The organism is Cellulophaga sp. BC115SP, assembly GCF_009905545.1.
GTDB lineage: Bacteria > Bacteroidota > Bacteroidia > Cytophagales > Spirosomataceae > Flectobacillus > Flectobacillus rivi.
The window spans coordinates 1-57,671 of sequence record NZ_JAAALB010000013.1; the positions used below are offsets into that span (position 1 = coordinate 1).

Genomic DNA, 57,671 nt, shown 5'->3' on the forward strand with positions numbered 1-57,671 from the left:
AATTTGTGCATTTTCGGGGATTGCTTTTTGATAAAAATGCCTGATAATCAATTGTTTATACTCTAAAAGGGAAGCCTATTTCGAATATCGGATGTTGGATTTCGAAAGTATAATCTTCTATATTTTGTAAAAAATAAAGGTATTTTACTTTATTTCCGAAATCAGAAATCCCAAATCTGAAATTGTTTGAAATCGTTCATACACTACTATCTTCTAATTCACAATTCACTCAATATATTTTACGCTTGCAAGCCTGGGATTTCTACTACTTCGTTGGTATCAGCAGTGTAATCAACACCACCTACTTTGAAGCCAAATAAATTGTAGAAGTCATTACTATATCCTTCCAAATCACCAATACTTGGTAAGTTTTCTGTAGTTGCCTCTTCCCAAAGTGCTGCCACTTTAGCTTGTACATCTGCACGCATTTCCCAATCGTCGATACGAATACGACCTTTTTCATCAACTGGCACATTGCCACCTGTGTAAAGACGCTCGCTATACAAACGTTGGATTTGCTCGATACAACCTTCATGAATACCTTCTGCTTTCATTACTTTGTACAATAACGAAATATACAAAGGAATAACAGGAATCGCCGAACTTGCTTGCGTTACCAAAGCTTTGTTTACAGAAACATACGCATTACCACCAATATCGCTCAATTTATCAGCAATAGTGAAAGCTGTAGCTTCTAAATGGTCCTTAGCACGACCGATAGTACCCTTACGATATACTGGTTCAGTCAATTCTGGTCCGATATATGAATAAGCGATTGTCAAAGCATTTGGCGCTAACAAATTAGCTGCTTTCAAGCCATCAATCCACATTTCCCAGTCTTCGCCACCCATTACTTTAACGGTGTTTTGGATGTCTTCTTCAGTACAAGGGTCAATTGAGATTTCAGTTACTTTTCCAGAGTGGAAATCAACGGTTTTATTTTTGAAAGGGGCGCCAATCGGTTTCAATACCGAACGGTGAGTAATACCTGTAGTTGGGTCGGTACGAACTGGCGAAGCCAAGCTATATACAACTAAGTCGATTTGACCTAAATCTTCTTTGATAAGGGCAAGCGTTTTTTCTTTTACCTCGTTAGAAAAAGCATCGCCATTGATACTTTTTGCATACAAACCAGCTTCTTGTGCTTGTTTTTCAAATGCAGCAGTATTATACCAGCCTGGTGTAGCTAATTTGCCTGGTGATGATGGTTTTTCGAAGAAAATACCAATTGTTGACGCATCTGATCCAAAAGCACTGGTAATTCGTGATGCCAAACCAAAACCTGTCGAAGCTCCGATTACTAATACACGTTTAGGACCGTCGATTTTACCTTTTGATTTTACGTAATTGATTTGGTTAATTACATTTTGTTCACAACCTACTGGATGTGCTGTTAGGCAGATAAATCCGCGCATTCTTGGTTCGATAATCATTCCAAATATTGTTTTTGTGATTGATACAATGTTGTAATTACCTGACTTTGAAATTGAGTGTTTATAAAATAGTCAAGTACTTACCCTAAGTTTGTTTCTACTATTTTGTACAAAACCTTGAAGGGTTTTTATCCGATAAAAGTACAAAAGTTGTATCGAGCTGACAAATTTTAATCGATTTTCCGCCATTTATCAGCCTCACAAATTCATTAGGAGGTTTTGGTGTCGTGTGGTTTGAGTGGACTCAAATAGGTGAATATCCTTTTTATTTCTTTCACTATTCTGCTACCAACCATATTAAAAAAGCTCCCGTCTTTGTCTAAAGTACGAGTACCCGTCCATACTCTGATTTTTGCACTTTTCACCTGTACAACTCTCCCAAACTGCATTAAATCAAAGGTCAAACGACCATCTTCGCCTCGTACATGACGCATGACATACCCTACCTTGAGTGCCTGAGTGGTTTTGTATCCCATCGTCATTCCTAAAGTATTGAGATAGGGGCGTTTCAACTGACGAATTTCAGCCATGACATCTTTCATCATTTCATAAATCGCGAGTTTCCAACGTGGCGTATGTTCATTAGCAATAAATGAGTAGCGACCGTACACTACCGCCACATCATCAGGACGAAGCGCACTGATCATTTGATCAATCCATTCAGGTTGGTACATACAGTCGGCATCGGCAGATAAGATATATTTCCCTCTGGCTTGCTCCAAACCCATTTGACGTGCAGGACCACAACCTTGAATCGTTTGAGTACAACTACGAATATAGAGCTTATCCAATACCTCCTGAGTGCGATCAGTAGAGTTATTATTGACCACTAATATCTCGAAAGGAATCTTTGTCGTCGAGTCAGCCAATGAGCCTATGGTGGGTAGCATATTTACTTCTTCATTCCAAGCTGCAATGACAATGCTTACCTCTGGTTGTTCAAAATCAACAAGTTTGTGGAGTTTTTGATTGATATTAGCGTATACCTCTTCAGGAATATCATCTACGCTAGCGTAAGGATAGACGTATTGCGTAAGCCAAACAGGATTTTTAAAAAAGCTCATGTCTCTAGTCGGTTGGTATGGTATAAGAGCAATTTAATGACTATTCAAGAGAAATACAAATACCTTGCCAAGGGGCTAGAGAAGAAAAAAAAGGATAAGGGGCGGTTATTTGGTGATTTAGTGAATGGGTGATTTCGGGGGTAATTAGTGTATATGAGTTAGGATTGTACGAAGGATGAGTTTTATAACTAAAATGAAATTGGTGTAGTGGCAACTGCAAGAGTTGCCACTACACCCCAAAATACCAATAAAGTAAGTTCTCTTTTGGGTAAAATAGAAAACTTCGTACACTAATATATGAGTGAGTAATGGAGTAAATTTTGATAAAATCACTCATTCACTCAACCACTCATTCACTAAATAATACAACTCTACGGAGAAAGTCTTTCGATTTTCCAGCTACCTGACTCTTCGAGCGTGTAAGCAATACGGTCGTGTAGACGAGAAGGGCGACCTTGCCAAAATTCGATATAATTTGGTACTAATCTATATCCCCCCCAATGTGCTGGGCGTGGTACCTCTTGTCCTTCAAACTGAGCGATAAAAGCTTTTTCTTTCTCAATCAATACCTCACGACTTTCCACCACTTGACTTTGGTTAGATACCCAAGCACCAATTTGACTACCTCTTGGGCGAACAGCAAAATAATCGTCCGAATCTTTAGCATCTACCTTTTCTATCGTTCCTTCAATACGTACCTGACGCTCTAATTCACCCCAGAAAAAGGTCAAACAAGCGTTAGGATTTGCACCCATTTCGTGTCCTTTGCGGCTTTGATAATTGGTATAAAAAGTAAAACCAGTGGCATCTAAGGTTTTTAGGAGTACAATTCTAGCGGATGGTTTGCCATCGGGCGAAACCGTACAAAGGTGCATGGCATTGGGTTCAAGAATTTGGCTATCAACGGCTTGATTAAACCATTTGTGAAACTCTTGAATAGGAGAGGGCAATACATCCGACACATCCAAACTCCCCTTGGTATAATTCTCTCGCAAGGCAGCAAGATCAACTTTGTTCATGATTTGTTGGGTTTACTGTTTTCGAAAAACATCAAGCTATTTAGTCAACCTAAAATAGTAGCTTGTTGTTTCATGAGCGCAATATTACGCCCTTCTCTTAATTTTAACAATGATAAAATACTGATTTTAATCGCCTTGTAGAATGATTGGAGTTTGGAATCACTTTGAAAGTTCTTGAACACCTTGTATTTTAGGCTTTTGGTTAGTAGTGTACAAAGGGTTATTACAATCACTCATTTCGGATATGGGATGCTGGATTTCGGAATTATAATCTACTTTATTGAATTCTATTTTGTTGAAAATAAAAGTATACTTCCTTATTTCCACAATCAGAAATCCCAAATCTGTAATTGATTTGAATTCCTAGGTACAGATAAATTAGTCTAAATCTCATCTCCATTCACTTTAACTTGTGATTTCATCATGAATCCTACCTTTATCAATCAAACTAAACTGAAAAACCTTGCCCTTGCTCTTGGATTGAGTGCCTTTGCGGCGGTCGGCATGACCGAAAGGCAACAGCATCTTTCTCTAACCAAGGATACGAGCGACAGCGTTAAAAAAGACACGACAAAGTATGTTCGTTATAAAGATTTACCGCTAAAAGCCTCTCGAAAATTCAAATACCAAACCGACGAAGGAACTTGGATGTCATTGGATATAAGTCCAGATGGGAAAAGTCTGGTATTTGATCACATGGGCGACTTGTATTCGATTCCTGCCACAGGAGGAAAAGCTCAGAATATTACCAAAGGCTTGGCCTTTGATACACATCCAAGATATAGTCCAGACGGAAAAAAGCTTTTGTTTATTTCAGATAGAAGTGGTTCGGACAATGTTTGGATGATTGATTTTGAGAAAAAAGATACTGTTCAAGTTACCAAAGATCGTGACCAAAACTACGAAGCGGCAGATTGGACGCCAGACGGCAACTATATTGTATTTGCCAAAGGACGTATGAATGTCCAACTATGGATGGTACACAAAGATGGAGGAGGCGGTGTGCAGTTGATAGACCAACCTGCTACATTAAAAACCATCGACCCTGCGGTAAGTCCTGATGGAAGATATATCTATTTCTCACAACGCAATGGTGCTTGGAATTACAATGCCATGTTTCCACAATACCAAATTGGAATGTATGACCGTGACAATGGCAAACGTACCACTATTACCTCTCGCTATGGTTCGGCATTTACCCCAACGATTTCGGGTGATGGCAAATGGTTAGTGTATGGTTCTCGTTTTGAAGATAAAACGGGTTTAGTACTTCGTAATCTCGTTTCGGGTGATGAAAAATGGTTAGCGTATCCAGTACAACGCGATGACCAAGAGTCGATTGCAACGATGGGAGTTTTGCCTTCAATGACTTTTACGCCAGATAATCAAGCTGTAATTGCTTCTTATGGTGGCAAAATCTACAAAATAGCCTTGAATGGTAGTAGTCCAACACCAATTCCATTTACGGTAGATATGGACATTGAAATGGGTCCGAGATTAGAGTTTAAATATCCTATTAGCGATACTACTCGTACTTTGGCCACTCAAATTAGAGATGTAGTAAGCTCGCCAGATGGTAAGAAAATCGCGTTTACGGTACTAAACAGACTGTACGTGGCCGATTATCCAAAAGGAACGCCGAAGCGTTTAACTAATTTGGAGTTTACTGAAGCTCAACCAACTTGGTCAAATGATGGAAGCCAACTCACTTTTGTGACATGGACAGCTCAAGGAGGAAGCCTCTACAAAGTTCAAGCAGATGGAAGTAATCTTCAAAAAATCACTTCTGTACCTGCCCTTTACAGCCAACCAGCATACGCTCCAAAGGATGATAAAATTGTTTTTATCCGTAGTAAAATGCGTGCCTACAAAGAGTCTGTAGGTCCAGTAGCAAATGGTTCGGAAGATGAATTATGTTGGATTGATACCAAAGGCGGTGATATTACCGTAATCGACCAAGCCAAAGGAAGAGAATATCCTCATTTTGTCAAAAAACAAACAGATAGAATATATCTCAGCGGAGGTGATGGAAGTGTAGTGTCTATCAAATGGGATGGTACAGACGAAAAAACTCACGCGAAAGTTTCAGGTATTACTACCTACGGAATGAGCATCGAAGGAGAAGATTTTGCCCATAACTGTATGCTTTCCGAGCGTACGGCTTCGGCGATGGAAGTAAACCGAGCATCCAATGCTTCTAAAGTTTTGATGTCCCCTGACGGAGAAAAAGCTTTGGCACAAATTAACAATGATATTTACTCGATGACGATTCCGCAAACGGGTAAAACGGTTTCTATTTCTGTAGCAGATGCTTCTTCAGCGCAATTTCCAGCCAAAAAGCTTACCGATTTAGGTGGTGAGTTTCCATCTTGGTCGAGTGATTCTAAGAAAATTCGTTGGGCATTAGGGCGTTTCCATTTTGAATATGATTTTGACAAATCTGTAGCTTTTGAAGATAGTGTAAAATCAGCGAAGAAAGCACAAGAAAAAGCTAAGGCTGACTCAATTAGTAAAGCAAAAACAGATACCGTAAAAATCAAGACTGACGCTAAACCGAAAGTGGCTAAAGCGACTACTAAAAAGACGGACGATACTTACAAACCTTTAGAAACAGAGATTAAGGTATATTACGAAAAAGATATTCCTCAATCTGCTATTTTGTTGAGAGGAGGTCGTATCATCACCATGAAAGGTGAGGAGGTAATTGCCAATGGAGATGTATTAATCGAGAATAACCGTATCAAAGCTGTAGGAAAAAGTGGGACGCTCAAGGCATCAGGTGCCAAGGTCGTAGATGTGAGTGGAAAAACGATTATCCCAGGATTTGTGGATACTCACTCACACATGTGGCCACAATGGGGTATCCAAAAAAATCAGGTTTGGATTTATGCGGCTAACCTCGCCTACGGTGTAACCACAACTCGTGACCCACAAACTGCAACAACAGACGTATTGACTTATAGCGATATGGTAGAAGCTGGTAAAATGGTTGGTCCACGTGTGTACTCAACAGGTCCTGGGGTTGGTTTTTGGTCATATAATATCAAAGACTCAACAGGTGCAAGCAATGCCCTCAAACAATACAGCAAGTATTTTAATACCAAATACATCAAAATGTATTTGACTGGTAACCGCCAGACTCGTCAGTGGATTATCAAAGCCGCGAAAGAACAGCAATTGATGCCAACAACGGAAGGTGGTTTGAATCTTAAATTGAACATCACGAATATGCTGGATGGCTACCCCGGTCATGAACATACAATCCCTGTTTATCCATTGTACAATGATTTGGTAAAATCTATTTCTTATTCAAAAATGGCAGTAACTCCAACTTTGTTAGTATCGTATGGTGGTCCATTTGCTGAAATTTATTACTTCGAAACAGAAGATCCTTATCATGACAAAAAGATGCAATATTTCATGCCGTATGAAGAATTAGCAGAGAAAACTAGACGTGTGAGTGGTTGGTTTTTACCGGAAGAACACGTTTTCCAAAAACATGCCAAGTCTATGAAATCAATAGTAGAAAATGGTTCATTGGCAGGTATTGGTAGTCATGGAGAGTTCCAAGGTTTGGGTTATCATTGGGAACTATGGTCGATGCAAAGTGGTGGTATGAAAACGCATGATGCCTTGAAAGTAGCGACTATTCTGGGCGCTACAGCCTTAGGTTTGGATAAGGATTTAGGCAGTATTGAAAAAGGAAAACTAGCCGATTTGTTGATTTTGGATAACAACCCTTTAGAAAATATTCGCAATTCGAATAGCATTAAAATGGTTGTAAAGAATGGTCGTGTGTATGATGCCAATACCCTAAACGAAACATATCCAAGCAATAACAAACTCATTCGTAGCGAATGGGAATTTGAAAAACCTGCTAAGACCACGAATATTGACGAGTAAATTTTTTCAGTAGCAATGCAATGATTTGCGTATGTGCTGATAGAATCTAAAAATAGCTATCTGGAAATGATGTTCAGATAGCTATTTTATTTATTAGTAGTAAATTCAGAGTATCAAAAATTGAGATGTGGAGTTAACTATGAAAATATTAATGATATTGATAAATATTACTTTCTGTTTTTTGGGGAATGCTATACAGCCAACACCTCCGCAATGGACAATACAAGCTTTTCAAAACTATGGACTTGAAAAGCTCTACAAAATACAGCCCTATTTGAAGACAGCTTATATCGAAAGTGATTTTAACAATGATGGAAATCAAGATGTGGCTGTACTAGTTGTTGAAAAACGGACCGCTAAAAAAGGTATCATTATTTTTCATCAAAAGAAAAATGAGTACTTTGTTTTAGGAGCGGGAAAAGCTTTTGGAAATGGGGGTGACAATTTTGATTGGTTGAATATTTGGTATCTAATCAAGGAAAAATATGCCTTCGAGACAACTTTTAATGAGAGTGGCGATATGATTGGTTCAAAAAAAATCTTATTGAAAAACCCTTCATTAGTTATTGGAGCTATGGAAGATGGAGCCATGAATGCTGGAGGAATTGTGTATTGGACAGGTAAAAAATATCGATGGGTTCATCAAGGTGAATAATCTGAAAGATTATGAAATACAAAAGCTTAAGACCTTTGATTCGAACACTTCAGTTGGAAGAAACGATTCAATTTTATACCCAAATCCTAGGGTTTGAATTAGAAGCAAAAAATGAAGAATGGGGTTGGGCTTCACTAATATCCGATGATATTGAGTTGATGATTGCACTTCCAAATGCACATGAGCCTTTTAAAAAACCTCATTTTACAGGAAGTTTTTATATCAATCTTGAAAATGTCGAAGAGCTCTGGTTACAGATAAAAGATCAAGTAAAGGTTTGCTATGAATTAGAAGTGTTCGATTGGGGAATGAAAGAGTTTGCTATCTATGATAACAATGGATATTTACTACAGTTTGGCAAGGAGGTTTAATGTAGGTGTCACATCGAATTTAGGCTTATTGTTAATCTATCAAAAAAGCAGTCGAAAACTATTTTCGACCGCTTTTTTGATATTATATTCCAGAATGATACATTTTTAGACGCAAAACATTGCGTCTCTACGGGTGAAATTCACATTAAAAATAATCACTCAATTACTCATTCGCTAAATCACTAAATGTTCTTCCTACAACGCACCAGCTTTGATTTCATCTACTACCGATGGATCAAGCAAGGTTGAAGTATCGCCCAAGTTACCAGTATCCCCTTCAGCTACTTTGCGAAGAATACGACGCATAATTTTGCCCGAACGTGTTTTTGGTAAGCCCGATACAAACTGGATTTTATCTGGTTTGGCAATTGGTCCGATAATACGTGTTACTGTTGCTAAAATGTCTTTGCGAGTTAAATCTGAATCTCCAACATGTTTTTCGCAGATAACATACGCATAAATACCCTGCCCTTTGATATCGTGAGGATAACCTACTACAGCAGATTCAACCACACCCAAGTGCATGTTGATGGCGTTTTCTACCTCAGCTGTACCAATACGGTGTCCAGATACGTTGATTACATCATCCACACGACCTGTAATACGATAGTAGCCATCTTCATCTCTCATACAACCATCACCTGTAAAGTACAAGTTTTTGTAAGTTGAGAAATACGTTTGACGACAACGCTCATGGTCTCCGTAAGTCGTACGAACGATAGAAGGCCATGGGAACTTGATACATAAGTTACCCGAAACGCCATTTCCTTCAATTTCGTTACCACTTTCATCCACCAAAATAGGCTGAACTCCTGGTAACGGTAAAGTAGCGTAAGCAGGTTTGGTTTTAGTAACATTTGCGATTGGCGAAATCAAAATACCGCCTGTTTCGGTTTGCCACCAAGTATCTACGATTGGACAAAGACCTTTACCAATTTTTTCGTTATACCAATGCCAAGCTTCTTCGTTGATTGGCTCACCTACAGAACCCAATACTTTCAATGAGCTTAGGTCTTTGCCTTCCACAAACTGATCTCCAAATGACATCAATGAACGGATTGCTGTTGGCGCTGTATATAGAATGTTTACTTTATGTTTTTCAACAATATCCCAGAAACGACCAGCATCTGGATAGGTTGGTACACCTTCAAACATCAAGGTAGTTGCACCACAAGCCAAAGGTCCATATACGATATATGAGTGACCAGTAATCCAACCAATGTCAGCTGTACAGAAGTGAGTTTGTCCCTCTTCATATTGGAAAACATTAGCAAATGTATAAGACGAAAATACCATATATCCGCCTACAGTGTGAACTACTCCCTTAGGCTTGCCCGTCGAACCCGAAGTATATAGGATAAATAACATATCTTCTGAGTCCATTTCTTCCGCAGGACAGTCAGCCGAAACCAACTTCACTTCGTCTTCCCACCAGCAGTCACGACCTTTGAGCATAGACACAGGCGTACGAGTACGAGTCGAAACAATTACGCGCTCAACACTTGGACATTGAATCAAAGCATCGTCTACAGTAGCTTTCAAAGGAATCTCTTTGTTGCCACGGAAAGCTCCATCGGTTGTAACTACAATATTACACTGAGCGTCGTTGATACGGTCGGCGATAGATTGAGCAGAAAAACCACCAAATACCACCGAGTGAATTGCACCAATACGAGCACAAGCCAATACTGCAATCGCCAATTCTGGAATCATTGGCATATAAATACAGATACGGTCGCCTTTTTTAGCACCGTTTCTTTTCAATACATTCGCAAAGCGACAAACTTGCTCATGCAATACTTTATAGGTAATTACTTGAGAAGGCTCGTCTGGGCTATTAGATTCCCAAATAATAGCAGGTTGATTACCTCTTGTTGCCAAATGACGGTCAAGACAGTTTTCTGTAATATTCAACTTTCCTCCCTTAAACCAATTCACCTTTGGTTCGGTAAAATTCCATTCTAAGGTCTTTTTCCAAGGTTTTCTCCAATAGAAGTTCTGAGCAATTTCTCCCCAAAAACTTTCTGGGTCTTCAACACTATACTGATACTTTTCTTGATAGTCTTCGAATGATTTTATTCTTAAGTCCATTGTGTGATTATGTTTTTTGGCCTGCTCGTGTCTTCTTTAGAAAAGTAAATTTCTGAAAACTACTTTTTTCATAGTCAAATCGACAGGTCAGAATAGAAGGTACGAATTGTTAAATTTTATACTGTAAAAATACAAGATGTTTTTTTCTTTATACTAACTCTTGAAAATGTTTTATGCTAATTTAATATATATTTTATTGCTAAAATACTATATGCTTGTAATATAATACAAGTTGAAAAGTGGATGTTGTATTTTTCAAAGAGTTTTTAAATAAAATTGTACTTTTTGTTGAAGTATAAAAATAAAAAATAACCTATAAGAAGAGAGGACTAAGTGTTTGGTAAGAAAAATTGATATAGAAAATATTGCCGATTTCTCTTGAACTAGATTATAGTTAAAATACTATTTGTTTGTGTTTTTAAAACAGGTAAATGCCTTAAAACAAGAATGGCAAAGCCACTTGTGCTTTGCCATTCTTGAAATGATGAGAAATATGATTTGATGAAAGCGTTTTAAGAAAAGTTTTGTAGATATATCGGCTTCGACGATACTTTTGGTAAATCCTCCGAAATAAAATTTTCAAAACTCCTCACTCAAAACTCAACACTTCCTAGTGTCCTCCACCAATTTCGATTTCGCTAGTCGACATTACATTTACTAACCAAATAGCGGCGCCAATGATAGCTGCTGCGATAATGATTCTCAAAATCCAGTTCGGTTTTTTTTCAGTTTCTGTGTTCATGTTACAATGGGTTTTAAGTGTTCTGTACTTGTTTTTCTGTATATGCTACGCCAATACAACGCTCTTGCAAACGTTGGGCGATTTCATTCAAGATAGCTGGGTCATCGATTGTTGATGGAATACCAAATTTTTCACCATCGGCCATTTGACGAATGATTTTTCGAAGGATTTTTCCTGAACGAGTTTTGGGTAAGCGTTTTACCAAAATAGTATTTCTGTAAAAAGCCACAGCGCCTATTTGCTCACGAATCAAAGCGATACTTTGTTGCTCAAGCGTATTTTCATCTATGTTCTGCCCATCTTTTAAAACGGCAAATCCCACAGGACGCTGTCCACGAAGCTCGTCGGCAATACCTACTACAGCACATTCTGCTACTGCTGGATGTGAGGCAATGATTTCTTCCATTGCGCCAGTAGAAAGTCGGTGACCTGCCACATTAATGACATCGTCGATACGACCCATGATGAATACATAGCCATCTTGGTCGATAAAACCGCCATCGCCTGTGAGGTAATAGCCTTCAAAAGTATTCAAGTAAGATGTTCTGAAGCGGTCGTCATCATTCCAAAGCGTTGGTAAACAGCCTGGAGGCATTGGGAGTTTTATACAAACATAGCCATCCTGATTAGGGCCGAGTTCTTCACCTGCTTCGTTCAAGATTTTTAATTCAAAACCACAAACTGGCTTGGTTGCCGAACCTGCTTTTACGGGGAAAGCTTCGATACCGACCATGTTACCCACAATTCCCCAACCCGTTTCGGTTTGCCACCAGTGGTCGAGAATAGGTAATTGGGTAATCTGTTGCAGCCACTCAAGGGTAGGAGGGTCGCAACGTTCGCCCGCCAAGTAAATAGCCTTGAGCGAACTAATATCATATTTTGCCTTTAATTCGGCGTGAGGGTCTTCTTTTTTGATAGCTCGGAAGGCAGTAGGTGCTGTAAAAAAGCATTTTACTTTATGCTCTTCAATAACACGCCAGAACGTTCCAGCATCAGGAGTTTTGATAGGCTTGCCCTCGAATAAAATGGTTGTGCAACCATAAATCAAGGGGGCATATACTATGTATGAGTGTCCCACTACCCAGCCTACATCTGAAGCAGCCCAATACACATCGCCTGGTTGGACGTTGTAAATGGCTCGCATCGAAAAATTCATCGCGACGGCATGACCGCCATTATCACGGACAATACCTTTGGGTTTGCCCGTAGTACCAGAAGTGTACAAGATATATAAAGGGTCGGTAGCGTCGACTATTTCGCAAGGAGCTTCATCTGACTGAGCTACTAATTGAGCATAATCCACATCGCGTATGTCAACCATGCTAGCTTGAGCCTGTGGACGCTGAAGAATTACACAATGAGCAGGTTTATGCTCAGAAGCTTGGATAGCTTCGTCGAGAAGAGGTTTGTAAGGAATTACTTTTTCGAACTCAATACCACAAGATGCCGAAATCATGACCTTTGGTTTGGCATCGTCGATGCGCACGGCTAGCTCATGAGGCGCAAAGCCACCAAATACTACTGAGTGGACAGCGCCTAAGCGAGCACAAGCGAGCATAGCAATGGCTGCTTCAGGAACCATCGGCATATAAATCACGACAGTGTCACCTTTTTGAACGCCTAGACTTTTGAGTCCGCCTGCTAGTTTGGCTACCTCTTTGGTAAGTTCACTATAGCTATACTTTTTTATACTTTTGGTAGCTGGAGAGTCGTAAATGAGGGCAGTTTGGTCGCCTCTACCATTTTCGACATGGTAATCGAGCGCCAAATAGGCAGTATTCATCTTGCCACCTTTAAACCAGCGATAGAAACCTTTCTCGTCGATAGACAAGGTTTGCTTGGGAGCTTCAAACCACGAGATTTGTTGAGCCTCTTCGGCCCAAAAAGCCTCACGATTATCAATGCTGAATTGGTATTTTTCTGCGTAAGACATTGGTTTATAAGCTTATATGTTTGTTTTGTTATAACTTTAAAAAGAGCAGTCAAGTTGGTGATTTTGCTTAAAAATACCCTAGTTATTCATCGTAATTGTTGGTTTATGAATAGCTATCAGTTTGACTGATTCCATGAGAAAACATGAATATTTTCACAATACTAAATTAAGCGTTTACACGGAATTTCAGTGAAAAACTCCGCTAAACTTAGCTAGTTGCGATACCAAGGGCTAAAGCGTTTACTTTTGAGACCAAAGTACGGGTAGAAAAAGGTTTGGGTACATATAGGTCTGCTCCAATAGCATAGCCCTTTTCCATATCTGATTCTTTATTTTTAGCACTCAAAAACACAATTTTGATATGACTTAGCTTGAGGGTACTTTTTACAAAACGGCATACTTCATAGCCATCCACATTGGGCATCATAATGTCCAATAAAATAATGGATGGAATCTCACGTTCGATGATGTCAAGTGCTTCCTCTCCATCACGAGCAATAAATACCTGATAACCCTCTTTTTTCATCAGGAATTCAAGCGACATCAAAATGCCAGGCTCGTCGTCAACTACTAATACTTTTAATTGCTGTTTCATCTTTAATGAGTTAGTTTTATTAATAGGCACAAAGGCATACAGTGGCAAAGTGTATTTAGATTGATAAATGATTGATAAACAGATAATTGTTTTTCTTGTTCTCCAATACTTTATTCCACTTTGCCACTTTGTGCCTGTTCACTTTATCCCATTTATCCTATACCACAGGAAGCATAAAGGTAAATTTGGAGCCATGTCCTACTTCGCTTTCCACCCAGATTTGACCTTGGTGTAGTTCAACGATTTTCTTGGAAATAGCTAAGCCCAATCCACTTCCTTTGGGTTTTTTGATAGTTTGATCTTCTGCTTGGAAAAATTTGTCAAAAATCAGTCGCTGAAACTCTTTGGCAATCCCTACGCCATTATCTTGGATACTCGTATAAATCGCTCCTTCGACATAATGTGTTGCTATTTGGATTTCGCCTTTGTCAGCCTCACAATATTTGATGGCATTGGATATAAGATTTACCACCACTTGTACCAACTTATCTCTATCTGCTTCAAATTTTGGCGCAAAACGATCTGGTAAGAATACTACCTTAATACCTTTTTCTTTAGCTGGTTGGTATAACGCATCTATACTATCTTTAACAATTTCCTGTATATCTACATTTTCTTTAATCAATTTCTGGCGACCAGATTCATATTTTTCTAAATCTAGTACTTGGTTAATTAACCGACTCAAACGGTCAGATTCTTTTACTACAGTACCTAAAAAATGCTCACGTTCTTCTTGATCCATGTCAGGATTATCGTACACAATTTCTGATAATGCCCTAATAGAAGTCAGTGGAGTACGTATTTCGTGTGCTACTGTCGATAAGAAGTCATCTTTGAGTTTATCGGTTCTCTTCAAAATCTCATTGGCTTCCTTAAGTTCAGAAGTAGCTTTTTCTAACTCGATGGATTTTCTTCTCAGTTCCTTATTGTTTACCATCAGTTCTTGAGAGGCTCTTAAAATATTGATAACCTCATCCATCGAAATATGTTCTTCTTTCGAAATTGAAGCTACCATGATACGAGCGGAGGCGGCTCCCACAACACCTGCCAAAAGCTTTTCGGAATAAGTAACTAACTTTGGGTCAGCCTTTTTGTTTTCTAAATTTAAACTATGCTTTTGTGCAAAAAGCCTCAGTACCCTGTCGGTTCGGCGTTCGCCAAAAAAGTTGTTTAGTAAAGTACGTATATCATTCAAATAGGCGGTTCCACGCCAGATAGTAGTGTTGTCAGTAAACTTGGAGTGGCTAAACACATCGACGAAAGTTACAGCCTGATTGAGTTCAATAGAAGTAGCTTTGGTTATGAGTGAAAAAGTGACATAGCTACCTATATTGAAAAACATGCTCCAAAACATCCCATGCGAAATATCGTCCATGCCTTCTAAGCCAAATAGGGCAGAAGGACGTAGGGCTTTGATACCCCAAAGGCCCTCTTCCAAAATGGAATGAGGAAATAATCCTGCGCCAATCAAGGAAGGAAGTACGAGGGTATAAAACCAAATAAATGTTCCTGACAATAACCCAATGATTGCTCCTTTTCGATTGCCCTCTTTCCAATAAATACCTCCAATAATGGCAGGTGCAAATTGGGCAACAGCGGCAAAAGAAACCATACCGATAGATACCAGCGAGAAATAGCGTGCAATCGCTTTGGCATAAATATAAGCTAACAGTAGGATGATAAATATACTGACTCTTCGGATGTTGTTGACTAAGCCACTTAGGTTGTTTTCATATTTGCCGATGACCTTGGGATATGCCAATAAAATCGGCATGACTAAGCTATTAGAAACCATGATACTTAGGGCAATAGTTTCGACAATAACCATACTCGTTGCAGCCGAAAATCCTCCGATATAGGTTAATAGTGCCAAAAATTTTGCATCGTATTTTAACGGAATCGCTAATAGATAATTGTCTGGATTGACATCATGATTGGGAAAAAGCAATTCTCCTCCGAACGCAATAGGCAACACAAAAATGTTGATAATCAACAAATACAGTGGAAACAACCACATGGCTTTGTTGAGGTGTTTTTCGTTGACATTTTCGACTACCGCCACCTGAAATTGTCTAGGTAAAAACAAGATGGCACTCATTGATAATGCCGTATGCCAAAACCACGAGGAATATTCACCTTTGTTGCCATCCATCAAAAACTGAGATTTTAATTGCGGGTGTAAAGCTGCTTTGTTGAAAATATCGCCAAAACCATTAAAAATGCCGTAGGTTACAAAGATACCCACTATGATAAAAGCCAATGCTTTGATGATTGATTCGGCAGCGATGGCTGCCACCATTCCTTCATGGCGCTCGGTAGAGTCGATTTTTCTGGTACCAAAAATAATGGTAAAAAGACCCAAACCCATTGATATATAGAAGGTAAGGTCGTCTAGGAAAATGTGGCTATTAGAAGGTGAATCGGTGCGTGTTAGGATTCTAAAACTACTAGAGATCGCCTTGAGCTGAATAGCAATATAGGGTAATACTCCCACCAAAGATACAAGCGTGACGATAATACCAAGCGTTACGTTTTTGCCATATCTGGAAGAAATAAAATCTGCAATAGAAGTGATGCGATATACTTTGGAGATACGAATGATTTTGCGAATCACCAACCACCAAAGAGGCATCATGAGGGTTGGACCAATATATACTGACAAATATTCGATGCCATAGCTTACAGCTCGTCCAACAGAGCCATAGAAAGTCCATGCCGTACAGTAAATAGCCAAAGAAAGCGCATATATGTATGGGTTTGTTACAAGGCTTTTGCCTTTTTCGGAACGTTTTTCGGCCCAATATGCTACACCAAATAAGAATGCCAGATATAGCAGGGAAGCCAAAACTAAGATTAAGCTATTCATCGTGATTTGAATGGTCTTGGTTTTTGTTTAGCTCTCTGACATTTAAGTAAATAACGATAATCAAAATCAGCCAAAGCACAAAAACATATAGAAATAGGCTTGGAATGCCTGCTATTTGGGTATCCAGATTGAAGATTGATATAATCGGAAAATTATATAGCAGCAAAAACAAGCAACTTATGATAAAAAGTCTTTGCTCTTTTAGTGATTCTTTCATGTTTTTAGGAATACGGTCGAATTGCTACAGCATTGTCACCAGGCTCATATTGATGATATTTTACCGATGACCAAAGGCTTTATGCTGAATTTGTCTATTTTATCTATTTGTATCATTACCAATTTACCAGAAATATACTTTCTCTTGATTTTAGACGATTCAAATTGCCCCAAATTTTTGATTTATTGAGGAAAACTGACTTGTCAAGTACCTTCGAGGAGGCTATATCTAGTATATATACATAATTACTGACTGTGTCAAGCAAAATAATAACAAATAAGACTTATTCAATAAAAAATAGACAATTACTTAGCTAAGTTGGTAGAGTTTTTGGAAAGAGGTATTCCCATAAACTAAGAATGTATGCCAAGAGCCAAAAATGACTTCATTGACATACATTACTCAACTCATCTATCCCTAAAAACTATTTTATGTTTTGGTTTTTGGTGTAAAGTATTTAGTGACTAAATGACTTTACACCATCAACAATTTTCAAAAGGTCAAAAGCCATCAGACCTGATTATGCATTTTCTTCGCTAAACTCTCCTTGAAGAGCGTATTTTCCGAAAATTAGTAAACCACCTGTAATAATTGGCGTTAAGATAAACATGATGATAATACCAAATACCAAGTCATCTTGTTTTCCAGAGCTCAATTTAGGAAGCCCTAATACTGTGATGCCAAACCAAGCGGCGGCGATACCGAGGAGGATCCAAACGATACCTAAGATTTTTTTAATTCCGTCCATTTTGTATAAAAATTTAAAATGTATTCAATAGAAGTTATTCGTTAATTGTAATCTGTGATTAGAAAGCTAAAGCATGTTTGAATTTTACAAAATATTCAAAGCAAATGTTTCATAGCTTTCTGAAATCCTATTGTTTGAGCCGCAGGCGAGTTTAGGATTTCTTGACTTTCTTTTGTTACTTTTCTTGTGTCAAGACAAGAAAAGTAAGGAGTGGCGAAGGGAAATTTCGTTCTTTCGACAAACACCCAATGAAATTTTAAAGATACACTTATTCATTCATCAGAAAATATCAACAGATAAACCCGCCTTTATGTTTGTTACTATTGATTGATACTGGATTTAATAGTACTTATTGCTCAAAGCCTACAGCCATTACTCTACTCCTCCTTTTTTCTCTTTGATATAAAGCAAGCCGATGACAAAACAGATACCTGCAATTAACATTGGGTATTTCAAACCCTCTAAGTATGGCTGTGAGTTAACAACTGCCTGACCAGCTTTTTCGGCTGCTTCGTTGGCATCTTTTGCTTTAGAAACTAAGTAAGTAGCAATCGCTGGCATCAAACCTCCGAATACACCGTTACCAATGTGGTATGGCAAAGACATAGACGTGTAGCGGATTTTTACTGGGAACATTTCTACCAAGAATGCAGCAATTGGTCCATAAGCCATTGTTACAAATAACAACTGAACAAATACCATCCAAATCATAGTCCATTTGTCGCCTTCGTTCAATTTAACAGTTTTAACAACATCTGGTTTTGGAGCTTCTTTTGATGCATCTGCCAATACAGTTACTTTTTTCACTTCTTTGTATTTTGTACCGTCTGTGTATTCTTTTGTCACGGTCGTTGTAATCAAAGAATCTGCTGTACCTTCTACCAAAGCACGTTTAACTTCTTCTGTAGTTTTAGCCGTAATTTCTTCTTTGTTCTTAGTGTTGGCAGTCTGGTAGATTTTCTCATAAATAGGACGGTAGCAAAGTACGCCTAACAACATACCAGTCAACATGATACCTTTACGACCAATTTTGTCTGATAACCATCCAAAGAATACGAAGAACGGAGTACCCATCATTAGGGCAATAATCAAAAGGGTGTTGGCTTGTTGGAAATCAATATTACAAATTTTCAACAAGAAGGTCTGCGCGTAGAACTGACCCGTGTACCAAATCACCCCTTGACCCATCGTAGCACCAAACAATGCAAGCAAAACGTATTTGAAATTGTACTTGTTACCAAACGACTCTTTCAATGGATTAGCCGATGTTTTACCTTCTGCTTTAGCTTTTGCAAACAAAGGCGACTCGTGCATATTTTTACGAATTAAGACAGAAACATATACCATGATGATAGATACCCAAAACGGAACTCTCCATCCCCATTCTTCAAATTTTTCTTTACCTAATGACGATTGTGTAATCAAAATCACTGCCAATGAGATAAACAAACCTGCCGTTGCAGTAATTTGAATCCAAGAGGTCCAAAAACCTTTTTCGTTGGCAGGTGCGTGCTCTGCAACATACGTAGCAGCGCCACCATACTCGCCGCCCAAGGCCAAACCTTGCAACAAACGAAGTACTAATACCAATAGTGGCGCAAAGAAACCGATCGTTTCATAACCAGGCACACAACCGATAGCGAAAGTAGCACCACCCATCAATACGAGTGTTACCATGAAAGTGTATTTACGACCAATCAAGTCACCAAGACGACCGAAGAAAAGTGCACCAAAAGGACGAACTACAAAACCCGCTGCAAAAGTGGCAAGTGTTGACAAAAATGCCGCTGTAGGGTTGTCCTTTGGAAAAAACTGTGTTGAGATAATAGTGGCTAAGCTTCCGAAGATATAAAAGTCATACCATTCGATGAGGGTTCCAACCGATGAAGCTCCAATGATGGATGCTAGTCCTGCGGTAGATTTCTTTTCTGACATAGTTGCTAATGGTTAAACGGGGTTAATACTTTGATTTAGGGTAAAGTGGAAGTTCGAGGGGCTTAGTTCTACGCGCTCAGCCCCTCTGGCCTTGCTTTACAATTTTTTGTAAAAGTGATTTTAGAAATTATATACTACTACTGCTTGTAAACGATGGTTTGTGGCTGTAAATGAACGAGCTAAATCACCGCTTGCAGGCTTGAATGAGATGGTACTTGGTAATGTTCCTGAAGCATCTGGCACAGTGCTGTCTACATCTGCCCAGTTCATTGATGAGATTTCGTATTCAAGAGCAAACTTCATTTTACCTGAATAGAAATCAACTCTTGGCGCTAATCTGAACATGCTATCAAAAGTTCTTGTGGTACTGATGCCTCTTCCTAAGAATGCCAAGCTTCCGCTTTGAATATCAGATTTGTTAATAGCATCTGACAAACCTAGGTTTTTCATATATCCCACAAATACAGCAGGTTGTACTTTCTTTGATTTAGTTGAAATCAATTCACCCCAAAGGTTCCATTGATTTTGCGCTGCGTATTTCCACTCACCAGTGGTGGCATTACGATATTCAGCCAAACCACCTAAACCAACATACTGAGTATAGCTTTGACCATACGTTGTATGAAACTTGGCGGTCAAATTATTGGAGGTATATTTGGCATAAGCCAACAAATTGAGCGTAAATAGGTTTGTCGAAATATTCTTAGAAACATTCGGAGCGCCTGTTCCTCCCCAAACGCCTGTACTAGGGTTTTGTGTATCTGTAATTCTTGGGCGGATTGTATTGCCTTCTAAACCAATGCTTGCCAAAAACTTCTTGTTTTCTACACCTAGTTGTGCTGCAAATGATGGCGTAGTGGCAAATTTGTAAGCGTCAACACCAGTTCCCGAACCAAATGTACCTGCTGGGCTAAATCCTTGTAAATCATACCCAAACAACATTCCAGTAAAAGATACAAGGCTCGAAAGTTTGTGTGTCAAGCGAACTTGTGGTATAAACGAGAATGGGTTGAAAGGAATCCCCGTGTTAAAGTTGGCTGTTCCTGGAAAGCACTTTGGTATAAAGTTTGGATTCCAGTATTGTCCTACCAATAATTGTGTTTTGTTCCAATCCAAGGCTACATAAGCATGGCGTAAACGTAGTAGGTTTTCTGTTCCGCCTCCCGATGTTCCTGCGGTTCCGTTGGTGATACCAAAGAAATCAGTTTCTAATACTCCACTTGCTTTGGCACCAAAAGCGCTAATGCCACCGAATTTTACGCCTAATCTTGTAACAATAGCCGAATAACCAAGTTGTGGAATGGCATTTCCGTCGTCGCTACCGTTGGGTGTTAGTGTTGTTCCTGAACGAGTTGGGAGGTTGGTGGCATCTGATGGATATACATCTAATACCCCATCTCTCAAATCTAAATTTCTTCTTGTATTATAGTAAATATCATTTCTCACAAACCCGTACACTGTCACTTTTTGCTCAGCAGGTGCCTCTGTTTTAGCTGGCGTTGACGCAGTTGTTGAACTAGAGGATGTGCTACTTTGAGCGACAATGTTAGACGTGCAAATAGCCGTGCCTAACACCGACAATAAAAATCTTTTCATAATCGAAGAATGGTTTTTGTGGTCTTGTTTTGTTATAAAATTGCCTTATGAGGGTATTTTCAAAAAGAACTAAAAACAGCTCTATGGTTTTGTTTTGTTGTAATATTCTGTGCTTTTTTTGCACTGGTTTATGATACAAACCTCATAAAAAAAACTATACCAGCAATAGCAGTGGTATAGTTTTGCAATTTTTGTATAGTTTTAAGACTATTTTATTCTTCGAAAAATGATGAAATTAGTAGTTAGGTAGTGTTTTCGGTAATAAATCTACATTGAAAAACCTATCGTTTTTACTTAATGCTTTAGTCTTTCCCATTTGATGAGCATGAATTTGTCGCCTAACTCAGTTACAATCATTCCTGCTCCTTTAAGATTTTCTCTATTAGCATAAAATTCAGCTAATTCTTTGTGGTTCAGTATTTTATATGTCGGATGGTATTCGTTGCCCTTTGGTACTTTAATCTGATATTTCTTTACCCAGTTCATCACAGATACGTGTGAAACACCCAATAATCGCTCAATTTCGCGGTAAGTAACTCCTTCAATGTATAGCTGAAGCGCCTTAATTACATAGTATTGAGAAATACCTTTACCAAGCTTCTCTACGGTGAAGTTATAATTACAAGATTTACACTTGAAGCGCTGCTTATCCTTGATAACTCCGCTTTTGGTGACTAGAGAAGAGTCACATTTTGGGCAATTTGGGTTTTTCATAGATTTTTTTGTGATATATTACGGTTAGCAAATATATATCATTTGAGCAACAATATAAAAGTTTTTAGATACTTATTTTTTCTACTGAAATAATCCGAATTAGAGGTTTTATTCAAAATATTATTCTAAAAATGGATAATTATCGAAATATTATTTGTTTTGTCCAAAGTCAAGTATAAAACGTTGTACAAAACGAAGAATAATTGGACTTAATTTTTTTTTCAGTAAAAATGAAATTTTTGTCATTTTACGATAGGTCGAAATCATAAATTTCGAATAATTGCTCAAATCTTCTCTCAAAATTCTCATAGTCTGCGACTTGTTGAATCTGTAAGTTGTACAAGACAAAGACAAAAGTGCCTAGGATTTCATGCTTTTTGACAAAGTATTTTCGTTTAAGATAACTTTATATACCAATTACTCAGCTATTTCATAGTTAGGTAATAATCCTCCCAAAGATGACATTATTACGATTTTAAGCAATAAGTTGTAAGCCTTTGGCAAAAGTGGTTCCATTATTTTAACGGAAATACGTTTAACCTTTTAGCTTACGAGCTAAAGCCTTGAGTACATAAAATTAATCTACTCCAAAGAGGCAATCGCTTGTTTGAGGCGTTCTAGCGAATGTTTTTTCTCAAGCACCAAGGGTGGTTTCATACGTTCAGCACAATCTACAGCACCACATCTCTCACAGGTTTCATTAACTTTTCGTCTTGGTAAAGCTGGATCGTTGAGAAACTGAGCCATGCTACGAAGGTTATCATCAATCGCAAAACCAAGCGTTATACTACTATTCATTTTTTTGTTGGGTGGCGAGGGTTTTGCCAAAGACATAACAAAATAATGATTGTTGGTATCAATGTATTCTGATACCTGCGCTTTACACAATACTTTTTCTGGGTCGTAACCTTCTTCTTTTTGGATTTTTTCCAAATCTTTCAGAATAGTTAACGAAACCCATCGACGACAATAATGCTCGTTGAGTGCCGTACCATGTGGCGTATGTAATTTTGCCAAGTGCATTTCTTTGGTCAAGTAAAACAGCTTATGATCTACTTCATTATTAAAACGCAAAAAGAAAAGGTTGTTAATCTTGAAATGACTTGTCATCAAGTTAGATAAGCGATGATAGAACATTTCGGGCGTTGCATTAAACAAGCGCATAATGCTCAACATCATATCGCCATTCCATTTGGGACTAGCAAAGAAATATGTCAGTCGGTCAACCAATACATTTTTGTTGATGAGTACCGCACCTGCAAAGTAGGATGCTTTGAAATTGTTTAGTACTTGTTCAAAAGAGTTTACCTCTATGACCGACGAGATATATGGACGATTTTTGAGTTGCAAAAATTGGTATCCCAACTCACGACCAAAAGTAAAAGCTCTTTGTTCGGGACTTAAATCACCATTGACCAATAATTTTGATGTTTTGGGATTATACACCGAGCGTATCGTTATCAAATCAGGATGACTTTCACGCGTGAATTCTTCTATCTGATAGCCATAGAAATTTTGGAGAATGTCAGATAATAAGGTATCGTTGGGTGAAGTGATTTCCGAAATCTCGAAAAGCTTACGAAACTGCTGTGCTGATTCTTCAATATCGGGGAAATAATTGTCATACATTTCCTGATACGAGCGTAATACCGAAAAGTAAAACTGCTCGACGCGCATATCGTAGTTGCGACTTATTTCGATAATCGTACTAATAAAGGCCGAAATTTTGGCTGGAGCTTCCGACATTAGCTCAATGAAGTCGGCTGGTTCAACCCCAAAAATCTCTAAAGGTAGTTCTGTTAGGATATTCGAGTTGAGTAATTCGGCAATAGGTTCGAGCTGTTTACTCAATTTTAGCGATACCAAAGAATCATAATCTATATTTAAAGCATCGGATAGCGCCATGATTTTTTCGGTTTTGGGATATTTTTTCCCTTTTTCTATCTCATTCAAATAGGAGATAGACAAACCCGATTTTTCGGCAACTTCGCTCAATGAGAGCTTTTTGTCTAGTCGTAACTGTCTGATTTTCAGTCCGAAAATTATTTTTACTTTATCGCTGTTCGCACTCATATCTTTTATAGTTTTTCCAAAATTACGTATAAATTTTTAAAGAAAATAACGAAATATTAAAATTTAGCGAAATTTCGCTTGTTTTTTAAATTTCGCATTTATAACTTTGTTTCGAAGTTCAGCAATAAGTTATTTCTTTTTCATCAGATATAAGAAAAAGCTTTAGCGAATTTTCACCAAAAATAAAAAAAGCCATCTTTTCTGTCAATGTAGTGCCCAAGCGCCGAAACCAATGCAGTAAGCAGAGAAGAAAATCAACAAAATGGCGCTCGAAGTAAATAGTGTTTCTCAGATACTTTTGCTCAAAGCCTTTAGCTCTGAAAATAACAAAACAAAACCACCAGAAAGACATGAATCAGCATTCAATTCAAGGAGTGGAGATATTGGGAGAAGTATCACCGCAGTTTGAGACCATTCTAACCAAAGAGGCATTGACCTTTGTGCGCGATTTGCAAAGAATGTTCAATCGTCAGCGCTTGGCTTTGCTCAATAATCGTGTTCTGCGTCAAGAACAAATCAATCAAGGTATTTTGCCAGATTTTTTGCCAGCAACAGCTGAGATTCGTCAGGCTGACTGGAGTGTTGCCCCAATTCCACAAGATTTACAAGATCGTCGTGTTGAAATCACAGGACCCGTAGATCGTCGTATGGTAATCAATGCGCTTAATTCTGGTGCAAAAGTTTTTATGGCTGATTTTGAGGATGCCAACACGCCTTCTTGGAGCAATGTGATTGAAGGGCAAATTAATTTACGTGATGCCATTCGTAAACAAATAGATTTTACGGCTGATAATGGTAAATTTTATGCCCTAAATCCCGAAGTGGCGGTTTTGAAAGTTCGTCCTCGTGGTTGGCACATGGAAGAAAAACACGTTCTAATTGATGGGGAGCCCGCTTCGGCTTCGATTTTTGACTTTGGTTTGTATTTCTTTCATAATGCCTGGGAATTGATCAAACGTGGAAGCGGTCCGTATTTCTATTTACCCAAAATGGAAAGTCATCTGGAAGCTCGTCTTTGGAATGATGTTTTTGTGGCGGCACAAGATGCTTTAGAAGTTCCACAAGGTACGACCAAAGTAACTGTTTTGATTGAAACCATCATGGCAGCTTTTGAGATGGATGAAATCCTGTACGAACTACGAAACCATATTGCTGCGCTCAATGCAGGTCGTTGGGATTATATCTTTAGTTGTATCAAGAAGTTTCATCAATATGCCGACCGCCTTCTTCCTGACCGTGCTCAGGTAACGATGGCTGTACCATTTATGCGTGCTTATGCAAAATTATTAGTGCAAACTTGTCACAAGCGTAAAGCTCATGCCATAGGAGGAATGTCTGCGTTTATACCTAACCGTAAGGATGAAGCTGTCAATAAAATGGCTTTTGAGCGAGTAAACGCCGATAAAGAACTGGAAGCTAGTACAGGTTTTGATGGAACTTGGGTTGCTCACCCCGATTTGGTGGCGGTGGCATTAGTACCATTTAATAAAGCTTTGGGAGAAAATCCAAACCAAAAGCAAGTAATGCTTGAAAATGAAGTCATTACTGGTGCCGAGCTAATCAACTTTACGATTCCGAATACAGCTATTACCGAAGCAGGTATCAGAATGAATATCCAAGTAGGTATTTTGTATATCGAGTCATGGCTGAGAGGTGTAGGAGCGGCAGCAATCCATAACCTTATGGAAGATGCAGCCACGGCCGAAATCTCCAGAGCTCAGGTATGGCAATGGCTTCATCATGGTGCCAAAACCGACCAAGGACAATTGATAGATACAGATTATTATAAGTATTTGCTCAGCGATGAAGTCCAAAGAATCAAGCATTTAGTAGGAATTGAAAAATACGATGCTGGCAAATTTATAGAAGCAATCCAATTGTTTGACAAGCTTGTTTCACAAGAAGGATTCGACTATTTTCTAACAACTGATGCTTATGAAGTACTTCTTACTCAGGAGGAAGCGCTTCAGAGTTAGGAGTTGTGAGTGAGCACTATCTATTTCGGATATCGGATGTTGGATTTCGGAAATGTAACCTACTTTTTTATTTATGATTTGTCATAAATAAAGATATTTCTCATAAAATAATTGAAGCTTTTCTGCCTATGGCTCACAGTCTAAAGGGTATTAATAACCAATAACGGTTCGGCGGGGTGTTAGCCTTGAGACACCCCAATGAGCTTATTTAGCTATACTTCTAGAACGATAGTACTTTGATGAGTTATGAGTTTTGAATGCTGAGTTTTGAGGTTAATGATTTGGTAGTCAGTTGTTTGTGATTTTAAATCAAAATTTACTTCTAATAATTCACCACTCATCACTCATCATTCACAACTCATCAATAGTCTGGTTCTGCTATGTGTATGCTTTTCTTATAACAAAACAAAAAACTAATTGAAACCATGAAAATTTCACAAGAAGAAAGAATCCAACAGTTGGTAACTGATTGGACTACAAACCCTCGTTGGGAAGGAATCGAAAGACCTTATAGTGCTGAAGAAGTGGCTCGTTTGGCGGGTTCATACAAACTTGATTACAGTATTGCACGTATGGGTGCAGAGCGCCTTTGGAACTTGTTGAAAAATGATCATTGGGTAGCTGGATTGGGTGCATTGACAGGTAACCAAGCCGTACAAGAAGTACAAGCAGGTATGAAAGCCATTTACTTATCTGGTTGGCAAGTAGCTGCGGATGCGAACTTGTCGGGCAATATGTATCCTGACCAAAGTTTGTATCCAGCCGATAGCGTTCCTGCGGTGGTGAGAAGAATTAATAACGCACTATTGCGTGCTGATCAAATACAAAATGTTAATGGTGATGGGGACGTGCATTGGATGGTACCCATTGTAGCCGATGCAGAAGCAGGTTTTGGCGGTAATTTGAATGCCTTCGAGTTGATGAAATGGATGATCGAAGCAGGAGCATCTGGCGTACACTTCGAAGACCAGTTATCTTCTGCTAAAAAATGCGGTCACTTAGGAGGAAAAGTATTAGTGCCAACACAAGAGGCTATCAATAAATTAGTTGCGGCTCGTTTGGCAGCAGATGTAATGGGCGTACCAACCTTAGTAATTGCTCGTACCGATGCAGAGGCAGCTAATTTGATTACGGCTGATGTAGATGAAAGAGATTTGAAATTTATCCAAGCCGACAAAGGAAGAACTTCGGAAGGTTTCTTCTATGTGAAAAATGGTCTTGAACAAGGTATCGACCGTGGCTTAAGCTATGCGCCATATTCAGACTTAATTTGGATGGAAACAGGTAATCCAGATTTAGGAATGGCTCGTGAGTTTGCACAAGGTATTCATGCCAAGTATCCAGGCAAAATGTTGGCTTACAACTGCTCACCATCATTCAACTGGGCGAAATTTATGGATGAGAAAAAAATGGAAACATTCCGTGAAGAATTAGCGGATATGGGCTACAAATTCCAGTTTATTACCTTGGCAGGTTTCCATGCTTTGAATACCGCTATGTTCGAGTTATCCAGTGCGTATGTACAACGTGGAATGGCTGGTTTCTCAGAATTGCAACAACGTGAATTTGCTTTACAATCTAAAGGCTTCAAGGCCGTAAAACACCAAGCATTTGTAGGAACAGGCTATTTTGACGCAATTCAAAATACCGTTACAGGAGGCTTGGCATCTACGGGCGCCTTGAAAGGCTCAACAGAAGAGGAGCAGTTTCATTAAAATAATTATGAGTTGTGAATGTTGAATTGTGAATTAGTATTGTTCGGAGGATTTCTAATAATTGCGGATTTGGGATTTCTGATTTCGGAAATAAGGTTAAATACCTTTGTTTTTTAAGAAATGTAAAAAATTACACTTCCGAAATCCAACATCCGATATCCGAAATAAACAGTTTTAGAATCATTCGTAAACTCTTGATTCACTAACTCACAATTCAAATTAGGTGAATAGTTTGGTTTGGATAAAGTCTGTCTCGTATGTCAGGCAGGCTTTTCTTCTCAAAATCAGTATTTTGACCAATATTCATCAGTGCAAAAGATAGATAATCATGATAGTTTCAGGTAAATAAAAGGAAAAGTAAAATAACTGCTTTTCCCCATTGGCTGTTTATGATCTTCAGCCTCAATTACTCCTATTATTCTTGCTAAAGTGGCATCAACTTATTCACCAAATAAAACGGTTGCCTAAAAACAGCCATTCATTCAAATCAATACAATCGTTATGAAACATGATATGCTAGCAGTAGACCTGAGCAAAACTGCCAAACCAATCGTTAATCATCCAGTATTCAAACTGCACGGTGATATTCACCTTAATTTGCGTGTATCGACTTTGATTCAGGAAGCATTAAAGAATCAAGAAGGCGTATTGACTGATACAGGAGCTTTTATGTGTGATACTGGAAAATTTACGGGTCGCTCGCCTAAAGATAAGTTTTGTGTGTATGATGATAAAACTGCCAATACAGTTTGGTGGGGCGACATCAATCAGGCGTTTGAGGCCGACAAGTTTGAGGCTTTATATCAGAAAATGATTGCGTTTGTGGCAAATAAAAAGTTGTATGCTCGCTATGCGTATGCGTGTGCGTCGCCAACGCATCGTTTGAATATATTGGTGATAAATACTTTGGCATGGCATAACTTGTTTTGTAATCATCTATTTCTTCGTCCAGAAGAAGAGGAGCTCGATACATTCGAACCAGAATGGGTGATCTTAAATGTTCCAGAATTTGAAGCTGACCCTGCAGTGGATGGTACTCGTCAAGGTAATTTTACCATTATTGATTTTACCCGTAAGATTATTTTGATTGGTGGTACTGGTTATGCAGGTGAAATGAAAAAAGGCATTTTCACCGTTCTGAACTATATTTTACCACAAGAAAAACAAGTTTTATCTATGCACTGCTCAGCCAATATTGGTGCTGAGGGTGATACTGCTCTTTTCTTCGGTTTGTCAGGAACGGGTAAAACAACGCTCTCTGCCGACCCTGATCGTAAGTTGATTGGTGATGACGAGCATGGCTGGTCAGACGAGGAGGTATTCAATTTTGAAGGAGGGTGTTATGCCAAAGTAATCAATTTAAGTGCTGAGCAAGAGCCAGAAATATTTGGCGCCATTCGTTATGGAGCTATTCTCGAAAATACTCGATTTGTCGAGGGAACAACAACCGTAGATTATACCAATCAAAGTGTAACTGAAAATACTCGTACAGCTTATCCTATCAACTATATCCCTAACGTTGCGGAGCCATCGATAGGAAGTTCACCTAAAAATATTTTCTTCTTGACGGCTGATGCTTTTGGCGTATTACCGCCAATTGCGAAGTTGAACAAAGAGCAAGCAATGTTCTATTTCGTCTCAGGCTATACCTCAAAACTAGCAGGTACCGAAATGGGCGTAAAAGAACCACAAGCCACATTTTCGGCATGTTTTGGTGCGGCATTTTTACCTTTACATCCTTTAAAATATGCCGATTTGTTAGGGAAAAAAATCAATAATGGGGAAGTAAATGTATGGTTGATTAACACTGGCTGGACTGGTGGACCTTATGGTATTGGCTCACGCATGAAGTTGAAATACACTCGTGCTATGATTCATGCGGCATTGGAAGGAAAATTTGCTGACACGGTTTTTGAAAAACATCCGATTTTTGGTATTGAAATCCCAACGGAATGCCCAAATGTACCTACCGAAATTCTAAACCCAATCAATACTTGGGAAGGTCCAGAGGCCTACACCGAAAAGGCTAAATATTTGGAAGGCTTGTTTGAAGAGAATTATAAAAAATATGTTGGTTAGTCACAGTTCAATAAATTAGGATTTTTTTAATATATCAAAAAGCTGGACTTTCATGGAAATGTCCAATACAATTCAATGAGATTTAGTATTATATTACCTATTTGTTGAAATATTTTAGGATAATGTCTGCCCACGAGATTAGATTTGTTTAATGCTGTACTTTTAATAAGTGTAAGCCTATCAGACAATTCTAATCTCGTGTTGGTTTTGAGGGAGTTTGGATGTTGATTTTCTGGAAAAAATAGAGAATCAATAAAAAAATATTACCCCAAGCAGGACGGAATAGGAAAGTTTTGTGATTTAAGTTCAATAGGTTTGCAGTAAATAACTTATTCGGTTATTGGTTGTTGGCATATAAATGACATGATTTGGAGCAATGATTAGCTGGTAAATCAATTTCAAATCATGACTTGTATGTCAACCTCAATAGTTGAATAGCTACCAAAACAATCTAATATATCTTATGGGTATATGGGGGCTTCAGCTAGCTTAAAACTGTTAGCTTGATTTGAATCATAAGTAAGTATTGTGCGTAGGAAATAAGGCCTAAGAAAGGGGGATAAACTGGTAATATCCTCATTCAAATGCTACAATTTTTCCGATGTGTAATTTCTTATATTATGCCTGAAGAGTAATAGATGAACAAGGATGTTATTATTGGATATATTCAAGACACTCAAATAGTAAAAGTCTTGTCAATTTATTCAAAATAAGCCTTCAAATCATTACTCCATGCTCACATACCTTATGATTGATTCTGTTGGCGCGGTGAAAAGTTTGTTACAAGCTACCCATAACCACTGTACTTAAAAATCACGTGTTACTCTTAAAACCAAGTGAAGAATATGACAGCAGAATCAACCCTTGCACTACCCGTTGGTACTACCCTCGACCGCTTTATTATGCGTCAACAAGAAGCTTTTGCTTTTGCTAAAGGAGAGCTTTCTCAATTGTTGCGTGATATTGCTCTTGCTTCTAAAATTATTGGCCGTGAAATCAACCGTGCTGGTCTTACGGATATTACTGGAGCACTAGGTCGTGAAAACGTACAAGGCGAAAGCCAACAAAAACTAGACGTAATTGCCAACATTCGTTTCAAAAGAGCATTAGTGAATGGTGGTGAGGTATGTGGTATTCTTTCGGAAGAGGAGGACGACATTATCCAGACTGGTAACAACAATGCCAAGTATGTGGTGGCAATGGACCCACTCGATGGTTCGTCAAACATTGACGTAAATGTTTCGATTGGAACAATTTTTTCCATTTACCGCCGTGTAAGTCCGATTGGTACTCCAGCTACCCTCGAAGACTTCATGCAAGGTGGTCGTAAACAGGTGGCTGCGGGCTATATCTTATATGGTTCGTCGACTGTGATGGTTTATACTACTGGCAAAGGAGTGAATTGCTTTACGTACGAAAATGCGCTTGGTGAGTATTTCTTTTCTCATGCAGATATGGAAATGCCTACAACGGGTAAAATCTATTCTATTAATGATGCTTATTATGATGAGTTTGCTGAACCAATCAAATCTTTTATTGGGGATATGCGCAAAACTTCTGGTGCAATGGCTCGTTATATCGGCTCATTAGTAGGTGATTTTCATCGTAACTTGCTCAAAGGAGGGATTTATTTGTATCCACCTACGCGTAAAGCCCAAGATGGGAAACTTCGCTTGTTGTATGAATGCTATCCACTAGCCATGATTACCGAACAAGCGGGAGGGAAGGCTACCAATGGTATTTGCCCAATTTTGGATGTTGAACCTACGCAGATACACCAGCGTTCTGCGATTTATGTAGGCTCTTCCGAATTGGTCGATGACCTCGACAGTCGTTTGGCTGCCTACCACGAGTCTGTAAGTCGTCAGCTCAACGAGACGATTGTATAAAATCTATGATAATTTCCTGAAAAATATGATACAAAAAAGACCGTTCCACACCCGAACGGTCTTTTTTATGTGAGTACTAAGGCAAAATTAAAATAATTTCACTGCTTTAAGCTCTAGGCTTTATGCAGTAGGCTAAAAGTTAAAAAATACTTTTCATGAAATAATACGAGCTTTTTGCCTAATGCCTACGGCTTACAGCCTAATGCTTAATAATTCAATTTAATTTTACCCACTTTAAGCTCTAGGCAATAGGCTAAAAATTTGAATATGCTTTTTATGAAACCATAGAAATATTCTACCGAGTGCCCATAGCTGACAGCCGAAAGCTTTCTAATCAATATATCTCTTCAAAATAGGGTCATAGCTATCAATACGACGGTCACGCAAATATGGCCATGTGCTTCTGTAGTATTCTGTTTTAGCTAAATCTATTTCTTGAACATGAACTTCTTCGTTTTCGTGTGACCCAAGATATAGCAATGAACCAAACGGATTTGCCACAAAACTTCCACCCCAAAACTGTTGATCAGCTTCGCGACCTACACGGTTGACTGATACTACGTGTACGCCATTGGCTACAGCATGCGAGCGCTGAATCGTCTGCCAAGCATTGTATTGCTCACGGTTGGTATTGGGATCGGTTTCGTTGGTATCCCAACCAATAGCGGTTGGATAAAACAACACTTCGGCACCCATCAAAGCCGTAATGCGAGAGGCTTCAGGGTACCACTGATCCCAGCAAATTAGGATACCAATTTTAGCAAATTTGGTATCGAATACTTTGTATCCCAAATCGCCTGGCGTAAAATAGAATTTCTCATAATACCCCGGATCGTCTGGAATGTGCATTTTACGATATTTTCCTAAATACGTTCCGTCAGCATCCAAAACTGCCGTAGTGTTATGATATAATCCAGCGGCTCTTTTCTCAAATAATGAAGCGATAATGACAACGCCCAATTCTTTGGCAACAGCCGATAAGGTATCTGTCGATGGGCCTGGAATAGCCTCTGCTAATTTGAAGTTTTCGTGGTCTTCAACATCACAGAAATATAATGAAGTAAATAACTCTTGAAGACAAACAATTTGAGCGCCTTTAGCGGCTGCTTCACGAATACCCGCAATAGCCTTTTGCATATTGCTAGCCACATCAACCGAACAAGACATTTGTACTAGGCCAATATTTACTTTTTTCATGATATTTAATTTGTTTTAAATAAATTCTGTTCTAAATCTTTAAAATTCAAATCGTTGACGCATTTGAAATGCCCCAGTGGGCACTTTTCAAACCCAATTTTAGAGCATGGTCTACATCCGATTTCCTTATTTTCGATAGCTACAAATGGTGTTTGATAAGGATACATCCCAAATTCAGGAACTGTATTTCCCCAAATCGATACCACTTTCTTTTTTAAGGCAGCCGCTACGTGCATCATGCCTGTATCGTGGCTAATTACCCAAAGCGATTGTTGAATCAATGAGGCTGATTGATTGAGATTACAATTGCCACAAGTATTCAGAATAACCTTTCCTTTAAGTACTTTCACCACCTGTTCAGCTTCTGTTTTATCCTCTGGTCCACCAATCAGAATAATCGGATGCGATACCTCTTGGCATACTTCAATGATCTTTTTTACAGGAAGTTTTTTCGTTGCATGTTGTCCGCCAATGGCATAAACCACAAATCCTTTACGATATTCTTCTGGAAGCCAATCCGTTGGTAATTGGTCTTTTTCAGGAATAAAATAATCTAAGCCTTTGTTGTCATTCTTAATGCCAAGCGTTGCGGTAGTAGCCAAATAGCGCTCTACGATATGCACATGAGGCATCAGATTTTTTTTAAACTTAACTAAAATCCATTTTCTGAAATTGAGTTTGTCAAAACTAAAGGCTTTTACCCCCAACCTAAACTTAATAATTCGGGTTCGCAAATTGTTGTGAAGGTCGATGACATAATCAAATTGTTCAGCTTTTAGTTCATCTACAAAAGTCGATAATGAGCCCTCCAACACGTGGGTTTTATCCACATACGGATTGTTGTTCAGTAAAGACTGATAGCTTTTTTTTGTCGCAAAATGTACTTGAGCATCAGGATATTGTTGCTTGATACAGCGAATTACGGGAGTTGTCAATACAATATCACCAATAGATGAAAAGCGAAGAATAAGGAATTTTGTCTGAGGCATGGTGGCCAGTGTTAATTTTTCGCAAAGATACACAAAATACTTTTCCGAATCACTTTGCGGGTGCTTTTGAGCTATTGTCTTAACGTAGGAGTAAAGAATATAACCTGCCTTAGATTTTTGCTACGACTTTATTATGACCTAAAAACAATAATAGGCATCTCTATCGGGAGAAGCCTATTAATAAGATTACCTAACCACTAATTGTTATTTGATGAGAACCTCAAGCGAAAGTTTATAAAACGTCGGAGATTACACACTCACAAATATTCAGAAAGAACTTTCATACAAACAAACTATGGTTTGTAACAGGTCTATTTCGATTTGTATATGGGCGATATGAACTAACAACTGGTTAGTTAGAAAGCTTTTTTAATACATATTTTTCTTTTCCTTTGCGTCCTTTCATACAATCTTTGGTATCTGGGTCTTGCTGTTGACAGTCGATATTATAGATAATCAAAGAGTCGTCTTTAAACTCATAAATGTAAGATTGACCAGTCATAGCGTCTTTGACTTTGTTGAGAACAATGAGGTCAAACGGTAGGATTTTTTCAATAAAATCACATTTCGGGAAAAAGTATTTGATATTAGGTAGCCCCGTTACTGTGCCATTTGCATTAAACTTGACTGGTTTACCATTTAATTCATAGTTGCCCTCAAATAAGATTTCCTCCAAACACATCGTTGGGTCGGTCGACTTAATTTTGACAAAGGTTTCTTTACCAACTTTGATTTTCTTGTCTGCATCAATAATGCTTATCGCTCCGATTTTTTCTTTAGGTTCGGTGCGCCATAATTCATAGCCATTACCAACAGGTTTTAATACTGTTTCTTCGCCTTCATGGAAGTTCCAACCCAGAAACTGCCCGCCTTTAAGTTGTTTGCTAAAAACAATATTACTCTGAAAATAACTAGAGAAAGCTTTCATGGGCGATTTGGTTTTCATGAGTGTATTGTAGTACTTTTCATTAATCCACTGTCCAGCGAAAGGATTGGTTTGAGCAAAAAGATTTGGCGTTAATCCGAATAGGAAAACGAAGATTTTGAAATAACGAAAGGTCATTTTGAGAAAAAATTTAGGGTTCAGCGGAAGCAAGTTAATGAATTATTACAAAAGTCAGCAAGAAAAGGGATAACTTTACAGACCGAACGTAAACCTCTCAATTTACAAGGCTGAGGTTGGACGTCGATGATTGATTTTTGAAACCGAAAAAACAATGGCTGAACAGAAACAAGATACGGCATCTGCATTAAAAGACATTATTTCACATGCCAAAGAATATGGCTTTGTGTTTCCTTCTTCTGAGATTTATGACGGTCTACAAGCCGTATATGACTACGGTCAAAATGGTGTTGAGTTAAAAAACAACCTTAAAACTTTGTGGTGGAAAGCGATGACTATGTTGAACGACAACGTAGTAGGTATTGATGCTTCCATCTTTATGCACCCTCTCACTTGGAAAGCTTCTGGGCACGTTGACTCTTTCAACGACCCAATGATTGATAACAAAGATTCGAAAAAACGCTACCGTGCCGACCAATTGTTGGAAGGTCGCGCTGAAGAATACGAAAAAGCAGGTACTCCAGAAAAAGGTAAAGCTTTATTAGAAGCTATGGCAAAAGCCATGACCGACGACGATATGTCTGGCTTACGTCAACTGATTTTGGATGAAGAAATTAAATGTCCTATTTCAGGTACAGGCAACTGGACCGAAGTTCGTCAGTTCAACTTGATGTTCTCTACACAAGTAGGTGCAGTTTCTGAAGATGCTTCATTGATTTATCTTCGTCCAGAAACGGCTCAGGGTATCTTTGTAAACTTCTTGAACGTACAAAAATCAGGTCGTATGAAAGTGCCATTTGGTATTGCCCAAATTGGTAAGGCTTTCCGTAACGAGATTGTAGCTCGTAACTTCATCTTCCGTATGCGTGAATTTGAACAAATGGAAATGCAATTTTTCTGTCGCCCTGGTACCGAAATGCAATGGTACAATGCTTGGAAAGAAACTCGCTTGAAATTCCACAAAGCTATTGGTTTGCCAGCAGAAAAATTACGTTACCACGACCACGAGAAATTGGCTCACTATGCCAATGCCGCTGTGGATATTGAGTATGAATTCCCATTCGGTTTCAAAGAAATGGAAGGTATTCACTCTCGTACAGATTTTGACTTAAAATCGCACCAAGGACTTTCGAAGAAAAAACAACAATACTTCGATGCAGACTTGGACGAAAATGGTAAACCTTACGGAAATTATATTCCTTACGTAGTAGAAACGTCAGTAGGAGCCGACCGTTTGTTCTTAGCAGTACTTTGTAATGCTTATACTAACGAGGTAGTAGGCGAGGGAGAAGCAGCGAAAGAAAGAACATACTTGAAGTTCCACCCATCTGTCGCTCCAATTAAGGCAGCTGTGTTGCCATTGGTGAAAAAAGACGGTTTAGCAGAAAAAGCACAAGATATTTACCACTCATTGAAGCGTTCATTCAACGTAACTTATGATGACGGTGGAGCGATTGGTAAGCGTTATACTCGCCAAGACTTGGCAGGAACACCTTTCTGTATTGCTGTGGATTACCAAACAATGGAAGATAATACCGTTACGATTCGTCACCGTGATAGCATGGAGCAGGAGCGTGTAGCGATTGCTGATCTTCGTGAAAAAATTGGCTTTGCCGTTTCGATGGAGAGAGTTTTTGAACAATTGTAAAAGATTCTTTTTCAAAATATAAAAACGCCTAGTAAGTTCGCTTGCTAGGCGTTTTTGTTGAAATACCTTGGTAAACAATTCTGGTTTGTTTTTTAAAACTGAAACTCCTTTTTTCTAGAGTTTTTCAAGGTAAAATATAACTCACAAAAAAATCTCAGTAACTTTATTTTATCAAACAATAAAACATTTGTAACATGATCACTATCAACAATGAAGGCGAATACGAAAAAGCTTCAGACCGCGCAGACGAGATTTTCGGTGCAAAACCAGGCACACCCGAACACAAAGAATTACAAGAGCTATTGAAAGCTTTGAAAAAGTATGAAGATGATTTTGTAAAAATGTTGAAAGGTTATAATTCCTAATTGTCTTCAAACTTTATATTCAATTTGCTTTTTACACTCATGAAACAAACTTACCTCTTTTTGATTTTTGTGTCGATGGCATTGAATTTACCGGCACAAAAAAGACTACGTGATTATGGCGTCAAAATCGGCGTCATGAAAACAGGAACGCTTAATGCCATCACTGATGTCAAGGGCGTGAAGGTAGGTCATACCACTATTCAGCAGGGCGATACCATTAATACAGGAGTAACAGCCATTATTCCTGCCGAAGGGAATCTTTTTCAAAGTAAAGTGCCAGCAGCAATATACATAGGCAATGGCTTTGGAAAACTCATGGGAATATCTCAAGTGAAAGAACTTGGCAATATAGAAACGCCTATCATCCTGACCAACACCTTGTCGATTGCCACTGCTGCTGATGCCATCATTGACTATTCAGTATCCCAAAAAGAAAATCAAAATCTACGTTCTGTCAATGCAATTGTTGGAGAAACCAACGATAGCTATCTCAATGATATAGTGGGGCGTCATGTCAAAAAGCAACATGTACTAAAGGCAATTGAGAATGCCAAAAATGGTGCGGTGACTGAAGGAAATGTAGGTGCTGGAACAGGAACGGTTTGTTTTGGTTTTAAGGGCGGTATTGGTACAGCCTCAAGAGTATTGCCCAAAGCATCGGGAGGATATACCGTTGGTGTGCTGGTACAAACCAATTTTGGAGGTGTATTGCAAATCGATGGAGTGCCCGTAGGCGTGGCGTTGAACCAATATTTTCTCAATAACCAGCTAAATGACCCTGCTGATGGTTCTTGTATGATTGTAGTGATTACTGATGCACCAGTTACGTCCAGAAACCTCGAACGAATCGCTAAAAGAGCCATGATGGGATTAGCCAAAACGGGCGGTATTGCTTCCAATGGAAGTGGTGATTATGTCATTGCTATATCCAATGCAGAAGGCCTACGTGTCGCTCACGATTCTAAAGAAAAATTGCAAACCGTACAAGAACTACGAAATGACGAGATTTCGCCTTTATTTTTGGCTACCATTGAAGCCACAGAGGAGGCTATTCTCAATTCACTTTTTGCTGCCAAAACCCTTAAAGGTAAAAACGGAACGATTCAAGCGTTACCCATTGATAAAACAATTGGGTTGTTGAGAGAGTATAAGAAAATCAACTAAAAGGGGATAGGCAAAGAGGCATTAGGCACTAGTAATGAAAAGTTTTCAAAATATGACCAATCACACTCTTGCCTAATGCCTTTTTGCCTGACCCCTAAAACCCATCCGAACCATTTCACTAGAAAATGAAAAAAGCTATCCTTCTTCTCTGCTTCGCCATTGGCGCTAAAGCACAAGTCAAAACACTTCCTTTCGACAAAAAAGTCCCTACTGGTATTTCCGTAAAAGGCAAAGTATCAGATGCTATTAAGTGGCAAGATCAGACGGGCGAAAATATTGTTTTTCTGAGCGTTGAAAGAAAACAGGTTACTGGGGTAGATACACCTTCTGGAGATGCCCAAACTGCTAAAGTGCATGCATATCAGTATAACAAACAAGGGGATAAATACCAACTTGTTTGGGAATTGAAAGATGGCATAGACGAATGCCCATTGGATGTTGCTGCTACATTTATTCCTAAATCGCTACAAGTAACTGACCTTGATGCAAACCAAAAAGGAGAAGTATCATTTTTGTACAAAACAGCTTGCCGTGGTGATGTGAGTCCAGCTGCATTGAAACTATTGGTCTATGAACAAAAAAACAAATATATTCTCCGTGGCGAAACTTATGTCAAAATGGTGAAAGAGGGCGGTAAGTTTACGGTCGACAAAAGTTTTACCACAGCACCAAAGGGCTTTTTAGATTTTGCTAAAAAACAATGGAATAAATTCAAAGTGGAAGAAAGCTTTGAATAGAAATAGAGAGTGACAATTTCGGATTTCGGATATTGGATTGCAGATTTGCTGGAATTTTCTCTACCGCCTTTGTTGGAGTTTTTTCTCCAACAAACTTGCGTAAGCAACAAAGGCACTATCCTTGTTATTTAACTGTGGCTAGTTGCTGACGCTCCTCTCGTTGGATAAAACTCCAACGAGGGCGAAAATTTACATTCGCAATTCATCATTCAAAACTCATCATTCATAACTAATACATCTCCCTTCATTTAAAATTATTTTATGAAAAAAACAATCTCAACAATGTTACTGGCCACGCTAGTAAGCTGGCAAGTAACTCATGCCCAAGGACCACGAACTGCCGAGGTATGGCTGACTCATGCAGATCAATCAAAACTGTTTGAGAAACAAGCGGAAACCTTTACGTTCAGTCCCCAATCAAGTACACTTCCTACGATTTTTGTAGATGAAAAACAGAAGTTTCAATCTATGGATGGGTTTGGATTTACCTTGACAGGGGGAAGTGCAACTTTGTTATGGCAAATGGATGCCGACAAGCGTAAGGCACTTTTAAAAGAACTGTTTGCTTTCGATGGTAAAAATATTGGTATTAGCTATCTACGCGTTAGTATCGGTGCTTCGGATTTGAGCGATCACGTATTTACCTACAATGATTTGCCGACAGGTCAAACTGATGAAAAGATTCAAAAGTTTGATTTGACAGAGGAAAAAAAGGCTCTAATTCCTGTTCTAAGAGAGATTTTGGCAATTAATCCTGCTATTAAAATTTTAGGGTCACCTTGGACACCGCCCGTGTGGATGAAGACCAATGGTAACTCGAAAGGAGGAAGCCTTTTGCCAAAATATTATGATGCCTACGCTTTATACTTGGTCAAATATATTCAAAGTATGAAAAAAGAAGGTGTCAATATTGATGCTATCACCATCCAGAACGAGCCATTGCATCCAGGCAATAATCCAAGTTTGTTGATGCAACCTGAAGAACAAGGAGCCTTTATCAAACAAAGTTTAGGTAAAGCGTTGAAATCAGCAAAAATTACTACTAAAATCTGGTTGTATGACCACAACGCCGACAGACCAGATTATCCAATTGCTATCTTAAATGATCCAGAAGTACGCCAGTATGTCGACGGTTCAGCTTTTCACTTGTATGGAGGAAGCGTAGAAAGTATTAGACAAGTACACGAAGCTCATCCAGACAAGAATCTTTATTTTACAGAACAATGGATTGGAGCGCCTGGGAATTTTGCAGGAGATTTGGCTTGGCACACTAAGACCTTAATCATTGGAGCGCCGCGTAACTGGTGCAAAACGGTATTGGAATGGAATCTCGCAGCCGACCCACAGCAAAATCCACATACAGAAGGAGGTTGTACAGAATGTTTGGGAGCTCTGACGATTGATAAAAACGAGATTAAGCGTAATCCAGCCTATTATATTGTAGCGCATGCTTCAAAATTTGTCCGTCCCAATGCTCAAAGAATTGCCTCAAATACAACTATGGGATTACAAAATATTGCATTTAAAACAGCAGAAGGGCGTATTGTTCTGATTGTTTTAAATGAAAGTAACAAACCTTCAACTTTTATGATTAGTCATCAAAACAAGAAAATCCAGCAGACTCTTCCTGCAGGAACGGTGGCTACTTATGTATGGTAAGGTACAGTATCTATCATGGAAAAAGGCAATAAATTGCCATATAAAATGAATCATGTTCATTAGTGATAAACGACTAAAAAATATTTTTTCTGAAAAAAAGTATAATTAAAGGACGAAAAAATACGTTGCAATTAGTACAGAATCTTTTAATTATGAAGATTTTGTACTAATTTGCAAAGAGTTACCTTTTAGAAGCCTTAATATTATGCTAAAAAAAATATTTCTAACCTGCATTCTCATTACTTCTGGTATCGCCTCCAAAGCACAACAAATTCGGAAAGATACTACCGAAACAAGGTCTAGTTATCATCCCTTGTCGATTGTCAACAATCTTCTCGGTTTTGCTCATGATCACCTACATTTTAGGTATCGTTCGGGAGGAAGTTCTACAAGCGGATTCGACTGTTCTGGCTTTGTCCGTTATTGTTTTCGCAACTTTGGCATGATGCTTCCCCACGGCAGTGCAGCACAATCTTTAATTGGAGATGAAATAGCAAAAGCAGAAGCTCTTCCAGGCGATTTAATCTTTTTTAAAGGACATAATTCAGGGAGTAGCCGTATAGGTCACGTTGGCATTATTACTGAAGTTGGTGATACCTATATCAAGTTTATACATTCAGCTTGGAACGGTGGTGTGCGCTATGATTATCTGGAGTCTGACTATTATCGTAGAAGATTTATTAGTATCAAACGTGTAGTTGGATTGCTCGATATGGTACCTCAGCGCAAAGCTAATTCGTCTAAAAAATAAAATACGTTTGTATAACACACTATTGTCATAAAATCAATTTTCGTTCTTTCGTTTGTTTGTAGGGGAGAGCCCTAATACTTGTCTACCAACGTTTTGTTTAACTGTATCGTTTAGACACCAGAAATCTATACCACAATGAATATTGTCATTCATTTACTAATCATCCTACTTAATATTTATACCATAGTTTTTTTGTTTTTACTTATACAAAGGATATTTCCAACCAAGAAAACTACCCTGCACTTATTATTCACCTTAACAATTGTTTTTATATGTTTTACTATTTCTACGATTAACACACCCACAAATAATAACTCGACCCTTTCGGCTCATTCCGTCAATCGTACTTATTCTGTTGATCCACTTTGTCAAGTAGAACTTTCTTTCATGCCCCGACTTCAAGCTCAGGACTCTAGTGTTTATGTTGTTTCAAAGTTAAAGGGACTTATCGCAGGATTGCAGTGGCAGCAAGATTCGATTGTAAAACAAACTACGCTCTCGTATATTCATTATCAAGTAATCGGGCGGATAAAGTATTTGATTTTGGGATTCCCAGTGTATAGTAATAAACAAGTTTTCTCAGGAATGATTAAATTTGATGAACTAAGACATTATCAGGAATCATCAACAAAATGGAATACTTCAACCAACAACAATTCGCAGAACAACTTGATGCAGAAGATGTACTAAAAGATTTTCGTTCTCAATTTCATATTCCTATCCACAAGGGTCAGGAACAAATTTACTTTTGTGGTAATTCATTGGGGCTTCAGCCTAAAAATACTTCCGTTTATCTAGATCAAGAACTCGAAAAATGGCGTAATCTTGCCGTAGAAGGCTGGTTTACGGGTGATGACAATTGGATTAATTATTTACAGCACCTTAAAGCACCTTTGTCTAAAATAGTAGGAGCTATGCCTTCAGAGGTTACAGTGATGAATAACCTTACGGTAAATCTACATTTGATGCTGACGACTTTTTATCAGCCAACTTCTACACGCTTCAAAATCTTGACTGAAGCAGGAGCTTTTCCTTCTGATCAATATGCTTTAGAAACGCATCTCCAAACAAGAGGTATCGATCCCCAAACAGCAATTCTTGAAGTTTTTCCAAGAGAAAATGAACATATTTTTTACACAGAAGATATTCTTCAATTGATTCATGAAAATAAGGACAGCTTAGCAATGGTGATGCTCGGCGGAATCAATTATTACAATGGGCAAGTATTAGATATGCCTCTGATTACACAAACTGCTCATTCGTATGGAATCGTTGTAGGTTTTGATTTGGCACACTGTGTGGGCAATATCCCGCTTCAACTACATGAATGGGGCATTGATTTCGCAGTTTGGTGTTCCTACAAATACCTTAATTCTGGAATGGGAGGCGTATCAGGGGTGTTTATTCACGAAAAACATCATACCTCTAATTTGCCAAGATTAGCGGGTTGGTGGGGATATGACCAAGCTACACGTTTTAAGATGGAAAAAGGGTTTGTGCCCATGAAAGGCGCAGATGGCTGGCAACTGAGTACACCAACCATTTTAGCTATGGCCTGCCATCGGGCAGCCTTAGAAATAACTGACGCTGCTGGCATACAAGCTTTACGGGCTAAAAGTATTCAATTAACAGGCTTTTTACGGTTTATTCTGGAAAAATTTAATGAGCAAAATAATCACATTCTAAAAATCATTACCCCTGTAGATACTCAAAAAAATGGCTGTCAGATTTCTATTTTAGCGGAAAAAAATGGAAAAGAGCTTTTCAATCGATTAGTAGAAAACCAAATTATTGGTGACTGGCGTGAACCTAACGTAATCAGGCTGTCGCCTGTTCCTTTGTATAATACTTTTACAGAGGTCTATCATGTAGGCGTGGCATTAGGAGTATCCTAGGGAAGGTATTATCCATTTTATAAACAATCTATTAAAATTATGAAAAAACTTGCTTTTGTATTGAGTCTTTGTCTGGCAAGCGTGAAGCTGATGGCGCAAGACCCTTGGATAGTGAAAGCCGATAAAATTGACTCAAAAGGTTATTATGGTGTGACCGTTGCCAACGGAATGATTGGTATAGTGTCGTCACCAGAGCCTCTTCGTGTAAAAGACGTGGTGTTAAATGGAGCGTTTGATACTTACGGTCGTGGACGAGTGTCGAATATTCTCAAAACGTTTGATTTTGCGAATATGGATTTAGAGGTAGATGGAAAAAAGGTTACTAAAAATGATATTTCTTCATATCAACAATCCCTTGATATGAGAAATGCCATTTTTTCTACAAGTTTTGATTATCAAGGAAAAGTAAGTGTAAAATCATCGATGATGGCATTACGCCATTTGCCACATTCTATGATGATTGATATTGAGATTACTGCCCAGAAAACTTGTGAAATAACGCCCTACAGCTTGATGTCAGCACCAGATATTTTACGAGATGTCAAGAATACTTTTCATTTAATAGACCGTCCTCACGCTCAAATTCCATTGTTGACTTCGGTCGCTAAATCTCCAACGGGGAAGCATACTTTAGCTGCCTCTAACTCTTTTATTTTTGAAGAGCCAAGAGGGACTGAGCCGAAGGTAATTCACGAAGAATGGGATTATGGTTTGCACCGATTGAAGTTTACTAAAAAACTTGAAGCAGGTCAAACTTACCGTTTTAGCGTTGTAGGTTCTACCATTTCGACAGAACAAAACGTAGATCCACTGAATGAAGCAGAGCGTCTGACTATTTATGCAGCCCTCGAAAAGCATGATCGTTTATTAGCCCGACATAAGGCGGCTTGGGATGAGCTTTGGCAATCAGATATTCAGATCGAAGGGGATGATGAAGCGCAACGGGCAGCACATTTTGCCTTGTATCATTTGTATTCGTTTTGCCGCGAAGGACAAGCCTATAGTTTGTCTCCTATGGGTTTATCAGGTTTGGGGTATAATGGTCATGTATTTTGGGATACAGAGGTATGGATGTTTCCTCCGATATTGTTATTGCACCCTGAGATGGCCAAGTCATTGTTAGAATACCGTTTTCAACGGATGGAGGCTGCTCGCAACAATGCTAAAGTGCATGGCTATAAAGGCGTGATGTTTCCGTGGGAGTCGGACGATAAAGGTCAAGAATCTACCCCAGTTTGGGCTTTAACAGGTCCTTTTCAGCATCATATCACAGCAGATGTTGGCTGGGCATTTTGGAAATACTATCAAGTAACCAAAGATAAAGAATGGCTCAAAACTCGTGGATATCCCATGTTAAAGGAGGTAGCAGATTTTTGGGTAAGTAGAGCCGAAAAAGGAGCAGACAACAAATACCATATCATCAATGTGGTTTGTGCTGATGAATGGGCAGAAAATGTAGATGATAATGCTTATACCAATGGAATGGCAAAAGAAGTGCTTGAGTTTGCTATAGATGCAGCCGATGAGTTACATTTCGATGCTAATCCTATGTGGGAAGAGGTGATGAAAAATCTAGTAATTCTGAAAGATGCCAATGGTGTGACCATGGAACACGCTACCTATAAGGGCGAAATCATCAAACAAGCAGATGTAAATTTGTTGTCGTATCCAATGCATCAGGTGAGCACACCAGAGGATATTAAGCGGGATTTACACTACTATGAGGCAAAAATGTCTCCTGATGGACCTGCTATGTCTTGGGCTATATTATCCATTTTATATGCACGTTTAGGGGAAGCCGAAAAAGCACATGAGCTAATGGTAAAGAGTTATCAACCCAATGAAGTGCCTCCTTTTAAAGTCTTGGCAGAAACGGCTGGAGGTGATAATCCCTATTTTGCCACTGGTGCTGGAGGCTTTTTACAAACTATTATCAATGGCTTTGGAGGGTTAGAAATAGAGGAAAACGGAGTTGAACAGATAAAGCCCATTAGGCTCCCTAAGCAATGGAAATCGCTTACGATAAAAGGTGTTGGTGTTCATAAAAAGACATATACTGTAAATAACAAGTAAGGGTAAAAAACAAGCATCAGTCACCTCTAATTTAGTGATTGAATGAAGGAGTAATTATGTTAAAATTTGTATTCTTGCAGTAGAGGTGCAATGATTTCGTCTAGAGCCGAGTCATATCTAGCATGATAGTATCAAAAAAGCGGTCGGAAAATATTTTCCGACCGCTTTTTTGATGAAAAATTGGAGACTAACCCTAATACTAAAATTGGAAATGCTTCATGTCTAAATTTTATAAGTTATCAATTTCCTCTAAAGAAAGTCCTGTTAATTGTTGAATGCTAGAAGTATCAAGTCCCATCATCTTAGCTTGTCGAGCAATATTTCGTTGCTCTTCCTTTTTTCCTTCTAATTTTCCTTCTAGTTTCCCTTCTTGTTTTCCTTCTTCTCTGCCTGCTTGTTTGCCTACCATCATACCTTCTAGGAGTCCTTCTTCTCGGGCAGTTTCCACGGCATAGTCGTATGTGGCTTTGTTATCTCTGAATACTTTGAGACTGTATTCGTATCTTTCCCAATCCTCCCTATCCATTTTGGCTAGTTCAGCTATCTGAAAAGCATGAGTAAACACTTCGTCTTTGAACAACTCTGGAATGTTCTGAAAGTCTTCCAAGTTTTTGATAAAATACAACCACTTATCTAGTCTGGTAGCCAATTCATGTTCTTCTTTTTTGAAATTGGGCATTTCAAGATAGATGTAGGTCAACTTATCATAAAATACCTTTCCATGCTGATTTTTGAGATTGATGGTATGTACAACCTCTGACTTTTCAGGTTCAGATTCATAATCATCAAAGGTGAAATCCAGCACGCCAATGCAGTACACCGCTTTGAGATTGTAATTCCAAATACCTTTTTCGGCTTGCTCCCGAATCGGGAAAGTCGAGTAATAAATAGTTCTTTCTCTGAAATAATTCTGTTTGGCTTTTTGTAATTCTACGATAAACTTTTCACCATTTTGATTTTCACAATAAATGTCATAAATGGCTTTTCGGTCATAAGGCGTAAAGCCTAATTGTTCATTGTTTTTGAAGGTGAGTTCTACGATTTGGTCTCTTTCAGGCAAAAGGGAGTTTAGGAAGTCAATAAGTTGTGGCTTACTGGCTTCTTCACCAAAGATTTTTTTGAACCCGAAGTCCGTAAATGGATTAAGATATTTTGCTTTCATGTTTGTAAAGGAGTAGTTCTAAAATCCAAAGTTAGATAATTTTCAGGACTTACCTCTATACTGTCTAAATGTTTGATTTATAGTTTCTTGGAAAAAGAAAAAATTACAGGTAAATAGTAAAAAGTAGATTAAAGTAAAAGCCAGCCTGAAAATGTCAAGCTGGCTTTCGCTATCGAAATGCATTGCTGTTATTTTTTTCCAACATATCTCTCAAAAAACTCGTAAATACGCAACATGCGGTCTATTCGCTGACGAATATTTCCACTTCTAGATAACTCATGTGTGCCACCTGGCATACGTACATACTCTACTTCTTTACCCATGATTTTCATAGATTTGAACATCATTTCACTTTGAATTACCCCTGTTCTTAAATCATTTTCACCATGTTTGATTAACAATGGCGTTTTGATTTTGTCGATGTAAGTATATGGGGATTCTCTTTCCAAAATTGGTTTGATCTTCTCCTCCCAAGGATATCCTCCAAAGTAGTTTGGTACCAATCTCCAAGCATTTCCTTCACCCATAAAGGTTGTGAGGTCATATACGCCACGTTGTGCAAAGGCAGCTTTAAAACGATTGTCGTGTCCTACAATCCAAGCGGTAAGATAACCTGCATAAGAACCTCCTGTCAGTACTTGCTTCGAGGTATCAACCCATGCTTCTTTGGCAGCATCCGAAGCTGCTGCGAGTACATCTTCTGCGGGACCCGTACCCCAATCTTGATAGTTCGCAAATTGAAAATCTTTTCCATATCCACCCGAACCTCTAGGGTTGGCATATACAACGCCATAACCTTGCGAGCAAAAATATTGGAACTCATGCCACATCGAACTTTCGCCAGGTCCCCACATCGCAGTTGGGCCTCCGTGCATATTGAGTAACAATGGATACTTTTTCCCATTTTCCATATTGGCAGGCTTCATAATCCAATATTCTACGATTAAGCCTTTTGAGTTTTTATAAGTACGCTTTTCTGGAAAACTAATAGCTTTTGCACTAAGCCAGTCATCATTTAATGACGTAATTTTTACTGGATTTTTTACCGATAAGTCCGCAACGTATAGCTCTGATGGATTTTTAACTTCAGTTTTAGCAAAGGCAATTTTATCTTTAGCAATATCGAATGCCGTAATGCCAGTATTGAAATCTGTTAGTTTTTCAACTTTTTTGCTCGCAATATCTAATTTGTAAATTGGAGTTCCACCATTTGAGGGAGCTGTCAGATACAAAGCTTTTGAATCATCTGTCCATTCCAAATTTCCAGACGCTCTATCAAACACGATAGGCGTAATATTACTTCCATCTGCATTGGCAATTAATAGCTGATTGAAGCCTAACCAACTCACTTCTGATTGTGTAAAGGCAATCAATTTACCATCTGGCGATGGAGTAGGATTGCTGTAACTAACCCCTTTTTTGGCAACAATATATTTCAAATCACTACCATCGACATTCATGCTTACGATAGCAGAATTTTGTTCTCTGTCTGGGTGCAATGTCGTATCTCTACCACAAGAAGCAAAGATTTTTTTGCCATCTGCCGACCATGTAGCTCCGTTGTACGACCAGTAGCCATGCGTAATTTGTTTGGCTTTGGCTCCTTCTTTTACCTCTATGACAAAAAGTAGATTGAAACGTATTTCTGGATCGGTATTGGCCTCTCCTTGGAAATTTAAACGACTGAAAACTTTAGCTTTTTTATCTTCAACATCTTTGTCTAAATAAGCTCTAATTTCTGCTAATGAGCCATCTGGATTTGGTTTTACTTTTTTGTCAGCTTTAAGAAAGGTGTTATCCTTAAAGCCAGCTTTTTCAAATGACCAAGAAGGTAATGCTTTTGAGGGATTCAATAAGGTATCTCTCAACATCTCATTTACTGTTGTACCTACAGAGAAGAGAATTTTAGAACCATCTGGAGACCATGATGGATTGGAAGCACCTTGTTTGAGATCAGTCAACTGAAAAGCTTCACCGCCATCTAATGGCATAATAAAGATTTGCGATTTACCTTTTACACCACGTGAAAAAGCAATCTGCTTTCCATCGGGCGACCAAATGGCACTGCCTACGCTTTCTAGACCACGCGTAAGCTGTTTGCTAGTCTGAAAATCGGACACCCAAATATGCGAGCGATAGTCAAACTCAAGTTTGTTTTCTTCGCTTGGTTCATTGGTACGAATAGAATAGATCACTTTTTTGCCATCAGGGGATAAGTTGACGGACCCCACGGATTTGATTTTATTCATGTCTGTAACCAAAACTTTATCTTTGCCATTTTGCGCAAACAAGCTATTGGATACCACTAGCAGGATAATGGATAAGCGTTTTATCATGTTAATGAAGTAAGATTTGTGAAAAGTAAATTGTGCAATAACAAATCTAATAAAAAAGCTAGTCTCTCGGAAGAAACTAGCTTTTTTATCGCTCTAACACGGATAGTCAACTCTAAACAACCAATCTTAGTTGTTAGAACTTTTAGTTTCTACTCTAACACGTCCATCAGCATCTTTTACTACTTGCAAATAGGAGTGTTTAGATGAATTATCTTTTGAAGCTTCCTTCGGTTTTTCAGCGGGCTTGTTTTCGGTTGCAACAACCTGAGTAGTAGCATCGGTCTTTTTCAATTCTTTTGCATTGGCGCTTGCTTTTCCAATCGATTCGTTTTTGCTATTTCTAACACGAATACGACCTTCTTCATCAGTGTACACATTCAGGTAGTCATGACCAGAAGTGTTGATTGAATTGGATGAAGCGTTGACAACAGCTGTACTTACTTCTAAAGGTTGCTGTTTGGGAGGAGTAATAAGAGCCGTTTCGGCAGTACCAGAAGAATCAAGTTTGTAATTACCATTGATATCTTTGATAACTCTTATGTATTTATGAGCAGCATTGGCCGACTGGTTGCTCGCGATGACATTGGGAGCAGCTACGGTGCTAACAGGGGCTTTGTAAGCGGTATCCAGTACCATTCTTCCGTCTTTCATTTCAAATTTTATAGGAAGATGCTGACGGAACTCTTTGTTAAATTCACCCTTCTCGCCAGGCTCAAAACTTGGTAAGATATAAGCAGGGTTATCCATAGAAAGGATTTTCATTTGGATTTCGGCTTCACCATTTGCAAGAAGTTCTAGTTCTTTAGCAGCGGCAAAAGAAAGGTCTAACACACGACTGTAAGCAAAAGGACCTCGGTCGTTTACTTTTACAATCACCTTTTTATTATTGCTGGTGTTGGTTACCTCTAAGATGGTATTGAAAGGAAGATTGCGATGGGCGCAAGTGTATTCGTCTCGGCTGTAGTACTCTCCACTGGAAGTCATTCGTCCGTGGAATTTGTCGGCATAATAGGACGCTCGTCCGTAATATTTTTCGCCAACTTGTGCTTTTGTCAAAAACTGTTGCCAGAAGAAAACACAAAAAAGTACTATATGCTTGATAATCCTCATAGAATTAGGGTTTAAATTTATTTGGTATAAGAGGCTAAAAATTGGCTTTTTAAAGACCAAAAAACCTTAAACCAAAGATAAATGAAGTACCACTTTGGGTAGGAAATCTGTACATGAATAGTATGCTCTATGTCTGGAGAACATCTTACAAAGGTAGTGAAAAAAAATATATATCTGACTATCAAAAAATTAGCTTTTGGATTTTTTTTTATTTCAGAATAAACTTTCGAGAAATAACGCAAAAAGCAAATTTTTATTGGAGAGGCTTTCCATGTTTGATTCCTTGGTTTGGAAGTTATAAGACAAGTTTTATGAAAAGAATAACGTATATAGCTGTTCTTGGAAAAGTGAAAAATGATTTTTCTCAATCCTTTTAGAATAGATAGAACTTCTGAAAATTAATAAGTTAAATAAGAATAGGCTAGTTGCATTAATAAGCACGGAAGGTGAAGGCAAAGCGTTAATCGAGGCTTGGCTTTTAGTAATTTTTTCTCAATAAAAATGAAAAAATAGAGGTCTTTTTCATTTTAAGTATCTCCTGAAAAGTAGTATAAAGCCTAGAGCTACGTTGTTTTAGAGGCAAAAAAAAGAGACTCCTCTTTCGAGGAATCTCTACATGTTAAATAGTCTGGTAAGAAATTATCTTTGGTCCATTGCTACATACTCACGTGGAGTAGCACCAACATACACTTGACGTGGACGACCAATAGGTTCTTTATTTGCTTTCATTTCTTTCCATTGCGCGATCCAACCTGGAAGACGACCAATAGCAAACATTACTGTAAACATATCAGTAGGAATACCTAATGCACGGTAAATGATACCTGAATAGAAGTCAACGTTTGGATATAATTTACGAGCTACAAAGTATTCATCGCTCAATGCAGCAGCTTCTAATTCAGAAGCGATTTTCAACACTGGATCGTTAATACCCAAAGCTGCTAATACATCGTCTGCTGCTTTTTTGATGATTCTTGCACGAGGGTCAAAGTTTTTGTAAACACGGTGTCCAAAGCCCATTAAGCGGAAACCAGAGTTTTTATCTTTGGCCATTGCGATATACTTAGCTGTATCACCACCGTCAGCTTTGATAGCTTCCAACATTTCAATTACTTCTTGGTTTGCACCACCATGTAATGGACCAGAAAGCGCATTGATACCTGCCGAGATTGAAGCATATAAACTTGCATGAGAAGAGCCAACCAAACGAACTGTCGAAGTAGAGCAGTTTTGTTCGTGGTCTGCATGAAGAATCAATAATTTATTTAAAGCCGCCGAAACTACTGGGTCAACTTGGTAAGGAGCTACTGGCAAAGCAAACATCATGTTTAAGAAGTTTGAGCAGTAATCCAAAGAGTTGTTAGGGTAGTTTACAGGATGACCTTGAGATTTTTTGTATGACCAAGTCGCCATAGACGGCATTTTAGCCATTAAACGGATAATGTTTAACTCGTCAGAACCAGATTTATCGCCTGTGTAGAAAGCTGACATAGCACAAACCATCGCCGATAAAACGCCCATTGGGTGAGCATTTACAGGGAAGCCTTCAAAAATCTTACGCATATCTTCGTTAACGATAGTATGCATTTTGATTGCATTTTCGAATGTTGCGTATTGTTCTGCAGTAGGCAACTCACCGTAGATCAACAAGTAAGCTACTTCTAAGAATGAAGCTTTCTCAGCTAATTCTTCGATAGAATATCCTCTGTAACGGAGAATTCCTAACTCACCATCGAGGAATGTAATCGCACTTTTCGTAGCACCTGTGTTTTTGTAACCCGAGTCAATTGTAATATAACCTGTCTCATCACGGAGCTTGGCAATATCAATTGCTTTTTCATCTTCAGTTCCAGTAATAACAGGTAACTGAATGCGTTTGTCACCTAATGATAGTTCTGCAAAATCTGACATAACCTATATATTATTTGGCTTAACCTTTTGAAATTTTGTTTTTATTTTGACGAAGCGAATTTACTGAAAATTGCCTTTTGCAAGGCAATCATTGTCGGATTCTTTGGTAAATTTAGATACATATAGAAATTGTACAATTCTATGGCTGTTCATAATATTTCCCTCAAGAATGTTTCTGCAAGATAATCACGAAATTTGAAACCTTCATTACCTTTGTTGAAACTTGTTTAATAAATAATTTTAACCATAAAAATTCTTCAAATAATGAAATAAATCAATCTGATACAATAAATATATTAGATTTTTATTAGACTATTTTGATTGGTTTTATTATAGTTTTTGTTCAAAATACCATACTCATTACTCAAAATTATGCTTAAATCATATAAAAATACCGTAACTGAGCGATTTTTACGCTATGTTCAAATAGATACACAATCAGACCCAGATTCATCGGCACAGCCTTCTACCGAAAAACAAAAAGATTTGAGTCGTGTATTGGTCGACGAACTTCTTGCGATGGGTATCTCGGACGCCGAACTAGACGAGTACGGTTATGTATATGCCACAATACCAGCTACTTCTGAGAAAATAGTGCCTGTGATATGCTTCTGTTCGCATGTAGACACATCTCCAGATTGTTCAGGGAAAGAGGTAAAACCTATTATTCATTATAACTATCAAGGACAGGATTTGGTTTTGCCAGATGATCATTCTCAGGTAATTCGTTGTGCCGAACATCCTGATTTGCCTGCCCAAATTGGTAACGATATAATTACCGCAAGTGGCAAAACTTTATTGGGTGCCGACAACAAAGCAGGTGTTGCCGAAATTATGGATGCTGCCTATTACTTAATGACTCATCCTGAGATTCAACACGGAAAAGTTAGAATCTTGTTTACGCCAGATGAAGAAATCGGTAGAGGAACAGCTAAGGTAGATCTTGAAAAACTAGGTGCTGATTTTGGATATACAATCGATGGCGAAACATTAGGTTCATTGGAAGATGAGACATTCTCGGCTGATGGTGTTGTCATTAAAATTACAGGTGTGAGTCAACACCCTGGTTTTGCCAAGGGTAAAATGGAAAGTGCCTTGAAAATAGCAGCCGAAATTGTGGCAAATCTGCCCAAAGAGACTCTTTCTCCAGAGACTACCGAAGGCAAAGAAGGCTTTATTCATCCTGTTGGCATTTCAGGCGCGGTAGAAGAGGCATCTGTTAGTTTTATCATTCGTGATTTTACAGAGGAAAAACTCCACGAGCATGAGACGTTTTTGAAAAGCATCATGGAAAAAGTGTTGGGAAACTATCCCAATTCGAAGGCTATTTTTGAGGTGCATGAGCAATATCGCAATATGAAAGAGATTCTGGATCAATATCCTCATGTAACGGCTTATGCGCTAGAAGCTATTGAGCGTGCAGGTATTCCTGCCAAGCAAATGAGTATCCGTGGTGGTACAGATGGTTCTAGACTTTCATTTATGGGCTTGCCATGCCCAAATATCTTTGCAGGCGAACACGCTTTTCACGGGAAGCACGAATGGGTGTCAGTTCAGGATATGGAAAAAGCAGTGGAGACCATTGTGAATTTATGTTGTATTTGGGAGGAAAAAGCGTAGGTCATTAAGGCTAAATCATACTTTGATTAGTAAAATGACAAAAGTATGATTTACCTCCATAAATTTGTATTATCATCTCAAAATGAATTTGAGCTATTTAATTTTATGCACATGATATTCTGTAATTTTAGGTGCATGAAATCCCAACTTTATGAAAAAATTATTCCTACTCGACGCAATGGCATTGATTTATCGTGCTCACTTTGCGTTTCAAAAAACACCTCGTATTAGTTCAAAAGGACTAAATACTAGTGCTGTTTTTGGTTTTGCTAATACCTTACTTGAAATTTTAGCCAAAGAAAAACCTACCCACTTGGGTGTTGCCTTTGATACGCCAACGCCTACGTTTCGCCATGTGCAGTTTGAGGCATATAAGGCGCAACGTCAAGAGCAACCTGAAGATATTACTGTTGCAATTCCTTATGTAAAGCGCTTGTTAGAAGCCATGAACATTCCTATTTTATTGATGGAAGGCTATGAGGCTGATGACGTCATTGGTACATTGGTCAAGAAGGCTGTTCGTGAACATGAGGATATGGAAATTTATATGATGACTCCCGACAAAGACTACGGTCAGTTGGTAGAGGAGCGCATCAAAATGTACAAACCTGCCTTTATGGGTAAGGGTGTCGAAATTCTTGGGCCACAAGAGGTTTGTGACAAATGGGGAATCGAAAGTGTATCTCAAGTGATTGATATTTTAGGTTTGATGGGTGATGCTGTAGATAATATCCCTGGTATTCCGGGTATTGGTGAAAAAACAGCGCAAAAGCTTATTGCCGAGTTTGGAAGTGTAGAAAACTTGATTGCTAATGCAGATAAATTAAAGGGTAAGCAGAAGGAAAATGTGGTCAACTTTGCTCAACAAGGCTTATTGTCAAAAGAGTTAGCTACGATTCTATGTGAAGTACCTATCGAGTTTCATGAGGAGTCATTGAGACTTTCAGAAGTAAATAAAGACTTACTCTCTCCATTATTGGATGAATTAGAGTTTAGAACTTTGCGAAAACGCTTGTTAGGAGAGGAATCTGAACCTGTAGCTAAAGAGGATACTGTTTCTGCAAAAGCTTCAAAAGCTGCTGCCGCAGGTCAAATGGATTTATTTGGAGGATTGGTTTCTGAAAAACCTCTTGTTATCACCGAAACGACGCTCGAATCTAAACAAAATATCTTCTCTACCATTCACCAATATCATGCGGTAGATACCCCAGAGCTTCGTCAAAATTTAGTACACTTCTTGAGTTTACAAGAAGCTATTTGTTTTGATACAGAAACAACAAGCGTTGATGCCGTGGAGGCGGAATTGGTGGGATTGGCATTTGCTTACCGTAAAGGCGAGGCATTTTATGTCCCTGTACCAGCCGATCAAGCACAGGCACAAGCGATTGTAGATGAATTTCGTCCTGTTTTGGAAAATGAGAGCATCGAAAAAATTGCCCAGAATATCAAATATGATTTGATGGTTTTGCAAAGATATGGTTTGACTGTAAAAGGTAAATTGTATGATACCATGTTAGCGCATTATCTAATCGAGCCAGAAAAACGCCACAATATGGATATTTTGGCAGAAGATTATTTGAACTATACCCCTGTATCGATTGAAGAGCTTATTGGTAAAAAAGGAGCGAAGCAGGGAAATATGCGTGATGTAGAACTGGAAAAAATCAAAGAATATGCTGCAGAAGATGCCGATATTACTTTGCAACTCAAAGATAGACTACATCCGATTTTGGCTGAAAATGCAGGAGCTGTTAAATTGTTTGAAGAGGTAGAAATGCCTTTAACACAAGTTTTGGCTGATATTGAAATGGAAGGCGTGCGCATCGATACAGAGTTTTTGGGCAATATGTCCAAGGAACTGGAAACTGATATGCGTATCGTACAAGATAGAATTTTCGAATTGGCAGGAGTTGAATTTAATATTGGTTCACCGAAACAATTAGGAGAAATTCTTTTTGAAAAACTCAAGCTTGACCCTAAGGCTAAAAAGACCAAAACAGGTCAATATATGACAGGGGAGGAGATTTTGTCTAAACTAGAATCTGAACATGAGATTGCGAAAAAAATTCTAGATTTTAGAGAATTACAAAAACTAAAATCTACTTATGTCGATGCCTTGCCTCAATTAGTTTCGCCAACAACAGGTCGTATTCATACCTCTTTTAATCAGGCTGTGGCGGTTACGGGTCGTTTGTCAAGTACTAATCCAAATTTGCAGAATATTCCGATTCGCACACCTCGTGGCCGTGAGATTCGCAAAGCATTTATTCCTAGAAATGAAGAGTTTTTGATTTTATCAGCCGATTACTCTCAGATAGAGTTACGCATTATGGCGGCTTTTGCACAAGATGAATCTATGATTGAAGCCTTTAATCAAGGTAGAGATATTCACGCAACAACGGCTGCAAAAGTATTTAATGTGAGCTTGGATGAGGTAACGTCTGATATGCGTCGAAAGGCTAAGACCGTAAATTTTGGTATTATTTATGGCGTATCGGCTTTTGGTTTGTCACAACAAATTGCGATTTCTCGTACCGAAGCCAAAGAAATTATTGATAGTTACTGGAGAGAGTTTCCTGCCATAAAACAATATATGGATTCAGCAATAATCAAGGCTAGGGATACAGGTTATTGTGAAACGATTCTTGGACGTAGAAGATATTTGCGAGATATCAATGCGCAAAATATGGTCGAAAGAGGCTTTGCAGAACGAAATGCTATTAATGCGCCAATTCAAGGTTCGGCAGCAGATATGATTAAGGTGGCAATGATTAAGGTGAATGATTTTATCAAGAAAGAAAAACTTCGTTCTCGTATGATTTTGACAGTGCATGACGAATTAGTATTCGATGCTCATCGCGATGAGTTAGATTTACTAAAAGAACGTGTAAATGACTTGATGATTCATGCCATATATTTTCCTGTAAAAATGGAAACAGGTATGGGTGTTGGTCAAAACTGGCTAGAGGCACATTAATGAATATGATTTCCAACTAAATAAAGCAGGTGCTGGTGCTGGATTCCTATCCAGTACCTATTTTTTCTTAGGATTCTATCCTATAACCCATAAAATAGTTTTACAGCAAATCAAAAATTTCTATGTCCAGAGAATACTTACGCTGGTGCTGGATTCCTATCCAGCACCTACTTTTTCTTAGGATTTTAATCCTAAAACCTATAAAATAGTTTTACAACAAAATAAGAAGTTCTATGTCTAGAAAATACAAGTTTATAGACCAATCGAGTCTATATTTTATCAGCACTGCAACAGTTTATTGGGTAGATGTATTTACAAGAGAGGAGTACAATAATATCCTCATAGAAAACCTATCTTTCTGTGTTAAGGAAAAAGACCTTGATATTTATGCCTATTGCTTGATGACCAATCATTTTCATGCCATCATCGGAACTAGAGGAAGACCGATGGATAAAATTTTACGTGAATTAAAACAGTTTACCGCAAAACGTATTATAGCCGCTATTGAAAACAATCCGTTTGAATCAAGAAAAAAATGGATGTTAAGGCTTTTTGAGTGGTCTGGTAGACGAACAGCAGGGAATGAGAAATACCAGTTTTGGCAACATGATAATCATCCAATATGGCTAAATTCTTATGATGTGATAATGCAAAAATTGGATTATATTCATCAAAATCCTGTGAAAGCTGGTTTGGTGGATAAGCCCGAAGATTGGCGATATAGTTCGGCAAAGAATTATTATACTAAAGAGCAAACAGCGTTAGAGGTAATTTTATTAGAGTAATAAAGGATTGAAATCCTTAGAAAAGGTAGGTGCTGGATGGGAATCCAGCACTAGCATAGGATTATATTCATCAAAATCCTGTGAAAGCTGGTTTGGTAGATAAGCCCGAAGATTGGCGATATAGTTCGGCAAAGAATTATTATACTAAAGAGCAAACAGCGTTAGAGGTAATTTTATTAGAGTAATAAAGGATTGGAATCCTTAGAAAAGGTAGGTGCTGGATGGGAGTCCAGCACCAGCATAGGTCTCTACTACTAGAATACAAATTTTAACATAATCACTCATCCGCTCAATCACTAAATCACTAAATTAGGAACGACTCAGGTTTCTTACAAACCGTATTTATCTAACAAGTAAACTAATGAAGCCATAGAAGCTGCACCAAGCTCTAATTCACGTTGATTTACGGTATCAAATTTGTCATTCGAAGCATGGTGATATTCAAAATAACGTTGAGAATCTGGTTTAAAGCCAATCAACACTGTTCCTTGTGGACCCAATGGGCCGATGTCGACACCTCCGCCACCACGCTCGATTTCGTGTAAACCGTATGGAGCAAACAAAGATTTATATCCTTGGATTTTTTCGAAAACAGAGGCAGCAGCACCCTGAATA

General features: G+C 38.5%; 41 protein-coding genes (1 of these 41 running past the window's edge). 19 read left to right on the top strand and 22 right to left on the bottom strand.

Annotation, left to right across the window (positions count from 1 at the left end; all coding sequences use genetic code 11):
- Window positions 1–239: 239 nt before the first annotated feature.
- The 3 genes from fabV to pdxH form a co-directional block, all read right to left on the bottom strand.
- The gene (gene fabV, locus GVN22_RS11815; RefSeq protein WP_166551237.1) at window positions 240–1,433 is read right to left on the bottom strand and encodes an enoyl-ACP reductase FabV; all 1,194 of its coding nucleotides are present in this window, start codon (window positions 1,431–1,433) and stop codon (window positions 240–242) included.
- 209 nt (window positions 1,434–1,642) lie between these two features.
- The gene (locus GVN22_RS11820; protein WP_166551238.1) at window positions 1,643–2,497 is read right to left on the bottom strand and encodes a glycosyltransferase family 2 protein; all 855 of its coding nucleotides are present in this window, start codon (window positions 2,495–2,497) and stop codon (window positions 1,643–1,645) included.
- A gap of 371 nt (window positions 2,498–2,868) precedes the next feature.
- Window positions 2,869–3,516, bottom strand: a complete 648-nt coding sequence (pdxH, locus tag GVN22_RS11825) for a pyridoxamine 5'-phosphate oxidase (RefSeq protein WP_166551239.1) — start codon at window positions 3,514–3,516, stop codon at window positions 2,869–2,871.
- Between the two features lie 423 nt (window positions 3,517–3,939).
- Between pdxH and GVN22_RS11830 the strand changes: the two genes are divergently transcribed.
- From GVN22_RS11830 to GVN22_RS11840, 3 genes are all read left to right on the top strand, one after another.
- On the top strand, window positions 3,940–7,419 hold the full coding sequence (locus GVN22_RS11830; protein WP_240915622.1) for an amidohydrolase family protein: 3,480 nt from the start codon (window positions 3,940–3,942) through the stop codon (window positions 7,417–7,419).
- Window positions 7,420–7,558: 139 nt separating this feature from the next.
- Window positions 7,559–8,074, top strand: coding sequence for a hypothetical protein (locus tag GVN22_RS11835; protein ID WP_166551240.1), 516 nt, complete (start codon window positions 7,559–7,561; stop codon window positions 8,072–8,074).
- 11 nt (window positions 8,075–8,085) lie between these two features.
- Window positions 8,086–8,445, top strand: a complete 360-nt coding sequence (locus GVN22_RS11840; RefSeq protein WP_166551241.1) for a VOC family protein — start codon at window positions 8,086–8,088, stop codon at window positions 8,443–8,445.
- Between the two features lie 195 nt (window positions 8,446–8,640).
- On the opposite strand, the gene acs is transcribed toward GVN22_RS11840, so the two are convergent.
- From acs to GVN22_RS11890, 11 genes are all read right to left on the bottom strand, one after another.
- On the bottom strand, window positions 8,641–10,536 hold the full coding sequence (acs, locus tag GVN22_RS11845) for an acetate--CoA ligase (protein WP_166551242.1): 1,896 nt from the start codon (window positions 10,534–10,536) through the stop codon (window positions 8,641–8,643).
- A gap of 610 nt (window positions 10,537–11,146) precedes the next feature.
- Entirely contained in the window at window positions 11,147–11,278 is a 132-nt protein-coding gene (locus tag GVN22_RS28090) for a hypothetical protein (RefSeq protein ID WP_255494267.1), read from the bottom strand.
- Between the two features lie 13 nt (window positions 11,279–11,291).
- A complete protein-coding gene (locus GVN22_RS11850) occupies window positions 11,292–13,211 on the bottom strand; it encodes a propionyl-CoA synthetase (RefSeq protein ID WP_166551243.1) in 1,920 nt (639 codons plus the stop codon).
- Between the two features lie 208 nt (window positions 13,212–13,419).
- Complete coding sequence (locus GVN22_RS11855) at window positions 13,420–13,806, bottom strand: response regulator transcription factor (RefSeq protein ID WP_166551244.1); 387 nt, start codon at window positions 13,804–13,806, stop codon at window positions 13,420–13,422.
- Between the two features lie 157 nt (window positions 13,807–13,963).
- On the bottom strand, window positions 13,964–16,672 hold the full coding sequence (locus tag GVN22_RS11860; protein WP_166551245.1) for a sensor histidine kinase: 2,709 nt from the start codon (window positions 16,670–16,672) through the stop codon (window positions 13,964–13,966).
- Window positions 16,665–16,889 carry a hypothetical protein gene (locus GVN22_RS11865; RefSeq protein ID WP_166551246.1) on the bottom strand — a complete coding sequence of 75 codons (225 nt, stop codon included), beginning with the start codon at window positions 16,887–16,889 and terminating at the stop codon, window positions 16,665–16,667. The genes GVN22_RS11860 and GVN22_RS11865 overlap by 8 nt, the downstream gene beginning before the upstream one ends.
- A gap of 520 nt (window positions 16,890–17,409) precedes the next feature.
- Entirely contained in the window at window positions 17,410–17,637 is a 228-nt protein-coding gene (locus GVN22_RS11870) for a DUF6814 family protein (protein ID WP_166551247.1), read from the bottom strand.
- Window positions 17,638–18,009: 372 nt separating this feature from the next.
- Window positions 18,010–19,572 carry an MFS transporter gene (locus tag GVN22_RS11875; protein ID WP_166551248.1) on the bottom strand — a complete coding sequence of 521 codons (1,563 nt, stop codon included), beginning with the start codon at window positions 19,570–19,572 and terminating at the stop codon, window positions 18,010–18,012.
- Window positions 19,573–19,692: 120 nt separating this feature from the next.
- On the bottom strand, window positions 19,693–21,168 hold the full coding sequence (locus GVN22_RS11880) for a hypothetical protein (protein WP_166551249.1): 1,476 nt from the start codon (window positions 21,166–21,168) through the stop codon (window positions 19,693–19,695).
- A 294-nt stretch (window positions 21,169–21,462) separates the two neighbouring features.
- A complete protein-coding gene (locus tag GVN22_RS11885) occupies window positions 21,463–21,882 on the bottom strand; it encodes a helix-turn-helix domain-containing protein (protein ID WP_166551250.1) in 420 nt (139 codons plus the stop codon).
- Window positions 21,883–22,464: 582 nt separating this feature from the next.
- Window positions 22,465–23,955 (bottom strand): helix-turn-helix domain-containing protein, encoded by a 1,491-nt coding sequence (locus GVN22_RS11890; protein ID WP_166551251.1) that lies wholly within the window; start codon window positions 23,953–23,955, stop codon window positions 22,465–22,467.
- Between the two features lie 350 nt (window positions 23,956–24,305).
- Between GVN22_RS11890 and aceB the strand changes: the two genes are divergently transcribed.
- The 4 genes from aceB (at window position 24,306) to fbp (ending at window position 31,614) form a co-directional block, all read left to right on the top strand.
- Window positions 24,306–25,931, top strand: a complete 1,626-nt coding sequence (gene aceB, locus GVN22_RS11895; protein WP_166551252.1) for a malate synthase A — start codon at window positions 24,306–24,308, stop codon at window positions 25,929–25,931.
- Window positions 25,932–26,356: 425 nt separating this feature from the next.
- Window positions 26,357–27,646, top strand: coding sequence for an isocitrate lyase (gene aceA, locus GVN22_RS11900; protein ID WP_166551253.1), 1,290 nt, complete (start codon window positions 26,357–26,359; stop codon window positions 27,644–27,646).
- 501 nt (window positions 27,647–28,147) lie between these two features.
- Window positions 28,148–29,725 carry a phosphoenolpyruvate carboxykinase (ATP) gene (gene pckA / locus GVN22_RS11905; protein ID WP_240915624.1) on the top strand — a complete coding sequence of 526 codons (1,578 nt, stop codon included), beginning with the start codon at window positions 28,148–28,150 and terminating at the stop codon, window positions 29,723–29,725.
- 845 nt (window positions 29,726–30,570) lie between these two features.
- Window positions 30,571–31,614, top strand: a complete 1,044-nt coding sequence (gene fbp / locus GVN22_RS11910) for a class 1 fructose-bisphosphatase (RefSeq protein WP_166551254.1) — start codon at window positions 30,571–30,573, stop codon at window positions 31,612–31,614.
- Window positions 31,615–31,944: 330 nt separating this feature from the next.
- Here the strand turns inward: fbp and GVN22_RS11915 are convergent, their stop codons facing one another.
- The 3 genes from GVN22_RS11915 to GVN22_RS11925 all read right to left on the bottom strand — a co-directional run bounded on the left by GVN22_RS11915 (window position 31,945) and on the right by GVN22_RS11925 (window position 34,863).
- Window positions 31,945–32,811, bottom strand: coding sequence for a carbon-nitrogen hydrolase (locus GVN22_RS11915; protein ID WP_205690871.1), 867 nt, complete (start codon window positions 32,809–32,811; stop codon window positions 31,945–31,947).
- A 5-nt stretch (window positions 32,812–32,816) separates the two neighbouring features.
- The gene (locus GVN22_RS11920) at window positions 32,817–33,800 is read right to left on the bottom strand and encodes a glycosyltransferase family 9 protein (RefSeq protein ID WP_166551255.1); all 984 of its coding nucleotides are present in this window, start codon (window positions 33,798–33,800) and stop codon (window positions 32,817–32,819) included.
- Window positions 33,801–34,152: 352 nt separating this feature from the next.
- Window positions 34,153–34,863: a hypothetical protein gene (locus tag GVN22_RS11925; protein ID WP_166551256.1), complete on the bottom strand. Its 711-nt coding sequence runs from the start codon at window positions 34,861–34,863 to the stop codon at window positions 34,153–34,155.
- Window positions 34,864–35,017: 154 nt separating this feature from the next.
- Here GVN22_RS11925 and GVN22_RS11930 point away from each other — a divergent pair, with 154 nt between their 5' ends.
- The 9 genes from GVN22_RS11930 to GVN22_RS11970 all read left to right on the top strand — a co-directional run bounded on the left by GVN22_RS11930 (window position 35,018) and on the right by GVN22_RS11970 (window position 45,155).
- On the top strand, window positions 35,018–36,511 hold the full coding sequence (locus tag GVN22_RS11930) for a glycine--tRNA ligase (protein ID WP_095160904.1): 1,494 nt from the start codon (window positions 35,018–35,020) through the stop codon (window positions 36,509–36,511).
- Window positions 36,512–36,705: 194 nt separating this feature from the next.
- Window positions 36,706–36,876: a hypothetical protein gene (locus GVN22_RS11935; RefSeq protein WP_166551236.1), complete on the top strand. Its 171-nt coding sequence runs from the start codon at window positions 36,706–36,708 to the stop codon at window positions 36,874–36,876.
- Window positions 36,877–36,915: 39 nt separating this feature from the next.
- On the top strand, window positions 36,916–38,040 hold the full coding sequence (locus GVN22_RS11940) for a P1 family peptidase (protein WP_166551257.1): 1,125 nt from the start codon (window positions 36,916–36,918) through the stop codon (window positions 38,038–38,040).
- Window positions 38,041–38,165: 125 nt separating this feature from the next.
- The gene (locus GVN22_RS11945; protein ID WP_166551258.1) at window positions 38,166–38,777 is read left to right on the top strand and encodes a M949_RS01915 family surface polysaccharide biosynthesis protein; all 612 of its coding nucleotides are present in this window, start codon (window positions 38,166–38,168) and stop codon (window positions 38,775–38,777) included.
- 261 nt (window positions 38,778–39,038) lie between these two features.
- Window positions 39,039–40,436: a glycoside hydrolase family 30 beta sandwich domain-containing protein gene (locus GVN22_RS11950; protein ID WP_166551259.1), complete on the top strand. Its 1,398-nt coding sequence runs from the start codon at window positions 39,039–39,041 to the stop codon at window positions 40,434–40,436.
- 205 nt (window positions 40,437–40,641) lie between these two features.
- Window positions 40,642–41,187 carry a C40 family peptidase gene (locus GVN22_RS11955; protein WP_166551260.1) on the top strand — a complete coding sequence of 182 codons (546 nt, stop codon included), beginning with the start codon at window positions 40,642–40,644 and terminating at the stop codon, window positions 41,185–41,187.
- Between the two features lie 387 nt (window positions 41,188–41,574).
- Window positions 41,575–41,877 (top strand): hypothetical protein, encoded by a 303-nt coding sequence (locus tag GVN22_RS11960; RefSeq protein WP_166551261.1) that lies wholly within the window; start codon window positions 41,575–41,577, stop codon window positions 41,875–41,877.
- Entirely contained in the window at window positions 41,820–43,082 is a 1,263-nt protein-coding gene (gene kynU, locus GVN22_RS11965) for a kynureninase (protein WP_166551262.1), read from the top strand. The genes GVN22_RS11960 and kynU overlap by 58 nt, the downstream gene beginning before the upstream one ends.
- A 39-nt stretch (window positions 43,083–43,121) precedes the next feature.
- Window positions 43,122–45,155 (top strand): glycoside hydrolase family 65 protein, encoded by a 2,034-nt coding sequence (locus tag GVN22_RS11970; protein WP_166551263.1) that lies wholly within the window; start codon window positions 43,122–43,124, stop codon window positions 45,153–45,155.
- 229 nt (window positions 45,156–45,384) lie between these two features.
- On the opposite strand, the gene GVN22_RS11975 is transcribed toward GVN22_RS11970, so the two are convergent.
- From GVN22_RS11975 to GVN22_RS11990, 4 genes are all read right to left on the bottom strand, one after another.
- Complete coding sequence (locus tag GVN22_RS11975; RefSeq protein WP_166551264.1) at window positions 45,385–46,317, bottom strand: Rpn family recombination-promoting nuclease/putative transposase; 933 nt, start codon at window positions 46,315–46,317, stop codon at window positions 45,385–45,387.
- Between the two features lie 188 nt (window positions 46,318–46,505).
- A complete protein-coding gene (locus GVN22_RS11980) occupies window positions 46,506–48,653 on the bottom strand; it encodes a S9 family peptidase (protein ID WP_166551265.1) in 2,148 nt (715 codons plus the stop codon).
- 126 nt (window positions 48,654–48,779) lie between these two features.
- The gene (locus GVN22_RS11985; RefSeq protein ID WP_166551266.1) at window positions 48,780–49,763 is read right to left on the bottom strand and encodes a septal ring lytic transglycosylase RlpA family protein; all 984 of its coding nucleotides are present in this window, start codon (window positions 49,761–49,763) and stop codon (window positions 48,780–48,782) included.
- Window positions 49,764–50,402: 639 nt separating this feature from the next.
- Complete coding sequence (locus GVN22_RS11990; RefSeq protein WP_166551267.1) at window positions 50,403–51,674, bottom strand: citrate synthase; 1,272 nt, start codon at window positions 51,672–51,674, stop codon at window positions 50,403–50,405.
- A gap of 372 nt (window positions 51,675–52,046) precedes the next feature.
- Between GVN22_RS11990 and pepT the strand changes: the two genes are divergently transcribed.
- The 3 genes from pepT to GVN22_RS12005 all read left to right on the top strand — a co-directional run bounded on the left by pepT (window position 52,047) and on the right by GVN22_RS12005 (window position 57,056).
- On the top strand, window positions 52,047–53,294 hold the full coding sequence (pepT, locus tag GVN22_RS11995) for a peptidase T (RefSeq protein ID WP_166551268.1): 1,248 nt from the start codon (window positions 52,047–52,049) through the stop codon (window positions 53,292–53,294).
- A 151-nt stretch (window positions 53,295–53,445) separates the two neighbouring features.
- Window positions 53,446–56,271, top strand: a complete 2,826-nt coding sequence (gene polA / locus GVN22_RS12000) for a DNA polymerase I (protein WP_166551269.1) — start codon at window positions 53,446–53,448, stop codon at window positions 56,269–56,271.
- Window positions 56,272–56,504: 233 nt separating this feature from the next.
- Complete coding sequence (locus GVN22_RS12005; RefSeq protein ID WP_166551270.1) at window positions 56,505–57,056, top strand: transposase; 552 nt, start codon at window positions 56,505–56,507, stop codon at window positions 57,054–57,056.
- A gap of 329 nt (window positions 57,057–57,385) precedes the next feature.
- On the opposite strand, the gene GVN22_RS12010 is transcribed toward GVN22_RS12005, so the two are convergent.
- Window positions 57,386–57,671, bottom strand: the 3' portion of a protein-coding gene (locus GVN22_RS12010) for a M20/M25/M40 family metallo-hydrolase (RefSeq protein WP_166551271.1). Its footprint extends 1,088 nt past the window's final position; only the last 286 of its 1,374 coding nucleotides appear in the window; its start codon lies beyond the right edge, outside the window — the gene reads right to left on this strand; the stop codon is at window positions 57,386–57,388.

Excerpts from the sequence above, each read along its gene's own strand:
- fabV (WP_166551237.1), bottom strand. The coding sequence starts at position 1,433 with ATGATTATCGAACCAAGAATGCGCGGATTTATCTGCCTAACAGCACAT.
- GVN22_RS11820 (WP_166551238.1), bottom strand. The coding sequence starts at position 2,497 with ATGAGCTTTTTTAAAAATCCTGTTTGGCTTACGCAATACGTCTATCCT.
- pdxH (WP_166551239.1), bottom strand. The coding sequence starts at position 3,516 with ATGAACAAAGTTGATCTTGCTGCCTTGCGAGAGAATTATACCAAGGGG.
- GVN22_RS11830 (WP_240915622.1), top strand. The coding sequence starts at position 3,940 with ATGAATCCTACCTTTATCAATCAAACTAAACTGAAAAACCTTGCCCTT.
- GVN22_RS11835 (WP_166551240.1), top strand. The coding sequence starts at position 7,559 with ATGAAAATATTAATGATATTGATAAATATTACTTTCTGTTTTTTGGGG.
- GVN22_RS11840 (WP_166551241.1), top strand. The coding sequence starts at position 8,086 with ATGAAATACAAAAGCTTAAGACCTTTGATTCGAACACTTCAGTTGGAA.
- acs (WP_166551242.1), bottom strand. The coding sequence starts at position 10,536 with ATGGACTTAAGAATAAAATCATTCGAAGACTATCAAGAAAAGTATCAG.
- GVN22_RS28090 (WP_255494267.1), bottom strand. The coding sequence starts at position 11,278 with ATGAACACAGAAACTGAAAAAAAACCGAACTGGATTTTGAGAATCATT.
- GVN22_RS11850 (WP_166551243.1), bottom strand. The coding sequence starts at position 13,211 with ATGTCTTACGCAGAAAAATACCAATTCAGCATTGATAATCGTGAGGCT.
- GVN22_RS11855 (WP_166551244.1), bottom strand. The coding sequence starts at position 13,806 with ATGAAACAGCAATTAAAAGTATTAGTAGTTGACGACGAGCCTGGCATT.
- GVN22_RS11860 (WP_166551245.1), bottom strand. The coding sequence starts at position 16,672 with ATGAATAGCTTAATCTTAGTTTTGGCTTCCCTGCTATATCTGGCATTC.
- GVN22_RS11865 (WP_166551246.1), bottom strand. The coding sequence starts at position 16,889 with ATGAAAGAATCACTAAAAGAGCAAAGACTTTTTATCATAAGTTGCTTG.
- GVN22_RS11870 (WP_166551247.1), bottom strand. The coding sequence starts at position 17,637 with ATGGACGGAATTAAAAAAATCTTAGGTATCGTTTGGATCCTCCTCGGT.
- GVN22_RS11875 (WP_166551248.1), bottom strand. The coding sequence starts at position 19,572 with ATGTCAGAAAAGAAATCTACCGCAGGACTAGCATCCATCATTGGAGCT.
- GVN22_RS11880 (WP_166551249.1), bottom strand. The coding sequence starts at position 21,168 with ATGAAAAGATTTTTATTGTCGGTGTTAGGCACGGCTATTTGCACGTCT.
- GVN22_RS11885 (WP_166551250.1), bottom strand. The coding sequence starts at position 21,882 with ATGAAAAACCCAAATTGCCCAAAATGTGACTCTTCTCTAGTCACCAAA.
- GVN22_RS11890 (WP_166551251.1), bottom strand. The coding sequence starts at position 23,955 with ATGAGTGCGAACAGCGATAAAGTAAAAATAATTTTCGGACTGAAAATC.
- aceB (WP_166551252.1), top strand. The coding sequence starts at position 24,306 with ATGAATCAGCATTCAATTCAAGGAGTGGAGATATTGGGAGAAGTATCA.
- aceA (WP_166551253.1), top strand. The coding sequence starts at position 26,357 with ATGAAAATTTCACAAGAAGAAAGAATCCAACAGTTGGTAACTGATTGG.
- pckA (WP_240915624.1), top strand. The coding sequence starts at position 28,148 with ATGAAACATGATATGCTAGCAGTAGACCTGAGCAAAACTGCCAAACCA.
- fbp (WP_166551254.1), top strand. The coding sequence starts at position 30,571 with ATGACAGCAGAATCAACCCTTGCACTACCCGTTGGTACTACCCTCGAC.
- GVN22_RS11915 (WP_205690871.1), bottom strand. The coding sequence starts at position 32,811 with ATGAAAAAAGTAAATATTGGCCTAGTACAAATGTCTTGTTCGGTTGAT.
- GVN22_RS11920 (WP_166551255.1), bottom strand. The coding sequence starts at position 33,800 with ATGCCTCAGACAAAATTCCTTATTCTTCGCTTTTCATCTATTGGTGAT.
- GVN22_RS11925 (WP_166551256.1), bottom strand. The coding sequence starts at position 34,863 with ATGACCTTTCGTTATTTCAAAATCTTCGTTTTCCTATTCGGATTAACG.
- GVN22_RS11930 (WP_095160904.1), top strand. The coding sequence starts at position 35,018 with ATGGCTGAACAGAAACAAGATACGGCATCTGCATTAAAAGACATTATT.
- GVN22_RS11935 (WP_166551236.1), top strand. The coding sequence starts at position 36,706 with ATGATCACTATCAACAATGAAGGCGAATACGAAAAAGCTTCAGACCGC.
- GVN22_RS11940 (WP_166551257.1), top strand. The coding sequence starts at position 36,916 with ATGAAACAAACTTACCTCTTTTTGATTTTTGTGTCGATGGCATTGAAT.
- GVN22_RS11945 (WP_166551258.1), top strand. The coding sequence starts at position 38,166 with ATGAAAAAAGCTATCCTTCTTCTCTGCTTCGCCATTGGCGCTAAAGCA.
- GVN22_RS11950 (WP_166551259.1), top strand. The coding sequence starts at position 39,039 with ATGAAAAAAACAATCTCAACAATGTTACTGGCCACGCTAGTAAGCTGG.
- GVN22_RS11955 (WP_166551260.1), top strand. The coding sequence starts at position 40,642 with ATGCTAAAAAAAATATTTCTAACCTGCATTCTCATTACTTCTGGTATC.
- GVN22_RS11960 (WP_166551261.1), top strand. The coding sequence starts at position 41,575 with ATGCCCCGACTTCAAGCTCAGGACTCTAGTGTTTATGTTGTTTCAAAG.
- kynU (WP_166551262.1), top strand. The coding sequence starts at position 41,820 with ATGGAATACTTCAACCAACAACAATTCGCAGAACAACTTGATGCAGAA.
- GVN22_RS11970 (WP_166551263.1), top strand. The coding sequence starts at position 43,122 with ATGAAAAAACTTGCTTTTGTATTGAGTCTTTGTCTGGCAAGCGTGAAG.
- GVN22_RS11975 (WP_166551264.1), bottom strand. The coding sequence starts at position 46,317 with ATGAAAGCAAAATATCTTAATCCATTTACGGACTTCGGGTTCAAAAAA.
- GVN22_RS11980 (WP_166551265.1), bottom strand. The coding sequence starts at position 48,653 with ATGATAAAACGCTTATCCATTATCCTGCTAGTGGTATCCAATAGCTTG.
- GVN22_RS11985 (WP_166551266.1), bottom strand. The coding sequence starts at position 49,763 with ATGAGGATTATCAAGCATATAGTACTTTTTTGTGTTTTCTTCTGGCAA.
- GVN22_RS11990 (WP_166551267.1), bottom strand. The coding sequence starts at position 51,674 with ATGTCAGATTTTGCAGAACTATCATTAGGTGACAAACGCATTCAGTTA.
- pepT (WP_166551268.1), top strand. The coding sequence starts at position 52,047 with ATGCTTAAATCATATAAAAATACCGTAACTGAGCGATTTTTACGCTAT.
- polA (WP_166551269.1), top strand. The coding sequence starts at position 53,446 with ATGAAAAAATTATTCCTACTCGACGCAATGGCATTGATTTATCGTGCT.
- GVN22_RS12005 (WP_166551270.1), top strand. The coding sequence starts at position 56,505 with ATGTCTAGAAAATACAAGTTTATAGACCAATCGAGTCTATATTTTATC.